The following is a 56397-nucleotide window of genomic DNA, read 5'->3' as shown; positions in this document are numbered from 1 at the left end:
AACTACCTTCATCATTCAACTTGTAGCGGATAGCACCGACTCGATAGAGGTCGTGAACGCCTAGAAGGTAATCCGACTCGTAGAGCTTTGTGCCCTTCGGGACAAGTCCTTCGCGGATGTCCCGTTCCAAGCGGCGTTTCATTAGCAACTGGCCCCAGCGATCCGGGCTTGAGTCGGCAAAAGCGCCGAAGCGAGTCTGGTGCTGGCCAGGGAATTGCCGTCCTTCGAAGAGTCCGATGCGGGGATCCAGCGTCGTGAAGTTCAATTCGGGATCGGCCAAAGCGGTAGGGTCGTATTCAAATTCGAACACGTTGTTGGAGCGAGCTTTTCGGGCATGGAGAAACCCAAGTCGCCTTGGTCCGTTCAGGGTTTCCCAATCGGCATACACCGCGATCAGTGTCATTTTCAATCCGTCCCGGGTTTGGTTTTCTTCGTGGTGAACAACTTGGAAAACGAGTGAGTGTTCAACGGGAAATCAACCTCAATATCCGAATCGGAAATGGGGCTTTCCGATGCTTCCTCCGTCCTGTCTCGAATCGGTGACGACGCCTTCGCGGCGTTCGCTTTGCGTACTCGCTGGCGTTTACTGGCTGCTGCGTTTGCTTGTGGAGTTAAGCGCGCGTCTTGCAGCTGGCGTCCCAACTCATCGGTTGCTGCGAGCTTACTCAAGTCTTTCTCCAAGCCCAGAACCTGCATCACAGACATATAGGCGCCCATCGTCACGCCTGAAGCGCCGGACTCCAGAGAGCGAAGCGTTGTCAGCGACATGCCAGCCCTTTCAGCGACTTGCTTTGCGGTCAGCCTGCGACGCAGTCGAGCGAGTTTCAGGCGTTCACCGAACTCCGCGAGCAGTCTGGATGCGGATGGCATGAGAGGCGCTGTTTTCTTAGCCATATGCCATTATTCCTTCACTATTTGGCTTTAACTGCCAGAATAATAGCACTTATGTAGTGATTTGCAGGGTGTTGCAAGGCACTGTCTTCGGCACCGCTGCAAACGGTCGAGGCCTGAATTAATTTTTATAACTGCCATTATTCCAGCCAGATTTCTATTAAACAGCCAGAATAATGCCATTTATGTATTCCGCTGGAGAGATTCCAGAGCTTGTGTATCCCACTGTTGCACCTTGACTGCTTGGTAAAGCATGCCGATGGTCAGCGGGACTTTGTCACCTCGACCCTTTGCCCTGCGCTTGAGATGCACATCGAACCCTTGCGGTTGGAAATAGCGGTAGGCGTCGTAGTCGATGAAGTCGATCCCAAACTGTTCTTCCAGCGCTTCCATCAAGTGTTGCGCGTCAGCGCCGTCGCAGCCGAGGTCGAAATTGATCGAGGTGGTGAGGCTGATGGTTTTGCGTTCGGGCAGGCCGAGTTCTTCGTGCAGCAACTGCATGAGCAGGTGCATGGCGTGGTCGTCGGGGAAGTTGGGGGCGAGGTTCATGGTGCGTGTTCCGTTAGGGGCATTTCGATGAGACGGATTAGGCCTGATTTTGCGGCGCTTTGGATGTTGATATTCGCGGGAAGGCTGGCGCGCACCGCGCAGGATTTCGTTCATCTGTTGCGCGCTTTCCATTAGCTCATCAAAAAACCGGCTCATGGTTATCCTCAGGTTTTGATCGTTCCTACGCTCCGCGTTGGAATGCAGCCCGGGACGCTCTGCGTCCCAAGAGTCGAACGCGGAGCGTCCGTTGAGGCATTCCCACGCGGAGCGTGGGAACGATCTTCGTTCGGTGTCAGGCGGGTGCTTTCCAGCCCATCATGCGTTGTTGGGCGACTTTCAATAGGTCGCAGCCGTCTTGGTTCAGGAGGTAGAGCGCGTGGGTGATATGGGGGATGTCTTCGACGTCGCCGTTTTTGAAGCAGACGCAGTGCAGGGTTTTGAGGAGGTCGCTGGAGGCTCGGATGCGCTGGAGGGCGGCTTCGAGGATGTCCTGGGGGTTGGCTTCTGTGTCGATGATCAGGGGTGGGGAATCGGTGAGGTTGGTTTGTAGTGGGCGGTAGCGATCGACAAGCGGATTTAGTGTGGTCACTGACGGACACCTCTATCTAAAAGGGAAAATTGCGCCTCTCTCTTTCGAGTGACCAAGCCCGAATCGCTGATTTGGCAGCGACAATCCGACTATAGATTTGAGTCTTGGGCAGCGATAGAAGACAAGGTGTCTTAGGTTGTAGGAACGGGATGAAGCTTCGGCAAGGCATTGCCTACAGCTTTTTCCCCTGTCGCAATTTCTCCCGTTTGATTGCGAATATGCGTCTGGCTTCTTCATCTGGAATGCCAGGTCGCGGGTCGTCGATGCTGGCTTGTACTTGTGCTCTGAACCATGCGTCGTAGGCTTCTTTATCGAGCTATTGTTGAGTTTCGGGCATTTTTGATTTCATCAGGTACACCGGGTTTTCGTTCTTCGCGGGCAAGCCTCGCTCCTACACGGGGCCGGATTCTGTGGTGTTCTTCGGCAAGTGCTTCCGGGCAATTTCCAGGAGTTCGTGGCCGTCCCGGGTGAGCAGGTGCAAGGCGTTGACGATGTTGGGAATGTCGCTCGGGTCGGCCTCTTTGAAACTCTGACAATAAAGCGTTTCAAGCAGATCGCTGGCGGCGCGGATGCGTTGGCGCGCGGCGTCGAGGATTTCGTATGGATCGGCTTCGGTGTCGATGACCAGTACGGGGGTGTCGCTATAACTAGACTTGAGCGGGTGAAAGCGATTTGTCAGCGTGCAAGGTGTGTTCATCGAGGTTTCTCCTGTGTGAGATCACGGCAGGCCGAGACACCGTTTCAGCCGCGCCGCAGACTATAGAAGGGCCTCATGTGGCGCGGCAATATGGCTTCGATGGACAGAGTTCGTAGGGGTTTTACCCGGGTTTTCGGACCTGGCCTACGTGTTTCCCGAGGATTTTTGCGGTGAAACCCTTACCGGTCAAATTTCCTACGGGTTTGTCAGGCATTACGCCGCAAACCTCTGTATGGTGCGCGCCAGAATCTGTAGGGCGTTTCCAAACGTCTGACCAACGCTTAAAGGGAATTAGGTATGCAATGGCTACGTATGGCCTCGATTTTGTTGTTGTGGGCCGGTATTGGTCGTTTGGCGGGCGCCACTGACGCGGCCGGTTCGATGGTTCAGGCCAATATGGACCGCACCGGTTGGCCCGATGCCCTCACCAGTCAAGCTGAAGTCGATACAGCGTCCCGCGCCGAAGTGCTGATGGTCGGCAAGGCGCTGCTGGACAGCGAAGCACTGGACGAACCCGGACTGAAACAACGCCTGGGTGTGCAATCCGTAAAGCTCAAATCTGTGCGGCAGGTGCGTGACGGGTTGTGGGATCGGTTACTGACCACCTACCGCAATGCCAGTCAGAACTGCGATAGCCAACCCTTCTGCCCGCGTGTACGCAGCGTCGCTGATTTGCGTCAGTTGGCAGCAGCGTTCACGGGCGAGATCAGCCCGGCTTATGCCGCGTGGGCCAGCAAGAGCCGGGTGTTTCATGAGCAGGCATTGAATGAGCAACTGCGAGTGGCGGTGCTGGTGCCGTAGTCAGCTGGCGATGTCAGGCTGAGCAGTGGAATGCGCGGCAAGCAGCGGCGGCTCGTCAGGGAATTTGCCGCATCCGCTCAGCAGCAGCGATGCAAGTACTAGGGCGAAAATCGAAGTGTGGGGCATGGTCGTTCCTTCGTGAAAAATCCGCGCCCATCAGGCGTCCTGCCGTGATGTGAAATACGCGAATAGTGGTTTTGAGGAGGTGAACCTTACCTCCTGACCGAGCGGCCCTGTGAGCAAGAAAGTGTTTCGTTTGTTTCATCCTGTGGCAAAGAAGCAGAGCGGCAAGGCTGTATCATCCCGTATCGTTTTGGTCCCGACCTTTTCTCGACTCGCTGCAATCGCCGGCTAGGCTTTTGGCATCGCAGCGGTCAACGGAGTGACAGCTTATGCACAACACCCTGGAACAGGTTTTCGGTTATCCACAGTTTCGGCCCGGCCAGGAAGCGGCGGTCAGCGCGGTGTTGGCCGGGCGCTCGGCGGCGGCGATTTTCCCCACCGGTTCGGGCAAGTCCCTGTGTTATCAATTGCCGGCACTGTTGCTACCGCACCTGACGTTGGTGGTATCGCCGCTGCTGGCGCTGATGCAGGATCAGTTGGCGTTCCTGCAACGCCACGGCATCTCGGCGGGCAGTATCGATTCGGCGCAAAGTCGCGATGACGCGAGTGACGTGATGGCCCGTGCCAAGTCTGGCGAATTGAAGATCTTGATGATTTCCGTGGAGCGCCTGAAGAACGAGCGCTTCCGCAATTTTTTGCAGCAAGTGCCGATCTCGCTGTTGGTGGTGGACGAGGCGCACTGCATCTCGGAGTGGGGCCATAACTTCCGCCCCGATTACCTCAAGCTCCCGGACTACCAGCGTCAGTTCAACATCCCCCAAGCCTTGTTGCTGACCGCCACCGCGACGCCGAAAGTGATCGCGGACATGGAAGCGAAATTCGCCATCGCTCCCGAAGACGTGGTGACCACCGGTTTCTATCGGCCGAACCTCAATCTGCTGGTGGAGCCGGTGCGCGGCCAGGACAAACGCCGACGCCTTGTCGAGTGGATGAGCCAGCGCCCGAACCAGCCGAGCATCGTCTACGTCACTCTGCAGAAAACCGCCGAGCACATTGCCGAACATTTGGGCCGCAACGGTATTCAGGCCGAGGCTTATCACGCCGGTTTGCCTCACGAGCAACGGGAAGCCATTCAGAAGCGCTTCATGGGCGGCCAGTCCAATTGCATCGTCGCGACCATCGCTTTCGGCATGGGCATCGATAAAAGCGACATCCGCAACGTTGTGCATTTCGACCTGCCCAAATCCATCGAAAACTACAGCCAGGAAATCGGCCGCGCCGGGCGTGACGGGCAGCCTTCCGATTGCCTGGTATTGGCCAACCGCGACAGCCTCAACGTGCTGGAGAATTTCGTCTACGGCGACACGCCGGAACTGGACGGTATCCGCTGCGTGCTCGACGAACTGCAAGCCGCCGCACCCGAAGGACAGTGGGAGTTTCTGCTGGGGCCGTTGGCGGACCAGAGCAACATTCGCCAGTTACCGCTCAAGACCTTGCTGGTGCAGTTGGAGCTGCGCGGCATCATCGCGCCGCGTTACGCCTATTACGCGGAATACCGCTTCAAATACTTGCAGGAGCCGGAGGCTTTGCTCGCCCGTTTCGAGGGTGAGCGCAAGGACTTCGTCGCGGCGATCATCCAGACCTCCAGCCGCGCACGCACCTGGGCGACGGTGAATTTCGATGCACTGTACGAGCAGCATTCGGCCGAGCGTAATCGGGTGGTCAAGGCGCTGGATTACTTCCAGGAGAAGGGCTGGGTCGAACTTGAAAGCAAGCAGATGACCGAGGTCTACAGCTTGCTGCAAACCGGGTTTGATGCCCAAACGCTAAGCGAAGAATTGCACGCTTACTTCACTCGCCATGAACAAACCGAGATCGCGCGGATTCACGCCATGCTCGATCTGTTCGCCACTGATCATTGCCTGGGGTATCGCCTGGCCGAGTACTTCGGCGATGAAAACGCGCCCCGGCAGTGCGGGCATTGTTCGGTGTGTCATGGGGATGTTGCGCGACTGCCTGCGCCGCCGGAGTTGCCAGCGCTTGTGGATAAAAACTTCGAAGCGTTGTGCGCTGATTTTATCCACAGGCATGAGCAGCACACCGGGCATTTCCCGTCGGCGGAACGGGTGACACGGTTCCTGTGCGGGATCAGCGTTCCGTTGTTTACCAAGCTCAAGGCGCGGACGATTCCGGGGTCGGGTGCGCTGGAAGATTATCCGTATGCCCAAGTGCGGGAGTGGGCTCAGGCGCATTTGTCCGGTTGAAACACCTACCCCTGTGGGAGCGGGCTTGCTCGCGAAGGCGGCGTGTCAGTCAACGATGATGTCGACTGACACGCCGCCTTCGCGAGCAAGCCTGCTCCCACAAGGGGATTTGCGGTGATCTTGCGGGCTGCATCCATCCCCTGAATGTCCCCCATCACAGGAATAAATTTCAAAAACCTGTGGCGGCTGACTATGGTGAAGGCTGTCTTTGGATCGCCAACAAGAGAACAACAATGAGCCAGACGCCGTTCAATATTCAGCGCGCCGCCGTAATCGGGGCGGGCACCATGGGTCGTGGGATTGTCATGTGCCTGGCCAACGCCGGGGTGCCGGTGCAATGGGTCGATAACAACCCGCAGATGCTTGAACAGGCATTGGCCGCAGTCGCCGAAACTTACGCCCACAACGTGCGCCAGGGCCGGATCAATCAGGCCGAGGCAGACGCTCGCCTGGCGCGAGTGACCAGCGCAGCCGATTACGCGGCGATCCGCGATGTTGATCTGGTGATCGAGGCGGTCTACGAAAACCTCGAACTGAAACAAAAAATCTTCCGCGAGCTCGATGGTCTGCTCAAACCCGAAGCGATTCTGGCCAGTAATACCTCGGCGCTGGATATCGACGCGATTGCCGCCGCCACTCGCCGCCCGCAACAGGTGCTGGGCCTGCATTTCTTCAGCCCTGCACACATCATGAAACTGCTGGAAATCGTTCGCGGTGCGCAAACTGCTCCGGCGGTGCTCGATGCCGCGCTGGATCTGGGCAAACGTATGGGCAAGGTCAGCGTGGTGTCGGGCAACTGCCATGGTTTTATCGGCAATCGCATGCTGCATACCTACGTGCTTGAGGCTCGCAAGATGTTGCTTGAAGGGGCGTTTCCCTATCAGGTGGATGCGGTGCTGCAAGGGTTCGGTTTCGCCATGGGCCCGTTCCGCATGTATGACGTGGTCGGCATTGATCTGGAATGGCGTGCCCGCGAACTGGCTGGCAAAGGTCAGGATGCACCGCAAGTTCAGGTCGACAATCGGCTGTGCGAACTCGGGCGCTTCGGTCAGAAGAGTGGCGACGGGTACTACCACTATGAGCCGGGCAGTCGCCAGGCTGAGCACGATGTGGAGGTCGATGCGCTGGTGCTGGAGGTCAGCGAGGGTTTGGGCTTCCAGCGTCGTGAGATCAGCCCTGAGGAGATTCTGGAGCGCTGCTTGCTGGCACTGGTCAACGAAGGGGCGAAGATCCTTCAGGAAGGCATTGCCAGTTCGGCCCATGACATTGATCTGGTTTACCTCAATGGCTATGGCTTCCCGGCAGACAAGGGCGGGCCGATGGCCTGGGCGGATCAGCAGGGGTTGGCGGATATTCATCAGCGGTTACTGGCGCTGGAGACTCGGCAAGGTGATCAGTGGAAGCCGGCAAGGTTGATCGGGGAGTTGGCGGCGGTAGGGAAGGGGTTTGCTGACAGGTGATGGATTTGGCGTCTGTGAGGGCGCCTTCGCGAGCAGGCTCGCTCCCACAGGAGGAATGCGATTCCCTGTGGGAGCGAGCCTGCTCGCGAAGAACGATAACGCGGTTTTCGCCTTAGACTGGCCACCCAAACCCAGGAACCAACACTAATGTCCAACCCGATGCCCCAACGCACCGACTACCCGCACTTCCAGCCCATCACCACTCGCTGGCACGACAACGACGCCTACGGTCACGTCAATAACGTCACCTACTACAGCTTTTTCGACACGGCGGTGAACACCTACCTGATCGAAGTCGGCGGGCTGGATATCCATGACGGTGAAGTTGTGGGTTTTGTTGTGAGTTCGGCTTGCGATTATTTTGCGTCCATCGCTTTCCCGGATCGTATCGAGATTGGTCTGCGGGTGGGCAAGTTGGGCAACAGTTCGGTGCAATACGAACTGGCGGTGTTCAAGCAAGGCGAAGACGAAGCCTGTGCGGCCGGGCGCTTCGTGCATGTGTTTGTGGATCGGGCGTCGAATCAGCCGGTGGCGATTCCTGCCGGATTACGCGGGGCGCTGGAGCGGTTGGTGGTCTGAAACGAAAAGATCGCAGCCTCCGACAGCGCCTACAGGGATGTGTGTACACCCGTAGGAGCTGCCGAAGGCTGCGATCTTTTGATCTGCCTGCCGAGTAATCAGCAATCAGCGATGACGGTAGTAGTCATGATGCTTGCGATGCCCATAGGCATGGCCGCGATGACGGCGATCATCGCGGTAGTAGCGACGATCATCATGGCCGCCACGATAGGAACGACGATCATCGTCGTTACTCGAGTTGCCCATGTAGTTACCCAATGCGCCACCCGCGCCGCCGCCGGCTGCGGAGCCGATCAGGCTGCCGGTGCTGCCGCCCAGGCTGCGACCGACCACGTTACCGCCTGCCGCGCCCAACGCACCGCCAATGGCCGCTTGGCCACGGCTGTGTTTGTCGGCGCCGACTGCGCTACCACCCGCGCCGCCCAGGGCCGCGCCGATGGTGGAACCTGTATTGCCGCCTAGTGACTGACCGACGACCGAGCCCAAAACCCCGCCCAATGCGCCGCCCACACCTGCTTCGGTGGTGCCTCCGGCAGAAGCGAAACCACTGGCCAGGCTAAGGGACAACAAGAGAATCGAGGAGAACTTCATAGAGGAACCTCAAGGGGATGACGGCGCGATCCTGAGGCTGTGTCCTGATTGTGACAATCGAAATCCGACGAGTAACACGACTTGTACACAATTCTATAAGTTACTGTTTTTTGGGCGGAACTTAAGGGTTTTTCACTGGTCTTTAACTACTTCGGAAAGGCCGTTTCTATACAGAAACGGCCTTTTTTGTGGGCGATTGGAAAGTATTAGCTTCGAGAGATTCATCGCATGATCCACCGCTTTCGCGTGCAAGCCCGCTCCCACAGTGAAATGCAATCCAATTTGGGAGCGGGCGTGCTCGCGAAGAGGCCGGACCTGCTGCCGCCTTAAGCCGACTTGGCCAAAATCAACCCGGTCTCACTGGCCATTTCCAAGCGGATCGCCACAAACTTCGACGTCGGCGTATGGCTGCCATCCCCGGTGCTTTCCAGCGGCACCAATGGATTCACTTCGGGATAGTAAGCAGCAGCCTGCCCCGCAGGAATATCAAACGCCAGCAGCGTAAAGCCCTTCACCCGACGCTCACGGCCATCGTCCCAGATCGAAACGATGTCCGCCTTCTGCCCCGGTTTGAACCCCAGGCGAATGATGTCCGCCTCGTTCACGAACAACACATCCCGTTGACCCTTCACCCCGCGATAACGGTCATCAAGACCATAAATCGTGGTGTTGTACTGATCGTGGGAGCGCAACGATTGCATGATCAGGTCCGGCAGCACACCCGTGGCGCGCGTGCGTTCATGCACCAAGTCTTCGGGCAGCACATTCGGACGGAAATTGGCCCGGCCCGACGGTGTATTCCACTTGCGCGCGCCGGCGCTGTTGCCGAGGTAGAAACCACCCGGATTCTTGACCCGCTCATTGAAATCGCGAAAGCCCGGAATGGTGTCGGCGATCAGGTCGCGGATGCGGTCGTAATCGGCCACCAGCCAGTTCCAGTCCACCGGTTTGCTGCCCAAAGTCGCGGCGGCGATGCCGGCGATGATTGCCGGCTCCGAACGCATCTGGGTCGACAGTGCCTGCAACTGGCCGTTGGAGGCGTGAACCATGCTGAACGAGTCTTCGACCGTCACCGCTTGCGGGCCTTCGGTCTGGATATCGATGTCGGTACGGCCCAGGCACGGCAGGATCAGCGCTTCTTTACCGTGGGCCAGATGGCTACGGTTGAGCTTGGTGCTGATTTGCACGGTCAGGTCGCAATTGCTCAGGGCCTGGAAGGTGCGCGGGCTGTCCGGGGTGGCTTGGGCGAAGTTGCCGCCCAGGCCGATAAAGACTTTGGCGCGACCATCGGCCATGGCGTGAATTGCCTCGACCACGTTATGGCCGTTTTCACGCGGCACCTTGAACTGGAAGCGGCGCTCCAGTGAGTCGAGGAACGCCACCGGCGGACGCTCGTTGATGCCCATCGTGCGGTCGCCCTGCACGTTACTGTGGCCACGCACCGGGCACAGACCGGCGCCCGGCCGGCCAATGTTGCCGCGCAGCAGCATCAGGTTGGCGATTTCCTGGATGGTCGCCACCGAATGGCGATGCTGGGTGATGCCCATCGCCCAGCACATGATCACGTTCTTGCCTTTGACGTACATCCGCGCCGCTCGCTCGATTTCCACCAGCGGCAGGCCGGATTGCTCGACGATCTGCTCCCACGAGGTGTCGTCGACGATGCCGAGGTATTCCAGCACGTTGGCACTGTGTTCATTGAGGAAGTCGTGGTCGAACACCGCAGGCTCACCGGCCTTCTGCGCATCGCGCTCCCATTGCAGCAGGAATTTCGCCATGCCACGCATGATCGCCATGTCGCCGCCCAATGCCGGACGGAAGTACGCGGTGTTGGTCGGCTTGTCGCCGTTGGTGAGCATTTCGATCGGGTGTTGCGGGTGCTGGAAACGCTCCAGGCCGCGCTCTTTCAGCGGGTTGATGCAGACCACTTGCGCACCGCGTTTCACCGCTTCGCGCAGGGGTTCGAGCATCCGCGGGTGATTGGTGCCAGGGTTCTGGCCCCAGACGAAAATAGCATCTGCATGTTCGAAGTCGTCGAAGGTCACGGTGCCTTTGCCGACGCCGACACTTTGCGCCAATGCCACACCGCTGGCCTCGTGGCACATGTTCGAACAGTCGGGGAAGTTGTTGGTGCCAAAGGCGCGCACAAACAATTGATAGAGGTACGCGGCTTCGTTGCTGGCGCGGCCCGAAGTGTAAAACTCGGCTTGATTGGGGCTCGACAGGCCCTGCAAATGTTTGGCGATCAAGGCGAACGCGGCTTCCCAGCTGATTGGCTTGTAGCGATCGGTTTCAGCGTCGTAGCTCAATGGCTCGGTCAAACGGCCCTGGTACTCGAGCCAGTAATCACTTTGCTCCAGCAACGCCGTGACACTGTGCTTGGCAAAGAATGCACCGTCGACACGCCGTTTGGTCGCTTCCCAGTTCACTGCTTTGGCGCCGTTCTCGCAGAACGCCACCATGCCGGCTTCATTGGAATCGCCCCAAGCGCAACCGGGGCAGTCGAACCCGCCGTTCTTGTTGGTCTTGAGCATCATGCGCAGGTTTTTCAGCGCGTTGTCGCTGGTCAACCAGGCCCGGGCGACGCTGGCTAGCGCGCCCCAACCACCGGCCGGACCTTTGTAAGGCTTGTAACGCGGAACGGGTTTCTGGTCGGCTTGATTGTGTTGACTCACGCTTGATTCTCCAACGCAGGGCTGTAGACCCGCGGCGCACTTTTTTGCGGCAGGTGGATGAGGTTGAGGTTGTGACGACGGGCCCATTGCACGGCAAGGCCCGTGGGCGACGACAGGCTGACGAGGGTCTGGATGCCTGCGCGCAAGACTTTCTGGATCAATTCGAGGCTGCAACGGCTGGTGACAATCGCCAGGCCGCCGGTAGTCGGGATGTTCTGGCGGATCAAGCCGCCGATCAGCTTGTCGAGGGCGTTGTGCCGGCCGATGTCTTCGCGGCCCAGCAGCAACTCGCCCTGGCCGTTCATGAACACCGCCGCATGCACCGCGCCGCAATGCTGGCCCAGCGGCTGGAACGCGCCGATGCGCTGGCGCAAACCGTCGAGCCATTCAGCGGGCGGCAGCGGTGCACCGGGCAGCACTTTAAGGTCGGGCAATGCCTGCTCGACTGCTTCCACGCCACAGAGTCCACAACCGCTGGTGCCGGCCAGTTGCCGACGTTGCTGTTTGAGGTTCCAGAAGGCGCGATTGGCGATGGTCACTTGCGCGTATTGCGCCGAACCCTCTCCGGTCAATTGCAGGTCATAGATGTCGGTAGCGTCTTCGATGATGCCGCTGCCGAGGCTGAAACCGACGATGAAGTCTTCAAGATCCGTCGGCGTCACCAACATCACAGCTTGGCTGATGCCGTTGTAGGCGATCGCCAACGCCACTTCCTCGGCGAGCGCGGTGCTGGCCGATTCGGTGTATTGAAGGTCGCTGTAACTGTAGGTCTGGCTGGCGGCGGGCGCGGGCGTTTCGAGTGCGGGCGCCGCGCTGGTAGGGCGCTTGGCGTTCATGACTTCACCGACGGTTTAATCAGCTCTAAGCGTAAGCGCGTCAACTTGTCGCGTCTAATCGCTAATACTGATCTACCGATAGATGCCGTCGATCAAGACTTTGCTTGCGATTGCTGATAGATCGCAAAACAGGCTTCTGCCAACGCAGAGCGCGGAGCGCTGCGACGCATGATCAGCCCAAGCCGGCTGAGGGTTTGTGCGTTTTCGATGGGGTGCAAGCGCAGATGGTCGGTGAGGTTTTCCAGGCCGCCGTCCAACGGCATCACGGCGCAGCAGAATCCGCCGTGCACCGCTTGTAACAATTGGTGCACCGCGTCGGTTTGCAGCAACGGTTGTGGGGTCAGCCCGCGACTGTGGAAATTGTGGTCGATGGACTGACGAAAGTGCATGCCGCTGGTGAGCATGCCCAAGGGCAGTTCGATCAGCGATTCCCAACTCAGCGGCGCCTCGTCGAAGCTGTGAAAACGCTGATCGTAGAGCAGGCCCATGCGGGTTTCACTGAAGGCCAGGGAGTCGAAGCGCTCGCCGTCGAGACGTTCCAGGTAGGAGACGCCGAGGTCCAGGCGATTGTTCGCCAGTTGTTCGAGGATCTGCTCGGAACTCAGGGCCGAGAGTTCGAAGCGCAGGTTCGGGTGTTCGGCGTGCAGGCGTTGCATTAATGGCAGCGGATCGAAGCTCGACAGCGGCACTACGCCCAGGCGCAACGTACCGACCAGATTGCCGCGGCAGGCAGCGGCTTCAGCCTGCAAACCGTCATAAGCCGCCAGCACCGTGCGCGCCCAGGCCAGCACTCGCTCGCCCGGCGCGGTGAAGCCTTCGAAGCGCTGGCCGCGATTGACCAGCGGCAACTCGAGTTCTTCTTCAAGGCTGCGCAGGCGCATGGACAGGGTCGGCTGGGTAATGTGACAGCGCGCGGCGGCTTGGCCGAAGTGTCGGGTTTCGTCGAGAGCGATGAGGAATTTGAGCTGCTTGATGTCCATCTTCGCTCCAGGGCGCGGTGAGGCGGGGATTCTATCGCTTGCGGCGGACCGACGTCATTGGTCGGGTTGGAACCGTGTCTTGCAGCCTTGGTCTAGTCTTTTGCGTCTGGAACCCTAAACCCAAGGAGAGTGCACCATGAGTATTTTTAGCTTTGTGAAAGAAGCAGGCGAAAAACTTATCGATCTACTGACACCGGGCAACGCCAATGCCAGTGAGCAGTTGAAGGAACACATCAGCAAGGTCGGCCTGGGTAACCCGAATGTGCAGGCTACGGTGGACGGCGACAAAGTCACTGTCACCGGTGAAGTCGGCAGTCAGGAAGAGAAGGAAAAGATTCTGCTGGCTGTGGGCAATATCGCCGGTGTTGGCAGCGTGGACGATCAGATTACCGTGACCGGGCCAGTGGTAGTGGCCGCAAAGTTTGTCACCGTCGTGAAGGGCGACACCCTCAGCGCTATTTCCTTGCGCGTGTATGGCGATGCCAACAAGTATCAAAAAATCTTCGAGGCCAACAAGCCGATGCTCAAGGATGTGAACAAGATCTATCCGGGGCAGTCGTTGCGGATTCCCGAATAAGGCTTAAGACGGTGTGATGGCCTTCGCGGGCAAGCCTCGCTCCTACAGGTTTTGTGTCGGTATCGTAATGTGCGTGCGACACAAAACCTGTAGGAGCGAAGCTTGCCCGCGAAGCAGGCGACGCGGTCTAAAGCCCTTCGATCAACTCTCGATAATCCCCCACCGCCGCAAACTCCGCCGTGTCCTTCGGCCCTTTGCGACTGTCCGGCTCGCTCACCGCGAGCAGATGCGCCACGCCAAAATTGCGCGCACTGCGCAGGATCGGCAAGGTGTCATCGATGAACAGGCTGCGCGCCGGATCGAAACCGATATCCGCCTGTAGCGCATCCCAGAACTGCGGATTTTCCTTGGCAAAACCATAATCGTGGGAGCTGATCAACCGCTCGAAATACGGCGCCAGTTCAATCCGTTCCAGCTTCAATGACAGCGAATCACGATGGGCATTGGTGATCATCACCACGCGCTTGCCCGCCTGTTTGATCGCCGCCAGAAACGTATCCGCATCCGGGCGCAGGGCGATCAGGTGCGCGGTTTCCAGTTTCAGTTCGCGCACCGGGATCTTCAGTTCAGCACTCCAGAAGTCCAGGCAGTACCACTGCAACTGGCCGGCGTTACGTTCGAACAGCGGCTGCAATTCCATTTCCGCCATGGCCCGGCTCACCCCGTGCAACTCGGCATAACGCTGGGGCAGGTGCTCCATCCAGAAATGGTTGTCGTAGTGCAGGTCCAGCAGCGTGCCGTCCATGTCCAGCAGAACGGTGTCGATGTCGCGCCAGGGCAGCAGGGACATAAAAAACTTCTCCAGCGGTAAAAAAGATATCCGAGGTAAACAATCAGGATAGGCCGGGGACAGGCTAGTTTGAAAGCGTCGCGAGCGAAGGGAGTGCAAGGAAAAAACAGGCGAGGACGGGGAGTTTACGAGTTGTAAATGACCCGTCCGAGCCTGTTTTTGACGCAGCAATCCCGAGCGCAGCAGCTTTCAAACAGCCTGTATAGTAACCCGCTATCGCCAAGGAGCCTTATATGCGCCAGAAACCCACCGTACTCGCCCGCGAGATCGTCGCCACCAGCCGTTTATTCTGCGTCGAGGAGCTAAAGCTGCGCTTTTCCAATGGAGTGGAGCGCACTTACGAGCGTTTGGTCGGCAAAGGCGCCGGGTATGGCGCGGTGATGATCGTGGCGATGCTCGATGCAGACCACGCGGTACTGGTCGAAGAATATTGCGGCGGCACCGATGCTTATGAGCTGTCCTTGCCCAAAGGTTTGATCGAGCCGGGCGAAGACGTGTTGGCGGCGGCCGAGCGCGAGCTCAAGGAAGAGGCCGGGTATGGCGCGCGGCAGTTGGAGCATCTGACTGAGTTGTCGTTGTCGCCCGGTTATATGAGCCAGAAGATTCAGGTGGTATTGGCCACTGACTTGTACGAAGAAAGCCTTGAGGGTGATGAGCCTGAGCCGATGCGGGTGGACAAGGTCAACCTGCGCGAGCTGTCGGCCCTGGCGCAGAACCCGCAATTCACTGAGGGCCGTGCCTTGGCGGCGTTGTATCTGGCCCGTGACTTGTTGACCCAACGTGGGGTGTTTTTGCCATGAGTTTGAATTTTCCCCATCCGTTGATGGCGCCGGTGGTTGAACTGGCATTGAAGGCGGGCGAAGCAATCCTGCCGTTCTGGCGTGCCGGCGTGGCCGTGACCGCGAAGTCTGATGATTCGCCAGTGACAGCGGCTGATATGGCGGCACACCATGTGATCGTGGACGGGCTGAAGGCGCTTGACCCGAGCATCCCGGTGTTGTCCGAAGAAGATGCCAATATCCCCCAGAGCGTGCGCGCCGGGTGGCAGCGCTGGTGGTTGGTGGACCCGTTGGACGGGACCAAGGAATTCATCTCCGGCAGCGAAGAATTTACCGTCAACATCGCGTTGATCGAGCAGGGCCGTGTGGTGTTTGGCGTGGTGTCGATGCCGACTAATGGCCGCTTCTACGTCGGTGGCGCCGGGTTGGGCGCGTGGCGTGGTGATCAAGGCGCGACGCCGCTGCCGATTCAGGTGCGCGAAGTGCCGGCGGCGGGCGAGGCGTTTACCGTGGTCGCCAGTCGTCGGCATTCCAGCCCTGAGCAGGAGCGTTTGCTGGCCGGGTTGAGTGCCAGTTTGGGTGAGCTGCAATTGGCGAATTTCGGCAGTTCGCTGAAATTTTGTATGTTGGCGGAAGGGGCGGCGGATTGTTATCCGCGCCTGGCGCCGACCTCCCAGTGGGACACGGCGGCAGCGCAAGGTGTGCTGGAAGGCGCGGGCGGTGAGGTGCTGGATTTGAGCGGTGCGCCGTTTTGTTATCCAGCGCGGGAATCGCTGCTGAATGAGTTCTTTTTGGCGTTGCCGGCGAAGGCGGCGTGGCGTGAGAAGTTGTTGGAGCTTGCACGCGGGTAAGACCGTTACGCGAAACCCATGTGGGAGCGGGCTTGCTCGCGAAAGCGGTGTGTCAGTCAACATTGATGTTGAGGCTGACGACCCCTTCGCGAGCAAGCCCGCTCCCACAGGTTTTTGTGGTGTCGCGGTTTATCGGTGCAAAACGTACTGCCCCGTAAACGTCACCGCATCCTCTTCAGTCCCCACATTCACAATCCGCGAATGCAGCGCTAGCCGCGCCCGGCCATAGCGCTTATACATCGCCAGGAATTTCTTCCAGACCACCGCACTCGGTGCCTGGCAAATCGCAATGGCGTCGGTGGTCACCGGCAGTGGATAGCTGATCTGCCCTTCTTGAATCACGATGTGCCCGTCTTCAATTCCCTCTTCACGCAAGCGCAAATGCAGCCAGCCCCAACCCGCCAGCACCGCGCCGCAGTACAGGCTGCCGCCGAACATGGTGCTCTTGTGATTGACGTTGGCATCCAGCGGCAAGTGCAGGCGCAGTTGCTGGTCGTGCCAGTCGAGCACCTTGAGGCCCATGTCCCGGGTGAGGGGAATGTCGTGATGGAGAACTGATTCCAGGTGACGACTGTCGCGGCTCATTCACGGCCTCTTGTTTGAAGATGATGATTTGACGGTAGCTCAATCGAGCTCGTCAGTGTGGCTGTGGGCGCCGCTGTCGGCGAAGTTCAGCCCATGCTTGCGCAGCTTGTCGTGCAAGGTCTTGCGCGGAATGCCCAAGGCCTCGGCGAGGCTGCGCACCGAGCTGTGAGAGCGTGCAAGTTCAGCGGCGATCAAGGTTTTCTCGAAGTTTTCCACCTGCTCGCTCAGGCCACCGCTGACCACTTCCACAGTGGTGCTGACGCCGCCGTCCGGGGCGCTGTTGTCCAGCGCCAGTTCGAGGCCGAGGGCAAAGCGTTCGGCAGCGTTTTGCAGTTCGCGCACGTTGCCCGGCCAGGAGTGACGCAGTAGCACGGCCCGTTGCCCCGGTTGCAGTTCATGAGGCGGCAAACCATGGCGGGTGCTGGCTTCATCGGCGAAATGCTGGAACAGCATCAACGCATCTTCGCCGCGTTCACGCAGCGGTGGAATCCGCAACGGTGCGACGTTCAGCCGGTAATACAAGTCGGCGCGGAAACGGCCCTGATCGGCAGCCTGGCGCAAGTCTTCCTTGGTGGCGGCAATGACGCGGATGTCCAGTGGGATCAGCTGATTACCGCCAAGGCGCTCGACCACACGCTCCTGCAACATGCGCAGCAATTTGACTTGCACATCCAGGCTCATGCTTTCGATTTCATCGAGGAACAGCGTACCGCCGTTGGCGAATTCGAACTTGCCGATGCGGCGCTTTTGCGCGCCGGTAAACGCGCCGGGCTCGTGACCGAACAACTCGCTTTCCACCACCGATTCGGCCAGGGCCCCGGCGTTGATCGCCACGAACGGGCCATTGCGACGGCTCGATAGATCGTGCAGCGCCCGCGCCACCACCTCTTTACCGGCACCGGTTTCGCCGAGGATCAGCACGTCGGCCTTGGTCGCCGCCAATGCACCAATCTGTTCGCGCAAACGCAGCATCGGCGCCGACTGCCCGACCAGTCGGGCGCTCAATTCATTGCGATCGCTCAGCGCCAGACGCAGGCTGCGGTTGTCCAGCACCAGCCGGCGCAAGGCGAGGGCGCGGCGCACGCTGTCGAGCAGGGCATCGCTGGCGAAGGGTTTTTCGAGAAAGTCATAGGCCCCGGCACGCATAGCCTGTACCGCCAGCGGCACATCGCCGTGGCCGGTGATCAGTAGCACCGGCAGTTCCGGGTCCTGGGCGTGGAGCTCGGTCAACAGTTCGAGGCCGTCCATGCCCGGCATACGAATATCGCTGACCACCACGCCCGGCCAGTCGCGTTCCAGTTGCCCGGCCAGGCCCTTGGCTTCGGCCAGCGGCAGGATTTTCAGGCCGGCCAGATCCAGTGTCTGGCTCAGGGCCTGGCGCAAATGGGGATCATCGTCGATCAATACGACCTGGATGCGGTTATCGATGGTCATGCACTTCGGTCCTCGGACGGTTGCAGGCTCACACCCGGTGCGCCAGCGCGCAGCTTCAGGGTAATCAGGGCGCCGCCCTCCTTGTGGTTGGCGAACGACAATTCACCGCCGAAGGCGCGCATCAGTGTTTCGCAAATCGCCAGCCCCAGCCCAAGCCCCTGAGTGCGGGTCTTGGTGGTGTAGAACGGCTCGCTGGCGCGGCCAAGGGCTTCCATGCAAAAGCCTGGGCCGTTGTCGCGAATGTACAGAGTGACGCCGTCTGGGGTGGATTGAGCACTTAGCCAGAGTTTGCGCGGTGGGCCTTTTTCGGTCAGGGCGTCGAGGGCGTTCGCCAACAGGTTACCGAGCACTTGGCGTAGTCGGGTTTCCCCGGCCTCGACCCACAACGTGGCGGCTGGCAGGTCACGGATCAGCTCGACTTCCATGCTCCGCCGACGTTTGGCCAGCAAGGCCAGGGCATCGTCCAGCGCTGGTTGCAGGGCAACGCTTTCCGGGGCGTGGCGATCGCGGCGGGCGAAGGCGCGCAAGTGGGCGATGATCGACGCCATACGGCCGGTCAATTCGCTGATCAGCTTGAGGTTGCCGCGGGCATCGTCGGTGCGCTGATGATCGAGCAGCACTTCGGCGTTTTCCGCGTAGCTGCGGATCGCCGCCAGTGGCTGATTGAGTTCGTGGCTGATGCTTGCCGACATCGTCCCCAGTGCCGACAGTTTGCCGGCCTGCACCAGATCGTCCTGGGCGCGCACCAGTTCTTGCTGGGCGTGTTCGCGTTCCAGCACTTCCTGTTTCAGCCGTCGGTTGAGGCCTTCGAGGTCGCTGGTGCGTTCGGCCACCCGGCCTTCCAGTTCGCGGCGGGCCTTGGCTTCGAAGGCGATCCGCTCCAGATAATGGCGACGACGCTGCATCATCAGACCGAGCAGCAGCATCAACACCAGCAGCGTCGCGCCGCCGATGGCCACGACCGTGCGCACCGGACGGTCAATCAGGGTGCGTGGCGCCAGGATGCTCACGCTCCAACCGGTTTCCGCTATTTGCTGGGTTTGGGTCAGCCAGGCGTTGGCGTTGAGCTTTAACGGCTTGGGATCGCGGGTTGGGTAGGGCTGGATCGCACTGATCGCTTTGTTCTCGTCGTCACTCAAGTTGCGGGTCGAGCGAAAACGCCACTCGGGCCGCGAGGTGAGAATGACCACGCCATTGTGATCGGTCAGCAGCAGTTGTTCCGGGGTTTTGCCCCAGAGGCTTTCGGTGTGGTCGAGATCGACCTTGACCACCAGCACGCCGACGACTTTTTCACCCTCACGCACAGCGGCGGCGAAGAAGTAACCGCGTTTGGCCGACGTGGTGCCTAACCCGAAAAAGCGTCCGAGCCGCCCGGCCATGGCTTCGCTGAAGTACGGCCGGAAGGAAAAATTACGCCCGACGAAACTGTCATGTTTGTCCCAGTTGGACGCCGCCAGGGTCTTGCCGCTGGTGTCCATCAGGTACATGACCTCGGCGCCGGTCTGGGCGCTGATGTTTTTCAGCAAGCGATTGGCGTTGCCCTGGGTGACACCATCGTCGGGCGCACCCAGCACGGCGCGCAGGGCGGGCAGGTCACCGAGGATCTGTGGCAACACTTCATAGCGGTGCAGGGTGCCCAGCAGGTTGGCGACGTAGAGGTCGAGGGTCTGACGATTCTGCCCGGCCAGTTCGCTGCGGTAGTAGCGCTCGGCCAGATGCTGCAACGGCCACAGCAGCGGCGCCAGGCACAGCGCAAGCAGGGCCAGGCTGCGCCAGCGGGGTCTGCGGGGGAGGGTCGGAGTCATGAGCATCGAGCGCCTGGGGGTACAGGCGCATTATGCCTAGGGTTGCGGGCGCAGTCTGCGCACCCGGAGCCGGCGTGCTGTCGAAATGAATATTCAGACAGCGTTTCAGGAAAAGACGTCAGCGTCCTTGAAGAACGCAGCCGCCGCATCCTTGCCCGACAGTTTTGGCGCCTCATCCAGTTGCCAGTCGATACCCAGGTCGGGATCGTCCCAGCGAATGGCGCGCTCGGCCGATGGGGTGTAGTAATCGGTGGTTTTGTAGAGGAATTCGGCGAACTCGCTCAGCACCACGAAGCCGTGGGCGAAACCTTCCGGAACCCACAGTTGACGATGGTTTTCGGCGGACAGGCGTACCGCCACCCATTTGCCAAAGTGCGGCGAGCTGCGGCGAATGTCCACCGCCACGTCGAGCACTTCACCGGCGGTGACGCGAACCAGCTTGCCCTGGGTGTTTTCCAGTTGGTAATGCAGGCCGCGCAGCACGCCTTTTTGCGAGCGAGAATGGTTGTCCTGAACGAACTGCGTGTTCAGGCCAGTCGCTTCTTCGAAAGCCTTGGCGTTGAAGCTTTCATAAAAGAAGCCGCGCTCGTCACCAAATACCTTGGGCTCGATGATCAGAACACCGGGCAGGTCGGTGGTGACTACATTCATGGGGTTTCTCCAGCGATAGGCATTGATGGGTGACATTCTTGCGCAAAGTGTCATCTGGCGCGAGGGCCGCGATTGTCTTTTGATGTTTGCGGTCGCAGGTTGGGGGGTTGCGTATCGCTGCAAGCGGTGGCGATATAAGCGCCTAATAAAATTTCAGGGGTCGTTGTATGCCGCTCGCCACGTTGATTCACCGCGCCAGTTTGCCCAGCCCGCAAGTGTCTGCGGAGCAAGCGTTAGAGCTGTTGCAGGCACATTACGGGTTGAGCGGGACATTGCAGGCCTTGGGTAGCCAGCAGGACCTCAACTTTCGCGTCGACGCTGAGCGCGGCCGTTTCGTGCTGAAAATCTGCCGGGGTGATTACTCTGCGCTGGAGTTGCAGGCCCAGCACGCGGGGCTCAAGCATTTGGCCGATCATTCGGGCGTGCCGGTACCGAAAGTGATTCCTGCGCTTAATGGTGAAGACCTGCTGTCGGTGGAAGTCGGTGGGCAGGCTGTGCATGTACGGCTACTGGATTACATCGACGGTCAGTCGCTGACTCACCTCGATCACTTGCCGGGGGCAGTGGTCGCCGGTTTCGGTCGGCTCTGCGGTGAAATGGATCTGGCCCTGGCCGGTTTCGACCACGCCGGGCTGGAGCGCACGTTGCAATGGGACGCTCGCCACGCCAACGCCTTGATCACCCACCTGCTGCCGATCATCGAGAATGATCAGCAACGCGGGTTGATTGCCGACGCCGCCGCACACGCTGAGCGCCGCTTGCTGCCGTTGGTGGCGAAGCTGCCGGTGCAGGCGATTCACATGGACATCACCGACGACAACGTGGTCTGGCAGCGGGATTCGCAACGCCAGTGGCAGTTGCAGGGTGTGATTGATTTCGGCGACCTGGTCCGCACCTGGCGCATTACCGATCTGTCGGTGACCTGCGCGGCATTGCTGCACCACGCCGATGGCGATCCGTTCTACATATTGCCGGCAATTCGGGCTTACCACGGGATCAACCCGTTGCAGCATGAAGAGCTACAGGCGCTCTGGCCGCTGATTGTGGCCCGTGCGGCGGTGCTGGTGCTCAGTGGCGAGCAGCAGGTCAGCATTGATCCGGGTAATGAATACAGTCGCGACAACCTGACCCACGAGTGGGAAATCTTTCGCGTCGCCACCTCGGTGCCGCTGGAACTGATGGAAGCAGCCATCCTGACCGCCGTCGGTCAGACCCTGCCGAGCATCGGCAGCGGAGGTTTTGCGCCGTTACTGCCGAGCCTGGTAGGCCGTGAATTTGCCTTGATCGACCTGGGTGTTCTCAGCCCGCATTTCGAGGCCGGTAACTGGGAACAAGAAGGCATCGATCAGCGCCTGCTGACGGAAGCCGCTGCGGCCCATGGGTTGGCGGCCAGTCGTTACGGCCAATATCGTTTGTCCCGAACCCGGCCGGACAGCGCCACGGAACCGGACACCTGCCCACTGCATGTCGAGTTGCGAGTGCCCCACGGCACCGCCGTCGAATCGCCGTTTGCCGGTGTTGTTCACCAACCTGCGGCAGGCGTGTTGCAACTGGATGGTCCGCAACTGAGCGTGCGCCTGTGGGGCGTGACCCCGTCGCTGCACACCGGTGCGGCGCTGGTCAAAGGCCAGGTGCTGGGTTCGGTCAACGGGCCACTGATTGTGCAGTTGTGCCGAGGTGCTTCCTTCAGTGCGCCGCTGTTTTGCACGCCGTCGCGAGCACTGGCCTGGCAGGCGTTGTGTCCGTCACCGGCGTCGTTGCTCGGGCTGGCCTGTGATGCTGAAAAAGAACTCGATTCGCAGACCTTGCTCGCGCGTCGCGATGCCAGTTTCGCCCGGACCCAAAAACATTATTACGTCGACCCGCCACGCATTGAGCGCGGTTGGCGCAATCACCTGATCGACATGCAGGGCCGCTCCTACCTCGACATGCTCAACAACGTCGCGGTGCTCGGCCACGGTCACCCGCGCATGGCCGCTGTCGCCAGCCGTCAGTGGTCGCTGCTCAATACCAACTCACGATTCAACTACGCGGCGGTGGCCGAGTTCTCCGAGCGCTTGTTGAAGCTGGCGCCGGATTCCATGGACCGCGTGTTTTTGGTCAACAGCGGCAGCGAGGCCAACGACCTGGCGATTCGCCTGGCGTGGGCCTACAGCGGCGGGCGCGACATGCTCAGCGTACTTGAGGCGTATCACGGCTGGACGGTGGGCGCGGACGCGGTATCGACGTCGATTGCCGACAACCCCAAGGCCTTGAGCAGCCGTCCCGATTGGGTGCACCCGGTGACCGCACCGAACACCTATCGCGGTGAATTTCGTGGCCCGGACAGTGCGCCGGACTACGTGCGCAGCGTCGAGCACAACCTGGCGAAAATCGCCGAACAGAAACGCCAGTTGGCCGGTTTCATCTGTGAACCGGTGTACGGCAACGCGGGCGGAATCTCGTTGCCGCCGGGCTATTTGCAGCAGGTGTATGCACTGGTTCGCGCTCAGGGCGGCGTGTGCATCGCCGATGAAGTGCAGGTTGGTTACGGACGCATGGGCCACTTCTTCTGGGGTTTCGAAGAGCAAGGCGTGGTGCCGGACATCATCACCATGGCCAAGGGCATGGGCAACGGTCAGCCATTGGGCGCGGTGATCACGCGCCGGGAAATCGCCGAAGCGCTGGAGGCCGAGGGTTACTTCTTCTCGTCGGCGGGTGGCAGCCCGGTCAGTTGCCAGGTCGGCATGGCAGTGCTGGATGTGATGGAAGAGGAAAAACTCTGGGAAAACGCGCAGATCGTCGGTGGCTATTTCAAGCAGCGGCTTGAAGCGCTGATCGATATTCACCCGCTGGTGGGCGCAGTGCATGGTTCTGGCTTCTATCTGGGTGTCGAACTGATCCGCAACCGCGAAACTCTGGAGCCGGCCACCGAAGAAACCACGGCGTTGTGTGATCGCCTGCGTGAACTGGGGATTTTCATGCAGCCGACGGGGGATTATCTGAACGTCCTGAAGATCAAGCCTCCGATGGTGACCTCGCGCCAGAGTGTGGATTTCTTTGTCGATATGCTCTCCAAGGTGCTCGCAGAAGAACTGTAAACACCACCACCCCCTGTGGGAGCGGGCTTGCTCGCGAAAGCGTCGGATCAGACGACATCAATGTTGAATGACAGACCGCTTTCGCGAGCAAGCCCGCTCCCACAAGGACTGTGTTTTAAGTTCGATTGTTATCGGCTTTTTCTTGGCAATTTTAGATGAAAGGCATTCTGGTAGCTTTTAAAGCCGATATTTATCGGCTATAAAGTCGCCATTGCCTACCTATAAAAATGACCCAGGAGATGATTCATGAGCCGTATCGTTACCGTCGCCGCCACCCAGATGGCTTGTTCATGGGATCTCGAAGCGAATATCGAGACCGCTGAGAAGCTGGTCCGTGAGGCCGCGGCCAAAGGTGCGCAGATCATCCTGATCCAGGAACTGTTCGAGGCCCCGTACTTCTGCCAGAAGCCGAACCCGGATTACCTGCAACTGGCCACGACTGTTGAAGACAACGTCGCTATCAAGCATTTCCAGAAAGTCGCCAAAGAACTGCAAGTCGTGCTGCCAATCAGCTTTTACGAATTGGCGGGCCGCGCGCGTTTCAACAGCATCGCGATCATCGATGCCGACGGCTCCAACCTCGGGATTTATCGGAAAAGCCACATTCCGGACGGCCCGGGCTACCACGAAAAGTATTACTTCAACCCGGGCGATACCGGCTTCAAAGTCTGGAACACCCGTTACGCGAAAATCGGCGTGGGCATTTGCTGGGATCAGTGGTTCCCGGAATGCGCCCGCAGCATGGCGTTGCTCGGCGCGGAAATCCTGTTCTACCCGACCGCCATCGGCAGCGAGCCGCACGATAAGACGATATCGTCCCGCGACCACTGGCAGCGTGTGCAACAGGGCCATGCCGGCGCCAACCTGATGCCGCTGATCGCCAGCAACCGCATCGGCAATGAAGAGCAGGACGGCTACGACATTACCTTCTACGGCTCGTCGTTTATCGCCAACCAGTTCGGCGAAAAGGTCCAGGAACTCAACCAGACCGAAGAAGGCGTGTTGGTTCAGCAATTCGATCTCGACGAGCTGGAACACATTCGCAGCGCGTGGGGCTCGTTCCGTGATCGCCGCCCGAACCTATACAATGCGCTCAAAACCCTCGACGGTTCCCTGGAGTCCTGACCGCATGACCACTTTAAACAGCACCCCGCGCGCCGACGGCTTCTACATGCCCGCCGAGTGGGCGCCACAAACCCAAACCTGGATGATCTGGCCCGAGCGTCCGGACAACTGGCGCCTGGGCGGCAAACCCGCGCAAGCCGCGCACGTCGCCGTGGCCAAGGCCATCGCCCGTTTTGAACCGGTGACCGTGGCGGTATCCGCCGGTCAATACGAAAACGCCCGCGCCCGTCTCGATGTGCCGAATATTCGCGTGGTCGAGATGTCCAGCGACGACGCCTGGGTTCGCGACACCGGCCCGACCTTCGTGATCAATAACAGCGGTGAAGTCCGCGGTGTGAACTGGGATTTCAACTCGTGGGGTGGTTTTGACGGCGGTCTGTATTCGCCGTGGAACCGCGATTCGCAGGTCGGCGGCAAGATCCTCGAGATCGAACGCAGCCAACACTACCGCACCGAAGGCTTCGTGCTCGAAGGCGGTTCGATTCACGTCGATGGCGAAGGCACACTGATCACCACCGAAGAATGCCTGCTCAACCGCAATCGCAATCCGCACCTGAACCGGGCGGACATCGAAGCGGTGCTCAGCGCCAATCTGGCTGTGGATAAAATCATCTGGCTGCCGGACGGTTTGTTCAACGACGAAACCGACGGGCATGTGGATAACTTCTGCTGCTACGTGCGCCCGGGCGAAGTATTGCTGGCCTGGACCGATGACCCGCAGGACCCGAACTACCCGCGTTGCCAGGCCGCGATGAAAGTGCTGGAAAGCAGCACCGACGCCAAAGGTCGCCCATTCACGGTGCACAAGATGCCGATCCCGGGGCCGCTGTATGCGACCGAAGAAGAGTGCGCCGGTGTCGATCCGGTGGACGGCACCCAGGAACGCAATCCGACCGTTCGTCTGGCCGGTTCCTACGTGAACTTCCTGATCGTCAACGGTGGCATCATCGCGCCGAGCTTCGATGATCCGTTGGACGGCCCGGCCAAGGAGATTCTGCAGAGCCTGTTCCCGCAACATGAAGTGGTTATGGTGCCAGGCCGTGAACTGTTACTGGGCGGCGGTAACATCCACTGCCTTACCCAACAACAGCCTGCGCCGCACAACGAGTGAGTGGGGTTGTAACAGCTTGAGTTGATTGCCTATTCACTCTCGCAAACGTTTCCCCGTTTTGCCTTACAGAAAGCCCGCAGCCCGTCAGGACCGCGGGCTTTTTTGTATCCGCTCATCGACAGGTCGGAAACATTGGCACAGCTCTTGTATCTGTCATGGGGCAAAACAGGGAGGGGAGAACTGCGATGTTCTGTCATAAACCTTGGATAAGTTAGCCGCTCACAAACCGGGAGAGAGCGCCGAAATGAACGCCGAAGTGAACGTAGTGAGCGAGCGGGCATTGCATCCCCTGGCAGTCAATGGCGAATCGCTTCAGATCCTTGCGCACTGGTTGAAATCCAATGGAACGCGTCAGATCAGGGAACCTGATCCGCGCCGGATGATGATCGAGCGCTACCCCGCTGGTTTATTCAGCGAAGCGGAACTGGAAGCGTTGTGGGATGTGATGGAAGGATAAGAAGAACAACAAAGGATTGCTGAAAGCGCTGCCGGGAGGGCGGCGCTTTTTTATGGGCGAAGGTTTTATGAACACCGGAGATCAAATGTGGGAGCGGGCTTGCTCGCGAAGGCGGAGTGTCAGTAAACAATTCTCTGACTGGCACACCGCTTTCGCGAGCAAGCCCGCTCCCACAGGGTATCGATTAGAAGCTGTAAGTCCCGGTCACGACCAGGCTACGCGGTGCCCCTGGCTGAATCTGATACTGGCTGGTGGCCGACGAGTAATAGGTCTTGTCGCTGATGTTGTTCAACGCCGCGCGCAAGTCCCAGTCCTTCTGCCGGAACCCGGCCAGTGCATCCCAACGCCCATAACCTGGCAGGACGGTGGTGTTGAGGTTGTCGGCATAACGCTCGCCGACCAGCGTCAGGCCGGTTTCAGCGTACCAGCCCATTTCCGGTTTCCAGGTCAGGAACAGGCTGCCATTGTGCTTGGCCACGTTGTTGACGCGTTTTCCTTCAAAACCGTTGTTGTCCTTCACCACGGTAGCGTCCTGCACGCCCACACCTGCGCGCACGTACCAGTTGCCGGCGAGTTTGCCGGTACCGGTCAACTCGATACCACGGGAACGTTGCTCGCCGGTGAGCACGGTAATGGTCGGGTTGATCGGGTCACTGGTGCGGCGGTTGTAGAGTTCCAGTTCGTAGATCGCGAGGGTGGTGCTCAGACGATCGTCGAGCCAGTCGCTCTTCACGCCGATTTCCTTTTGCTTGGTCAGCTCCGGGCTCAAGTCGTTGCTGTTGCCGGTCACGCCGGGGGTGATGCCGATCAGGCCGCCGCCCGCAGGGGAGAACGTCTTGGTCCAGGACGCGTAGAAGGAATGATTCTGCAGCGGCGTCCAGACGATTCCTACACGGGGGCTGGTGCTGTGGCTGTCGCGATCTTCGGAAATGTCCCGCAGCTTGTTGGTCGACTCGATGTCGAAGGTGTCGTAACGCAAACCGGCCAGCAGTTGCCATTGATCGTTCAGGCGCAGTTGGTCTTGCACGTACACCGCACGGCTTTCGACTTCGGTGTGGTTGTCGCTGGACACCTGCATGCGTCCGGTATGGCGCAAGTCGCGGTTCGGGTTGTACAGATCCAGCGCGGGCACGGGAGAGCTGCCAGCCCCGGATGTGGCGGCGTTGTACAGCGTCGGATCGCGACGTTGGCTGCCGATCTCGATACCCGTCAGCACGCGATGCTCGAGGCCGAAAGTGTCGAAGCCACCTTCCAACTCGACGTTGTTGAACACGTTGCGCGTGGTCAAGTCCTGCTGCCAATGCTGGCGCGTGACTTTTTTGGTGGCCGGGGTGTAACCCGTCAGGTAAGTGTTATCGAAATCACTGTCGAGCTTGAACACGCCAAGCGTATGACGCAGCTGCCAGTTATCGCTGAGTTCATAGCTGAGTTTCGAGCGTAGGGATTGCGACTTGTCGTCGATGAAATCGTGCTCGCTACCGTAGGTCGTATCCCGTCCTACATCCGCTGGGCGTCCGTTTACTCCGGGGATACCGCGATCCGGCGTACGGTTGTAGCGGCTGTATTCGTACTGCACCAGCCAGTTCAGGTCCGGCGTTAATTGCCAGCTCATGGATGGCGCGAACAGTTGGCGATTGCCGCTGACGCCATCGCGAAAGCTGTTCTCGTCCATGTTGCCCATGTTCAGGCGCAGGCTGATGTTCTCGCTCGGGTCGGTGCTGAGATCGGCATAAAGACTGCGCAAATCTTCACTGCCGCCCTGGGCTTCGATGGTCGAGCGGCGGCCGAACTCCGGCAGCTTGCTCACGCGGTTGACGATCCCGCCCTGGCTGCCACGGCCATACAACACGGCAGCCGGGCCCTTGAGTACTTCAATGCGCTCGATGTTGTGCAAGTCGCGCACGTATTGGCTGTCGTCTCGGATGCCGTCGAGGTAGAAGTCGTTGCTGGCGTCGAAACCGCGGATGCGCAGGCTGTCGAAGCGCGTGTCCGCGCCGCTGCTGACGTTGGGGATGCCACTCAACGCGGTGCCCAGGTCATTGGTGCCGTAATCCACGACGTTGGCGGTTTTTATCGAGTCGATGGCTTGCGGCACGTAGCGCACGGGCGTCGCAGTGCGCGTCGCGGTGCCGGTGTCTTTCACCCGCGGGTCGTCGGCTTCGGATTCGGCGCTGATGGATGTCTCGGGTAAAACGGTGGTCGCGGCACCGGCGAAACCGGCAGACAACAAAGCAGAAAAGCCAAGGGTAATGGGCGTTAAGCGGAACGGGGCAGGCATCTGAAGCGCATCCGAAAGGGTGAAGGAGTTCGAGGGCGCAAATGGTAATGCTTGCTATTTACTTGCGTTAATTATTCCTGATAAGTCCCCTTGAATGATTGTTTCAACTTGTGTCGAGGTTGATGCCGCAACGCTGTGAAGTCATTCGACCGATTCATGAAACAGACTGAAAACTATTCCAGCGTTTTTCCGAAACGGTCTGAGGACTAGTCTGCCGGCATCGATTTTTCCTACCTCTTCGCCGGATTCTTCCCATGACACTTCATTACATTTACGACCCGTTGTGCGGCTGGTGCTACGGTGCCAAACCCCTGGTGCAAGCCGCCCAAGCCGTGCTCCCAGTGATCGCTCATGGCGGCGGCATGATGAGTGGCGCCAATCGCCAGACTGTTTCGCCACAACTGCGCAACTACGTGATGCCCCATGACCGGCGCATCGCCGAATTCACCGGCCAGCCATTCGGTGAGGCGTATTTCGAAGGTTTGTTGCGCGACGAAACCGCTGTCTTCGATTCCACACCGCCGATTGCCGCCGTGTTGGCCGCTGAGCAAATCGCTGGCCGCGGGTTGGAATTGTTGGGGCGTTTGCAGAGCGCTCATTATCTGGAAGGGCGACGCATTGCCGACGAAGCGGTCCTGTTTGAACTCGCCAACGCCATTGGTCTGGACCCCCAGGCTTTCCAGAACGCTTTCAAACACGCCGACACTGAGCGTCATATCAAGGAAAGCCGTGCTTTATTGGCCAACGTTGGCGGCCAAGGCTTCCCGACTTTCGCCCTGGAACAGAATGGCCAATTCACCTTGATCGATATCGGCCAGTGGTTGGGCAAGCCAGACGCCTTCGCTGCCTGGTTGAGTCAATCGTTGCCCGCCCAAGCCTCGGTGACCGAGTTTCAAGCCTGCGACCTCGACGGTTGCATCCACTGAATTCCCAAGAAATCCTGCAACTAACGCTCGCGGACAAGGGATTTCTTAGACGATTTTTGCCTATTCTCAGACGATTCATGAAATTGACACATGCTTGAGGGCGCGGATAGGATTCACGCCAACGCCTGTGGCCAACCGCCACGACTCACAAAACAATAAAAAGGCCCGCCGCGATTTTTCGTGGGCGGACCTTTTTGTTTCGGGGTGAAAAAAGAGCGCGATAGCGCCGTTTCAGCCGTTCGGCACAGTGCGTATCAACCGGTAATAAGGAAAATAAAATGTTGAACAAGCGAATCAGCCTGATCGCTCTGGGGATGTTGAGCGCTACACAAGCCATGGCTAACGACCAGGCCCAATCCAAGGGATTTGTTGAAGACAGCAGCCTCAAAGTGCTGCTGCGCAACGCCTACATCAATCGTGATTACAAAGACGGCAACCCGGATAAATCCGAGTGGGGCCAAGCGGCCATCGGTACGTTCACGTCCGGTTTCACCCAAGGTACTGTCGGTGTGGGTGTGGACGCTTTTGGTCTGTACGCGCTCAATCTTGAGCGCAGTGAAGACCGCAGCGGTGCTCAGGGCATCGACTTCTTCAAGAAGGGTGACAGCGGCAACCCGGCCAACGACCTGTCCAAGGGCGGCGCAGCGGTTAAATTCCGCCTTTCCAGCACCACCTTGACCTACGGCGACCAGATGCCGGCCTTGCCGGTACTGAACTACGACAACTCGCGTCTGCTGCCAGAAAGCTACACCGGCACCTTGATCACCTCCAAGGAGATCAAAGGCCTGGAACTGAACGCCGGTCGCTTCACCGCCGAATCGCGTAAAAGCGCTGAAGGTCGTGACAGTGGTGGCTTGAAGTCGATCAACGTCTTGGGTGGTAGCTACCAGTTCACCGAGCAATTCAAAGCTGCGGTCTACGCGTCCGACGTCGAAGACGTGCTGAAGAAGCAATACGTGAACGCTAACTACGTGTTCCCGATCGACAAGGATCAGTCCCTGACCCTGGACTTCAACGGTTACCGTACCAAACTGGACAATTCCTACGTCCGCGAAAACGGTATTACCGGCGACGACAATAAGATCTGGAGCCTGGCAGCGACCTTCGCCACCGGCCCGCACTCGTTCACCATCGCTCATCAGCGCAGCACCGGCGACAGCAACCTGGGCTACGCCTACGGCGGCTATCAGAAAGATCAGGGTCGTGTCGGCGACGGTGGCAACACCATCTACCTGGCTAACTCCTACTGGTCCGACTTCAACGCCGAAGACGAACGCAGCTGGCAAGTGGGCTACGGTCTGGACTTCAGCGCTTTCGGCGTTCCGGGCCTGAGCTACAACGTGGCCTACGTGCGTGGTGACAACATCACCACTTCCACCAGCGAAGGCGGTACCGAGCGCGAAATCTTCAACCAGTTCAAATACGTCGTGCAAAGTGGCCCGGCCAAAGACCTGAGCGTGAAACTGCGCAGCTCGATCCTGCGTGTTTCGCAGAAATCCAGCGAGTACAACGTCAGCGGTAACGAACTCCGTGTGTTCGTGGATTACCCGATCAACATCTTCTGATGATCGCTTGAGTTGAAAAAACTCACTAAAAAACCCCGACTGGCTCGGGGTTTTTTTTTGCTGCATTTTGGTAAAAACGTTCTAAAAACGCTTTTTTGAGCATAAAAAAGTCGATTCAAGGCATCTTTTTACCGCGCTTCAAGCAGCACTTGATATGCCTGAAATTCTTTCTCATGGACGGAAATCCTGCACCTAATAGATTAGGCCGCTCAATGCAGCGGAGACTAGTAATGATCGTTTTAAACAGAGAAGTTGGCGAATCGCTAAGACGCGACAAATTTGTCAACGTCCAGGGTGGTGACTTCAATCTCTACGGTCATTTTGCTGACTTCGTCCGACTGACCAGAAGTTGGGAAAACATGGAGCCGGACAGCTACTACGGCCAGGCCGAATCCGGCATGCGTTTCCGTCGCTACAGTGACTTCGAATACAACCCGGTGAGCCGCGAGTTGAAGCAGCTGGAACACCGTGCCTACATTCAGTCCAAAGCCAACAACAGCTATGTCGGCGGAATGATTCGCCACTTCCAGGACTTCTCCGATGAAGTGATTAATTCACCGGTGATGCGCAGCCTCATCGACATCGACTTTGAAGTGTACAAAAACGTTCTCCCGCCGGAGTTGCACGACGAAATCTGGCAATGCCAGATCCATCAGATTCGCATCGAGATCAAGCCGGGCAAACAATTGGAGATCACCCCCGAAGGCATTCATTGCGACGGTTATCCGTTCAGCGGCGTGCACTTCTGGGGTCGCAACAATGTGGAAGGCGCCGAAAGCCGCCTCTACAGCGCCCACGAAGAGCAGCTAGCGTCGACGACCTATCAGGAAATTCTCGACACCACGTTCTTCCTTGATCGCGACATGCGTCACTACGTGACCCCGGCGCGCAATGTCCATTCCCATGACATGGCGTACCGGCAAATCCTGGCGATTTCCTTCTCGCGGCCCGGGACCGCTTTCGACATTGTTCGCTGAACAGTTCGACCTCATGGACAGCGCCTCGGCATCGGTGATGCTGTGGCGGGCCAATGCCAAGGATGCGCTGCGCCTGGAGCGCTTTTTTCGGCAGTTCGACGAAGTGTCGTTCTGCGAGTGGCAGGACGCCAAATGCCTGCGCGGCGTGTTGGTGCAGAAGACCACCACCGCGTACCTGGCGCTCGACCTCAGTGGCGAAGTGGTCGGCGCGGTGCTGGGCGGTATGCTCGGCAGTCGTGGCACCATCAACCATTTGGCGGTGAGCCCGCAGTATCGCGCCCAAGGCGTGGGCCAACGTTTGGTGGAAGCGGCGTCGGCGGATATGAAACGCGTGGGTGTACTGCGGATGTTCCTGTTTGTCGACGATGCTAACCTTGCCGGCAAACGTTTTTGGACTGCCCAGGGTTTTTGCGAGCCGCGTGGCGAAACGACCTTTGAGAGGGACCTATGAATGAGACGTCCAGCAGCCAGCCGCTGATGGTCGAGCCGCAGCCTTCGCGCACTTTTGCAGAAGCCAGCCCGGTCGTGGCCGGTTACTTCACGGTGTCGTTTGTGTTTGGTTTGATGGCCGTCAACGCCGGGTTGCCCGTGTGGTTGCCGGTCGCGATGTGCCTGTTCGTGTATGCCGGCGCTTCGCAGTTCGCCGCGTTGGCGCTGATCTCCAGCGGCGCTTCGCTGACCACGATTATCCTCACCACATTCCTGATCAATGCGCGGCACATGCTTATGTCGGTCTACATGGCCAAGGCATTGCGGGCGTTGGGGCTCAGTCGTTTCGAGCGTTGGTGTTATGCCGGCGGCCTGACCGATGAATCGTTCGCCTTCCACAGCGTGAAACTGGGCAGTGGCGCGCCAGTCAATGTGCGTTACCTGATCGGCTTCAACCTGTTCTGCCACACCTCGTGGGTGCTCGGCGGTTTGCTCGGGGCGATCTGTGCGCAGTACGCGTCTCACTTGATCAAGTATCAACTCGACTACGCCCTGACTGCGATGATGCTCTACGTGCTGGTGTCGCTGTGCAACACCCGCAATAAGCTGATCGCCGCCGCGGCTGCGGTCGCCTGCATGGGCGCCTTGAGCCTGGTCGGCAGCTCGCCATTCAACGTGTTTATTGCCACATTCGTGGGTTGCGGGGTGGGTGTATGCCTGACCAAACGTTCCTGATCCTGGTCGTCGTGCTGATGATGGCCGTGACCTTCCTGCCGCGCGCGTTGCCGCTGCAAGTGAACACTGACCATTGGCCGCCCTTCGTAGCCAGGGCGCTGGAATACCTGCCAGTGGCGATCGTCGCTGCGATCAGCCTCACGCCCTTGTTGATCAAGGACCAGCATGTGCAGCTCGATCGCCCGGAATTCTACGCAGCGATTCCGACGTTGCTATGTGCGTATTTCAGCAAAAACCTCTTTCTCAGTGTGGCGGTTGGGACGGCTGCGTACATTGCGCTCGGCTCGTTCATGTAGGCGCAGGTCGACCACATCGCTCAACGCCTGGCCCGACAACTCTGGGTTATTGACCGCCAGCCGCACTTCGAGGAAATCCTCGAAATCCGGAAAAATGGTCAAGCCGTTACGCTGGGCGGCCTCGCGGGACACCATACCGATGCCGTCCATTTGCGGGATCAGCGACAGGGTCAGGGTCTCGCTGCAGGAGTAAATCGTCCGTTGGCCGGTTTCGTAATTACCCAGGCCCGCGTCGAGAAAGCGCAAGAAACTGTGGGAATACGGACAATCGTCCGCCGGACGCACCTGAAGCTTGTCGCCCAGCAACACCAGCGGATCGTTCTCCTGGCCGCAGTGCGCACCGACTACCTGAACGTGCACATCTGGCAGCACAATGCTCGGCAAACCGGGCTTTTGCGGGCCGATCAAAATGGCCAGGTCGAAGTCTTCATTCTTCAGCTTGCTGAGGTTTTCCATCGACTCGGCGTAGGAGAACTCCAGCTGATGATCAGGAAACACTTCAAACAGGCGTCCGATCATTCGCCGATTGAAGTCCTCCGACAGCGTGGTATTCAGCGCCACCTTCAGCGTGCGCTGACCGGGCACCTTCAACGCTGCAACTTTCTCTTCCATCTGCCGCGTGGCAACCAAGACCTTGTCGATATAAGGCGTGAGCTCCGTGCCCTGCGCCGTCAGGGTCAAGCCCTTGTTGGAACGTCGAAACAGGCGAAAACCAAACTGCTCTTCAACCTTGTTCAACTGCGCGGCCAACGCCTGCACCGTCAAACAGGAATGCTCCGCCGCCGCCGACAACGAGCCGGTCTGCACGATGCGCATCAGGTTGCGTAAGGTTCTGCTATCCATGGGGTAATGCCCTCTAAAGTGGGCTGGCAATTGTTGTGTACCTTGCGGCCTATCCGGCGCCTATGCCGGCTATATTCCTGCACCTGAGCATAGTTGTCGCGAGTTTAGTAGCGAATTGATTCCGCAGCCGATGGCTGGAGGCTTACACAGGATCGGGGTTTTTGGCGGGGTGGGGGTGATTGGGGTCAAAAAAGATGTCTGGATCGGGGAGGTTTGGGCATTTTTTGGAGGGTGGGGATTACGGCTGTAGTGGATTCTTCCTGCAATGGTCTCGGACGCGTCTCAGGGCAGGTTGCGATCGGGCTGATGGTTGGAGCTAGCCAGAGCGGTTGTAATAGGTCGACAAACTTCCAGCCAATAGCCAAGACGTTGTCCGTTGAGCTGGTGTTAGGCCGTTTATCAACTTGGCATTGACCGAAAATGAGACCCCCGATCACAATGCAGAGGTAGCGCCAATGTAGCTACAGACTAACAGTGAGGTTATTGCCATGGGTGCATTACTGAAAACCACTGACGTGCGTTGCCGCATTGATGAGGATCTGAAAATGCGTGCTACAGAAGTATTGAGCGCTTGCGGGCTGAGCATCAGTGACGCCATGCGTCTTTTTCTCCGTCAGGTCGTAGCGACTCAAGGGCTCCCGTTTGAGGTTCGCGTCCCTTCTGAGAAGACTGCACGCGCCATGCTGGAAGCACGAGATATTCGCCAGCGGTTCGGCTCGATAGACGACATGCTGAGGGACGCTGATGGCGAAACCGGAAAAAAAGCATAAACGCGCTGAGTTGCCTAAACAGTGTGCACAAACTTCAGAATTCAAGAAGTCTTGGGAACGATACAGGCGGGCTGGGCGTCGTGACATGAATGAAGTCCGCCAATTGATGGTCATGCTGTTTCTTGGTGAGCAACTGCCGGCTGAGTATCTGGATCACGCTTTGACCGGCGATTGGGCTGGATTTCGGGAGTGTCATATTGGTGGCGACTTTTTGCTGGTCTATGAGCACACACGGCCCGATTTGATTACGTTTGTTGATCTTGGAAGTCACTCCGAGCTATTCAAATAGATCCCGTGTAGTAGTACTTACGCGGTTCTTACTCTAAAAAAGCAGCCAATAAGGCTGCTTCTTCATTCGAAAATTCCCACGAACGCTGTTGTTCAACTCATCATCAGGGCTCATAACGCCGATTTTCGCTACCTGAAGGCAAGCGTATTCGTACTCTTGGTCGATTCTCTGTAACGAATGGTACTTGTGCCAGTTTGCCTGCATCAGGTAAGTCCGTTTGCGGAATAAATTCACATATCTGTCCGTATCTGTACTAGTCTGAACCCAAGACATTACAGCGGAGGCGACCCCATGCCTACCTCATCACCAGCCTTAAGCCCACAGCAACAACTCGACTCGCCCGAAGCCGGCCGGGTCGCGCTGAAGTTCTTCTTCAACCTCATGGAACGCTGGGGCTGCAGCGCCGAGCAACAGCGTACGCTGCTAGGCAAAGTCGGCAACACCACGTTCTACAAGTACAAACACCTACCGCCCAATGTGCGTTTGCCCCACGACACCCTGGAACGCATTTCCTACCTGATGGGCATCCACAAGGCGCTGAGCATCATCTTCAGCAACAGCCGCGAGCGCGCCTACAAATGGGTCAGCAGCCCAAACACCGCTGCGCCGTTCAATGGCCAGACTGCTTTGGATTACATGCTGGTCGGGCGCGTGGTGGACATCGCTGACGTGCGCCGCTACCTCGACGGAGTGCGCGGTTGATGACTCCGGAACTGGTCGATCCGCAATGGCCGCGGGCCTATCGGATCGTTAACAGCTGCTTTCCGCCGATTTCGTTGTTTGAAGATGTGCTCGATCCGGAAGACTTGCCCACCGCCTATGCGCTGGAAGCATTGACCAACGATCGGTTGATGGAAGAGGCGGGTGTACTCTGCCGAGTCCGTCCTGAAGATCGAATTTCAGGCCCCGGCTCTACACCCGTGATGGCTGCGTTTACGCACATCGGCAAAACCAGTCGCTTCACTGATGGCACGTTTGGCGTCTATTACGCGGCGAGCAGCCAGGCTGCTGCCATTGCAGAGACGAGTTATCACCAGGAACGATTTCTCGCTGCGACCAATGAGCCAGATCTTGAGCTGACCATGCGGACTTACGTCAACAAGGTCGTCAAACCGCTGCATGACATTCGCCATAACTATCCGCACCTGCATGATCCAGACCCGACTGCGTACGGTCCGTCCCAAGCGTTCGCGAAGCAACTACGCGAAACACTGTCGTGGGGATTGCTCTACAACAGCGTTCGTTTGCTTGGGCATGAATGTGTTGCCGCGTTTCGACCGCCGGCGGTGTCGATTCCGAAGCAGGGGAAGCACATTCGGTATGTTTGGAGTGCGAGTAGCCGGAGGATTTCGTTTGTGTTTGAGGTGAGTGAGGTTTGAGCGGGGGGTAAAAAACGGTTAGAACTTGAGAGTGATTTGGTCGGTCTCTAATCGTTTTTATGCAAAATGTCGGTTTTTTAATCGTTTTTGAGCATCTGAAATCGTTTTTATGTGGTCGACTGAGCTTTTTGAACTCAAAAAACCGTTAGCAAATTCAATACAAGCTGCCCTAGATAATCGTTTTTATGCACTTGTGCCGAAAAATAATCGTTTTTATGCAGAGAAAATTGATTTTGAGCGCTACTCTCCATTTGTAAGGCTTTTTAATTTGGCCGAGCTTTTCAAAGGAGTGTGACCGTGAGCGAGTTTCCCGCAGACCCTATCGGTGCTGCCTGGCTAGCGACGACATTCGCAGTCTTGCCGATGGCGAGGCTGCCAGTGTTAAGTCAGATCGGTAGTCGACGGTTCACTCAGGTCGAGGATGGGTTTCGTCTTGAGACCTACCCGGAAAATATGCGCCCCGATCCGGACCTAGACTCCCATCTGCAATTTCACCTGCGGCATGAAGTCCTAAACCTTGAGTTTCTGACCCGACTGTTTACGAAGCTCGGTCCTTCATCGGTGCAGGGTTGGTTGGATGCCGAGCCTACGGGTCAATACGCGCGCAGGGCAGCTTTCTTGTTCGAGTGGCTCACTGGTCAGCAGTTGAAAGTGCCAGATCGAATAGGCGGTAACTACGTAGATGTTATCAACGCCGATTTGATGGTGGCCGCTTCACCTGAAGAAGCGGTGAAGGCCCCGCGTTGGCGAGTGAATGACAACCTTCCCGGCACGAACTACTTCTGCCCAACCATCGTCAAGACAGAGGCCGTGAAATCGGCCGCCAACCTCGATGTTCCTCAGCTCTTTGGTCAACTGACCGCTGAGTTTGGCGAAGCGCTGCTGCTCCGTGCGGCGGCGTGGATGACACTCAGGGAAAGCAAAGCCAGCTTCGCCATTGAAGGGGAGGCGAATCGTTCGACTCGTATCCAGCGTTTCGCCGATGTCATGGCAAGACGCACCGGTCAGGGCGAACTGCCACTCACCGACGCAACACTGGCGGAGATGCAAAAAGAAATCCTGGGAGACGTCACAACACTGACACGCCTGGGAATTCGCCAGTCCCCCGTGTTTGTCGGCGAGACAGTGCGCTATCAGGAAATCGTCCATTACGTCGCGCCTCCAGAGGAAGACTTGGAGCGAATGCTGGAAGGCATTCGCGTCTTTCTGAATCGCACCAAGGGCCAGTCCACGGTCATGCGCAGCGCTGTCACCGCGTTCGCTTTCGTCTATATCCATCCACTGGCCGACGGTAACGGCCGGGTACATCGTTTCCTGATCAACGATATTTTGCGTCGTGACGGTGCGATTCCAGACACGGTGATTCTTCCGATCTCAGCCGTTATCACTGACGACTCTGCGGAGAGGCGCCTGTACGACAGCGTCTTGGATCAGGTTTCAAAACCGCTCATGCAGGGCATCCGTGACCAGGTAACGTTCGCCAGCACGCGTACGCAATACCCTGACGGCGTGGTCTCAAATATTGAATTCACCGGCCAGGATCAGGCCCGTCCGGTGTGGCGTTACCCGAACCTGGGGCCACACGTCGTTTTCATGTCCAACGTCATTCGTCGCACCATCACGGAACAAATGCGCGAAGAGTCGCGGTATTTGCGCAGTCACATACGGGCTCGGCAGGCGATCATGGAGGTCGTTGAAATGCCGGATCATCAGGCTGATCGGTTGTTGCGATCCATGGAGCAGAACGAAGGCAAGTTGAGCAATGTATTGGCAAAGGAAATGCCGGTGCTGACGAGGCCAGAAATTTGGTCCGCCATTACTGAAGCTGTGGCCCAGTCCGTGCGGGAGGAAGAGCCGATAGATAGCAGCGTGGTTGATCGCTATCATCCCACTCAGCCAGTGGGTAGATAATGGACTTCGCAAAACGCCCCGATTGATTCGGGGTTTTTTTATGCGTGACTAAAAGGACACAGTCCTACTGTCCAAACAGTCCACGATGACTACTAAATAGCACCCTGCTAATCGACTACTGAGGGTATTCGGGAGGCGTGCACCACTTTCCACGCGCAGTCGGCACTTATTACGCCACGTAACTAATGATGTTCCCGCCCCCACCTTTATCCCCCTGACCCAACCCCCTACATTTATCTCCAACGCCTCCCCATCATCCCGACGGGGCAGGTCACTGGAGATTTTCCTCATGCCTTTCGTAAGCGTTCGCATCACCCGCGACGGTGTTACCTCGGAGCAGAAAGCTCAGGTGATCGCCGAAATCACTGAAACCCTGGAACGCGTCCTCAAGAAGGATCCGCACCTGACCCACATCGTGATCGAAGAAGTCGACACCGATAACTGGGGTTACGCCGGGATGACCACGACCAAGTACCGCAAGCAACTGGCTGACGCGGAGGGCAAATCGTGACCGCGTCCGTCTCTATCGATTTCATCTCCGACGTGGTGTGCCCGTGGTGCGCATTGGGTGCGACGGCGCTGGAGCAGGCGATCGAGAACGTGGCCGGTGAAATCTCGGTCGAGCTGACCTACAAGCCCTTCGAGTTGAACCCGGACATGCCGGCAGTCGGCGAGAAAGCCGTCGAGCACTTGATGCGCAAATATGGACGCACCGCCGAAGACGTTGCCGCCGGCAAAGCGATGCAGATTGCTCGCGGTGAGGCCATCGGTTTCAAGTTCGACCTGGAGAAACGCAGCCACTTCTACAACACCTTCGACGCGCACCGGTTGCTGTTGTGGGCGTTGCAGGAAGGGCGGCAGGTCGCACTGAAGAAAGCCTTGCTGCGCGCTTACTTCACCGACGGTCAGAACCTGAGTGACCGCGAAACATTGGTTCGACTGGCGGCGGAAGTGGGGTTGGATGCGGCAGCTGCCCGCGATGTGTTGGCGTCCGGAGCGTTCGGCACAGAAGTGCGTGACCTTGAAGAGTTTTACCGCAAACGCGGCATCAACTCGGTCCCGGCCATGGTGCTGAACGGTCGGCACCTTGTGTCCGGTTCGCAGTCGGTCGAGTACTGCGAACAGATGTTGAGACAAATGGCGCAGGCGCCTGTTGAAGCCTGATTAATCACTTTTTCAGATCATCATTTATTAGTTGAGGTTCATCATGAGCAATTCGAAAAAAGTCATCGTTATCACTGGCGCCTCCCAAGGTCTCGGCGCAGGTATGGTTAAAACGTTCCGTGATCTGGATTACAAAGTGGTCGCGACTTCGCGTTCGATCAAGCCGTCCACCGACCCGGACATTCACACCTTGGCCGGCGACATCGGTGAACCGGGTGTCGCCCAGCAAGTCATCCGTGAAGCCATCGAACGCTTCGGCCGCATCGACACTCTGGTCAACAACGCCGGGATCTTTGTCGCCAAGCCGTTCACTGCGTACACCCAGGAAGACTACGCCGCCGTATTGTCGGTAAACCTGAATGGCTTCTTCTACATCACCCAACTTGCGATTACCGAGATGGAAAAGCAGGGCAGCGGTCACGTCGTCAACATCACCACCAGTTTGGTGGACCATGCGATTGATGGCGTGCCGTCGGTACTGGCTTCGTTGACCAAAGGTGGATTGAATGCGGCGACCAAGTCGTTGGCCATTGAGTACGCCAAGCGCGGGATTCGGGTGAATGCGGTTTCGCCGGGCATCATCAAGACGCCGATGCATGGTGAGGAGACGCATGAAGCGCTGGGGAGTTTGCATCCGGTAGGTCGGATGGGGGAGATCAGCGATATTGCTCAGGCGGTTGTTTATCTGGATAACGCCAACTTCGTCACGGGTGAAATCTTGCATGTCGATGGTGGCCAGAGTGCGGGTCACTAAAACCTGGCTTTCCTGACTCCAGAAACAACAAAGCCCTCGTATTTCTACGAGGGCTTTGTTTGTCGGGTGCAGCAGCAGGTGTCGCATCATGACGATGCGGCATTCGGGATCAGATAGTTGCTTTGAAAACAGTTAGAGTTATCTAAAAGCTAGACACCACTGTATACAGGGGTATTGCCAATGTAATGTCCGTGATTAGTATCACTCGGCGATCATTTCAAGTTCGTTATGAGCTTTTGATAGGGTTTTATTCGGTTGATAGTGAATGCCGCATGTGTATTCAATAAATGAATGCTCTGCATTTTCTCGTTGAGCGATATTATATTTTTCAAAAGGGGACATGGCCCTGCGAACAGGTGATTGATTCAATATGTTTTTAAAAGTAACCCCTGAATCATCGGCAATCCAAAGCCGTCTTACCTTTCTTTTCTTGTTGCCATCGAAAAATTTATGGCGTGCGTGTAGAACTCTAAGGTTGTCCATCACCAGGATCTCCCCCGGTTCAAGGCTTATGTTGGTAATGTAGTGTTCATTGGTTGAATAATTATTTTGGATATAATTGAACGCCGCACTGGCCCATTCGGGAATAAACGCAGTGCTGTCATATCGATAGCGAATTCTTAATGTATCATCATTGATTTTTTCGAACACAGAGCAGTCCATAGACAACAGATCATCTCGGCAATAAGTAACGCTGCCGCTGGTCATCAATGTCTTTAAAACATGTGCTTGATTGGCGCGTAAGTCATTGTAGATTTTCTGTCCATCAACCAAGAAGTTGTCGCCGCCAATCTCCGGCTTGGATATGCACTGGAGAATGACAAATTTGGGCGGCGTGATTTTTTTTGCCACACCATCTACGTAGGCCATCCCATTCAAAAAAGACCCATCAGTGTGTGGGAAAAAATCACTTGATAGTTCGCCATGATAATCGTCTTTGAAAACTTGCCAGTCTTTGTTTATAGGCTCTCCACCGCCGACGACGCCACTTTTATCAGATTTTGTATGGAATTGAATTAACCCAAACTTCCCCGCGATATCTCTAAATGCCTCCACGGAGTCGTCTTGAGGCTTGATGACACAATAACCATGCTCATTAAGAAAAACCGAAATTCCTTTAGCATCGACACAATCGAACTTCTTGCTTTTCGTCATTTCACACTCCTTGTTGTGGTTATATAACGTTCAAACGCTCTGAATAAAATGATCCAGGATCATTTTTAAACCGAAAAAAGTGACGCCGGCTTTCAAAAGCATGGCGCCTACAGGCTGCGAGATTCGATCTCTAAGAAACCCACCAAAGTACGAGCCGACAGTGGAGGCGATGATCATGATTATGATCAGGCCTGCGTAGTCCATGAACGCAAAGCCAGCAATTACAAACGCGGCGACTTTCAATCCGTGCAGCACGCTCATTTGCATTGCATGGGTGACAATCACTTCATCTTTTTTAATATTCATCTTCATCAAGATGGGTTGTGATATCAAACCCGTGACTGCCACAAAGAGCGAAAGGAATGTTTGAACAAACCCAACAATCGCAAAATTTTTAAATATAAAGCCCAAGTGTGAAACGATCTTGGTCCATGTGATGGCCAGAATGAAAAAGCCCAAGACGAGTGATAAATATTTCTCAGGGAATTTACCTATAAAGAAATATCCAATGAATGCGCCCACCAGGCAGCCGATGATGTATTTAGGGAGAATATCTACTTTTGCACTCTTGTAATCAAAAGCAAATCGACTGGCATTGCTGACCATTTGAATCAAACCGTGAACCGGGACAACTGCTGATATAGGTAAGAATTGGGGCATCACTGCAAGCAGTCCAATCCCGCCACCCACTCCAATGGCCGCAGTCATAAATGACGTTATAAAGCTGACGCCCACCAAGACATATAAGCCGGATAAGTTTTCAAACATTTTTAATTCCTGTTAATTTCTCTTGGGGGGTACAACGTGCATCTCAAAATTGTGACTGCTCGTGTTGCTGTTTTTCACTATATAATGAGAGGGCTTAAATAATGATGAGTTGCCTGCGAAACTCCGACGTTATTAATTTCAAAGGCAATAAAGCCATCAAGCACGCACAGGCCATACACTTCACTGTCTGAACGGTATCTTTTTCAAAGACGATAAGGTTTCCGGCCCTGCTCAAGGGGTCTTAAATAGCGATGAGTGATGTTGGGTTAGTATGTAAGTACGAGATTCAGTGTGAGAAATAACCGCCCGATCACTTTTCAATAGTGAGAGTTTTAGTGTTGTTGATTGAACTAACGGTGTGCTGCGTTCAAGCGCTAACTCACCTTGCGGGTAATGACTGAGTGTCAGCTCGGTGTTGTGCTTTTTTATAGTTAAGTGCTGATGTGTGACATTGCGCTATGTATGAGGTTATGCCTTCCAAACGCCGTGAGGCATTGTTGGGCTCTCCGACAACACTGTAGTTTTTATAGAGGGAGACAACATTATTAGAATGTCCATATATGTTGCCTCCTGTCCGACAGTGTTGCGGAGAGCCTTATCAGGCCGAACGCTATTTACTTCTCGGGCAAGGCCCAGGCAATGATGCTGTCACCCAACTTGGTTGGAATTCGGTCATGACCGCCAACCACGGCCACGACGTACTGTCGGCCTTGGCTCATGTAGGTCAGGGGTGAAGCCTGATTGCCTGCGGGCAGGCGTTCTTCCCACAGCAGTTCGCCACTTTCACTGTCGTAAGCCCGCATGAAACGATCGATGGCTGCACCGATAAACGTCACGCCTCCAGCGGTTGTCACGCCCGTTGCATCACTTGGCGTACCAATCTCGAAGCGCGTACGAGAGGCAATTCCCCAAGGCCCGCTGTCGTACCCCGTACCGAACGGGCGACTCCAGACGACATCCCGTGTGCGCAGGTCTATGCCGCTAATGAAGCCCCACGGTGGCGCAATGCACGGTTGATCAAGGGATGACATCCAAGGATCTTTGATGGCGCCGTAAGGCAGTCCGGCCTGCACGCGGTAGCCTTGGTTGTTGCCCGGCGCTTCCTGGAATGACTTGGCATTGATGGCATCGAGTTGTTCGCGAGGCACTAGTCCCTGCATGTACGGGAGCCGCTGGTTATTGATGATCAGCAGGCCACGCTTGAGGTCGACCATTACGCCTCCCCAGTTCAAGCCGCCATGGTGGCCGGGGAAAATCAGGCTTTGTTGGCCAACGACTGGCGGTGTGAAGATCCCTTCGTAACGTGCCTGGCGAAACTCGATGCGGCATTGCAACTGATCAAATGGCGTCAAGCCCCAGGCATTTGCCTCGGTGAGTACTTCCGGTGTTTTCGATGGGCGCCCCATGGTGCTCGGCATATTCGGCGAAATCGGTTGGGCGGCCGAGGTGTAGTCGCCGGGAGCCGTTCCCTGTGGGACGGGGGATTGCACGATATCCACCAACGGCTCGCCGGTAGCCCGATCAAGCACGAACAACTGGCCGGATTTGGTGGCTTGAATGACGGCGGCGCGGGTGCCCGATGGTGTGGGGAAGTCAATCAGATTGGGTTGTGGGCTCAGGTCGTAGTCCCACAGATCGTGGTGGACCGTCTGGAAATGCCATTTGACCTTCCCTGTAGCGGCATCCAGTGCCACCAGGGAGGAACTGAACTTGTCTTCTTGTTCGGTGCGAGTACCGCCATAGAAGTCGCCGGCAGCGTTGCCGGTGGTGACATACACCAATCCCAGTTCATCGTCGGCCGAAAGCGGTGCCCATGAGTTGGGTGTGCTGAGCGTGTAGGTCTCGTCGTTGCCCGCAGGGGCGTTGGTGTCTGGGCGGCCCAAGTCCCAAGCCCATTTTTGTTGGCCGGTCACCGCGTCGTAGGCACGTACCACTCCCGAAGGCGCAGGGCGCACATCTGAATCAAGGACTCGGCCGCCGGTGATCACTACCCCGCGGATTACGATGGGGGCGGAAGTAATACCGGTCGAGCCTTTTCTGAAGGTGCCTAACCCGTCCTTCAAATCCGCAAAACCTGCGTTACCGAAGCCGGGGCACGCTTTGCCCGTCAAGGCGTCTACCGCTCCCAAGCGAATGTCGTTGGTACCCCAGATGATGCGCGAGGCGCACAGGCCACTGGCATTGGGCACTTCGAAATAGGAGACACCACGACAGTAGGCGCCGCCATTGGCGAAGTAGTCGGGGTCGACTTTGGAGTCAAACCGCCAGTTCTCCTTCCCGGTGGTGGCATCTATAGAAATGATGATTTGCTTTGGTGTGCAGGTGTAAAGCGAGTTGCCCACCTTGATCGGCGTGGCCTCGTTCATGTATTTGGATTTTTCACCGGGTTGCTTCACGTCGCCGTGGTGGTATTCCCAGGCTTTCACCAGGCCCGACACATTCGAAGGGGTAATTTGCGATGCGGCGGAATAGTGATTGCCCAAGTTGGAGCCTGCATAGGCGGTCCAATTGGTTTCGTCGTGTGAGGCGGCAATATTACCGTCCGGTGAAGTCACCGTATTACGACTGAAGGGTTGCTCAGGACGCGTCGTCACGAGCGTCGAATCGGCAAGGTGAACGGTGTTCGGGAAGAACAGAGGCACCAGGATAGTGACCGCCATGAGTATCGGCAGTAGACCCATAATGGTGAAGTAATGACTTCTTTTGGCGTTGGCAAAGTCACGACGCACCAAGGGCCAGAAAGCCAGAAACGGAATGCTGAGAACAGCCAGCCAGGCCAGGCGTGGAATGAAAGCCCAGCCATCGTACCCGGACTCCCAGATCGCCCAGGCGTGGGTGGCCAGGGAGGCCGCGCCAAAGAGGTAGATGCCGAGCGACTTTTTCAGGCCGATGAGGATGGCCGATAGCAACAGGACGGTGCCCATCATGGCGTAATAGGGCGATCCTCCAGCAGCCACAAGCTCTCCACCTCTATAGGCGAGTATCGCTCCAAGCACGGCAACACAGATGGTGTAGACCCCGAACAGAAAGTTCGAGATCCCCGGCCCGCTATCCAACGTCCTTTGTTTCACTGCGATCTTCCCTGTGTCATTCGATATGGCTCCGCGTCCAGCGGCGCGCATAATTGCTTATTGTTCTAATGAAATACAATATCTGGCGAAAAAAATTAACTGTCTAGTACGAACGTGCCATGTTTTTGTATCTTGTTTTGATTAGAAACAATCATGCTAAGCTGATCGGCGAATTTTTGGGGGGGCTCTGACGAGGCTTCAATCCGGAATGGGGTGTTCGTGGTGTGCTTCTGGCATGACGTCCTGTTGCGTCTTGAGACGGCCCACTTCGTCCAGGTGCCTCCAGAGAAATTGAGCGGCTTCTTCACGCCGATCAGACTCGATGAGGTCGAGCAAATGGATGTGTTCCCGGCATTGCGCCATAAGACGAGTGCGATCGACGTTAGCTTTGTAGCCAATGAAACGCCGGAGTTGGTTTTGCTGGCGTATGGCTTCGATGAAAAAGATATTTCCGGAACATTGCACGATCAGTTCGTGAAACTGGGCGCCGACTTGGAACAGTTGGGCGCGAGACAGCGTGTGGATGTCCCCATCGAGCATGGCCTGCTGTTGTTGCCTGGCCCGGGCAAACGCCGCGTGATTGATCTGATAACCGGGCTCAAGCAGGGCGGCCGGCTCGATCGCCATGCGGAAGCGGTAGCTTTGGATGTGTGTCTGGGCATTGTGCACAAAGTCTTTGAGCACCCATCCTTGACCGGGTTTGCGCTCCACCATGGCTTCACTGGCCAGTCTGTTCAACACCTTGAGCAATTGCCCGCGGGGCACTTCGTAACGGCGCAACAGCTGCGCTTCGAAAAAGTGGGCAGGTATTTCGCCACCCAAGATGTCGTCGACCACGCGAAGGTAAAAGTCTTCGAAAGGATCACTGACGAGAGGGAATGTTGTTTCCTGAATCTGCCCTGCGCCTTGCTTCAGAAAGTAGCCACGATTGGGTTCCTGAATGGCGAGATCCCACTCGGCGAGCAACGCAAAAACCCGCCGGATAGGCGAACGCGAAACACCCAGCGCTTGCGCAAACGTCTGCTCGCGCAACGGCTCCCCGGCTTTCATCGACCGGGCGCGAACCAGGTCGATGACGCGTGGGGCCAACTGCAAGGCGAGGTCTTTCTTGATCACAGGTTCTCTCTCAAATGGTTAGCTTCAGTCCGTTCCCGTTGGGGCAACTACCCCCATCGGACTGGCGTTGGAAAATACCATACGAAGGGTAGGCGGGTATCTGCACAAAGAGCGCTGGTGAACTTGTTGAACAAACCTTGTCGAGGCACATCAGCATGAAGGCACCACGCATTTTTCTGATCCACGCAACAGCATTGGCGATTGATCCCGTTACCGCAGCTTTTGCCCGGCAGTGGCCGCAAGCACAGATCATCAATCTGCTCGAAGACTCGCTGTCCCGAGACCGAGTGGCGGAGGGTGAATTAACCGCGAGTATGAAGGCGCGCTTTCTGACGCTTTCGCGCTACGCCGTCCAAAGCGCAGCGGACGCCATTCTTTTTACGTGTTCGGCTTTTGGCGATGCCATCAACCTATGCAAGGCTGACATTGCCATTCCAGTGCTCAAGCCGAACGAAGCCATGATTAACCTGGCACTGACACAAGCATCGCGCGTTGCCGTGCTGGCGACATTTGAGCCGACTCTCACCTCGATAATGGCCGAGTTCACGCAAGCGGCTGAGCGCAGTGGTCGGGCGCTGGAGGTAGTGCCCTATTTTGTCCCGGGTGCAATGCAGGCACTGAGTGAAGGGAACAAAGAACGTCATGATGCCGCCATCGCGCAAATGGCCGGTCAGGTCAGAGACTGCGATCTGATCTGTTTTGCCCAGTTTTCGATGACGAGCGCCGCAGGGCAAGCGCAGGCCCGCTGTGGTCTGCCCGTATTGACCACACCCGATAGTGCAGTGCTGGAGGTGCGAAGAATGCTCCAGGCTGATGATTCGTTTCTTCCCAGGATGGAGGTTTAGCCAATGCTCAAGTTCAATGCTCATCTGGGTTTCCAATTCAATGAGCTGCCTTTTCTGCAACGCATCGAAGCCGCCGCCGCTGCCGGTTTCCGGGCGGTGGAGTTCCCGTCGCCCTATGAGTTCGACGCGAGCCTGCTAGCCGACCACCTGGCGCAATACAGTCTGCCGTTGATTCAGTTCGCCGCACCGGCTGGCGTTACCAAAGGCATCGCGGCCTTGCAGGGCAAGGAAGAAGAGTTTCGCAACGGGCTGCTCCAGGCTGCCCGCTATGCAAAGGCGCTGGCGTGTTCGGATGTCCACATCATGTCGGGAGTGACCACGCAGGATGAGGCAGCACTTATTTTCGGGGGCAACTTGGAGTATGCAGTCAAGTACTTCGAAGATCAGGGGTTGCGGCCACTGATTGAAGTGATCAGTTCGCAAGAAATGCCGGGCTATTACATGTCTGACTTCAGCAAGGCGCAACAGGTGCTGGAGACCTTCCCGAGCGTCGGGCTGATTCTCGATCTTTACCATGCCCAACTTCTGACCGCAGACGCCGCAGATGTTCTGGCTCGCTTCTACGACAGAACCGTTCATGTGCAGATTGCCGACTGCCCGGGTCGTCACGAACCGGGAACGGGCGCTATCGACTTTGCACTCTTGTTCGCGGCGCTGGAGCAGCGCGGCTACACAGGATGGATCGGGTGTGAATACCGTCCTTCCAGTACGACCGTTGCGAGCCTTGACTGGATTAAGCCGCTAAGGGCTTAGCTCTGGCAGATAGCCAAAACGAAAAAACCCGCCAGAAGGCGGGTTTTTTGTGGGCTCCGGAGAATTTGAAAGCCTTCTCTGGAACCTTGTATGGTTCGGTACCAGACGAACGTTATGTTTCGGGGAGGCCAGGTTTTTCGGGCGTCTGGAGTTCGCTGGAAAGTTCGGCGTACCCCAACTAGTAACTATAAATAAATCAGCTAGTTATGGCGTTCGGTGGAATCGAACTCGGGATTTTTTAGATGTCAGCACGTTGTCGGTCTGCAAGTAATTCAGAGCCGCATACGGAATGGTAATCCTCCTGAATTCGAACGTTGTCGATCATCCCCTCCGTAGAGAATAGGCAGAAATCCGCCAAAAGCTGCCGTGGCGACAGGCAGCAGACGGTCAGAAGTGGACACCTGGATGCCCCCGACCTTTGCATCGCCTTGGAAGAGATCACATTGGCCAACGCAAAACGCACCTTGAGCAAACGCGGCTAGGCGCGTTCACGCCGTTATAGTCGACTCTATTGCCGATCGTACTTCCCGGAGCCTTTTCCCAGTGTCTGACATGCCGACCAACTTCGCTTACACAAAACGCTTCAACGCCGTACTCGCCTACATTGATGCCAATCTCGAAGGTGACCTGTCGGTGAAGACGTTGAGCCATGTGGCGAACTTTTCGGCGTTTCACTTCCATCGGCAATTCACCGCGTTCGTAGGAGTGCCTGTCTCGCGTTATGTGCAACTGATGCGGCTACGACGCGCGGCACATCGCCTGGCCTCCCTCGCTGATCACTCGGTACTGGACGCCGCACTCGGTGCCGGCTTTGAAAGTCCAGAGGCATTTTGCAGGGCGTTCAGGCGGGCGTTCGGTATGACGCCGAGTGCGTTCGGGAAGGAACCGAACTGGCAGGTCTGGAGTACGGTATTCGCAATCCCTCACTTTTCCAGGACTATCATCATGCAAGTACGAATCGTGAAATTCCCTGAAGTCAGGGTAGCAACGCTTGAGCACTGCGGACCCGCCGGGCTCGTCAATGAGAGCGTATGCAAGTTCATCGAGTGGCGTATGCAGAGCGGACAGTCGCCGGTGGCATCGAGTCGCACCTTTGGCATTCCCTATGGCAACCCCGATACGACACCTCCACAAGAATTCCGCTTCGCAATCTGCGGCGAGATTCACGAGGCCGTGGCGTCGAATGAGTTCGGTGTGCACGAGATCGTCATTCCTGGCGGTCGCTGCGTCGTGGTGCGACACGCGGGGTCACCGGATCACATCGGCGAAACGATCTATCCGATTTACCGCGATTGGCTTCCGGCCAGTGGAGAGGAACTTCGTGACCAGCCGTTGTTCTTTCATTACCTGAGCGCCTATCCCGAGACACCGCAGGATCAATGGCAAACTGATGTGTATGTTCCGCTGCAATAGCAGAGCAAGCAGCTTTCGACCCTGACGGACGTTGACGAGTGTCCGCGCAGCAATGTGGCAGGTTCTAGGGGGAGTTTCCAAACCCTAGAAGCAACAAAGCCCTCGTATTTCTACGAGGGCTTTGTTTTGTATGGTGCGGCACCAGACGAACGGTAGCATTCGGTGCGGCTAGGTTTTTTGTGGGTCTGGAAGTCGGTGGAAAATTTGGCGTACCCCAACTGGTAACTATAAATAAATCAGCTAGTTATGGCGTTTGATGGACTCGAATCGGACTTCTGAAGCAGTTGACTACATTGCCCCACGTCGGCCGAACTCTTCGTATCACCCATAGGTGGGGATGATCGATGACTTGCGAACTCTATAGGTTTACCACCTAGCGATGCATCGTCGGATGTGGACGATCGAGTGGCATTTTGCTACCTTCCAAGGGCAACAAATGAAAAACCTTATAACGCCATTTTAATGGAATATAAAAGTGGGAATGGATGAATATTAATTTTGATATTTCAGATCGGTTCAATAATTGGCTTCTATCGAAAGCTTAAGTTATTTCCCCTTAAAGACGTTCTGATTAGCGTGGAGGGTTAATGGCGGTTGTTGAATTATTAGATCGACTAAGATATTCTTCTACGATAAAGAAACATGGAAGTAAGATATGATGACTTGGCCTGCACATTATCCTAATCAGTGTCCTCCCTCTTCTGCCAGTTCTACTGCTGGGGTCGTATATCGATTTATCAACGGTCGCAACCCAGCTGCTAAAGATTTTTTAAGCTATTATCATCTAAAGCCAGAGCATGATTGGGGAACTCAGGAATGTAATGCGCGTGGGCTTTCTGTTTATGCAGATCTTTCCGCTTGTTACGAGTTGGCGGAGGCTGTGCCGGCCATGAAAAAGAAGAAAATCGCGGTGGCGAAGTTTAGTGCCCCGTTAGGAGTATGGGCCAGTACGCCTTCGTCTAATTGCCAGGGGCATAAAACTTGGTGGCTTCCGGAAAATATCCAAAATATTGTTGATGTATTTACAGTAATTGCTAGGGAGTCAAGCAATGCTTAGTCTTCCAGTATCTACGCAGCTCGGAGAGTTGACGTTCTTTGAGGTTTTTGAGTTCTTTGATTTTCCACGTCTTTTTACATGTAGAAATCGGTCAGGTTCTTTTTTTCTAGTGGTCTCAACTTATGATGATGGTGAGCGCTTTGAATGGCTTTATCTGCCTATTTCTATAGATCGAATTAATACATTAATCGATCGGAGAATGAATTTAAATCAAGCTTTTTTGTTACCAGAGGACGGATATCTAGCAAAGGTTGAAACGAATTTCTATGGGGTGGGGTTAGTAGAATTCATTTTTCCAGAACAGGTTCCCCTAGAGGATCTTCCGACAGAAAATGCATTTCTTAAGTCTACAACTAGAAAGAAGTACGGATTAGGCGCTATTGATGCAGAGGAAGCAGCATTATCATCAAATAGGGAGACTTATAATATACACTTATATCCTGTTGACACCAATTTACCCGAGATCGGAATTAGATCATTGGGTAATATGTTAATCACCTCTCAGGAGTTGGTTGACGCTCTTGGTCAAACAGTTGAGGGGAACGTCACAGTCAAAGGTCCAATTCCTGCGGCGGTTTTAGATAAAACCAGATTGAATGCTTGTCAAATATTCGAAGGTTCTTTTGGTATTCAATTTAAATCAAATTTAAATGTCGAACTTTTTTCTAATTCGTTATTGGCTGAGTCATTGCAGTTAATGATGGTGTTGATGTTGGCTGGTGATGATGAAGATCAGCTGAGCAATCAGCTTCACTTGTTACGTGCGCGTGTAACCTCTAAATATAGGGCTTTCTTGAAAGAGGTAAAAATGCTTGGGTCCCCGATTAAAATAGAATGGGGATCACCAAATAAAGAGCTGAGTAAGTCAGTGACCTTGTCAAGGGAGCAAGTTGACAAAGCATATGAAATTGTATCGCAGATCGAAGTTGATATGTCTACTGAGCACGTAGTGATTGCAGAGTTGCTTGGATTGGATACCCGAACTAATCGCTATAGATTGCGTACTAATGATAATGTTGAGTATAGTGGTAAGGTTTTGGATGAAGCTGTAACAAGTGTAAGGCATTCGAAAATAAATGATATGTATAAAGCTGTTTTGAAGAAGGCGGTCCAAGTCAGTTCGATGTCTGGACATGAAACGGTACGGTGGTTGCTTGTTTCGCTTTCTAAGATAGAGTGATTTTGTTTGAGTATTCGGGAAGTATACTCCAGAAAATAACCAATGATTTAATTGTGCGCTACGGGTATGCGAGTTTCTGTAGAGTATTTATAGTTTTTTCTCTCGGAAAAAATTAGGTATGTTTTCTAGTTTAAGCTTGAATCGTCTATTGGAGATGGTTTGCTAGACGGAAAATAAATCTGTGCCCATGTTCTATACCTGCTGAAGGAATGTTTTAGGTTGGGATTACCCCCCCCCTCGCGGTGGAGGAAAAATAAATCTGCGGCCGTTTTCGTTTTGATCTTGACCATATTGTTTAGGTTTTTCTGGAGTACTATAAATGCGTAGCGATGAGATGTCGTCATTGGTTCCAATATCTCCTGAGTCTTATATTGCTGATAGGGTGGCTCAATATAAAGGCTGGTATGATAAGAAAGCTGTAAGAATGAAAAGTCGGTATTTGTATATGCGTGCCTTCTCTGTAGTTGGAGGAAGTGTTGTACCTGTTTTAGCGAATGTGTCATTTTCGTATAGTGTTTTAGGTGTTTCGGTAATACAGCTTCTCCTTACTGTTATTAGTTTGTTGGTTGTTATTGCGGTGTCGTTAGAGAGCGTTTACCACTATAGGGAACAGTGGAAAAATTATCGATCTACCGAACAGTTATTAGGTCATGAAGAGTTTTTGTATCGGTCTAGGGTGGGTCGATATTTCGGAATGAATGATCAAGAGGCGTTTCGGCTATTTGTAGAAAGAGTGGAGGAGGCTATAGCGATAGAAAATTCCGCGACGCTAAATGTGATGACTATGGCAAGTGAAACGGTTGAAGCGACAAAGCATGCCCAGCCAAGAGTTTCGCCTCAGGAGTGAGTGCATAAGTAGAAGTCAGGGGGGCAAGCCACCTTATCTGAGTCGAAACATGGCGTCTGTTAATGTACTTGGGCGCCTAAGAATCAAGAAGAACTTTAGTATATGCTTCATTCTAGGAGATCCCGTCCGAAGTCGAACCGTTAAACGAAAGAACTTTCCAGGTGGCAGGTTTTCGGGGGGCGGGGACAGACCACGATTAATTTAGCGTCTGTATATTCATTTAAGCCAGGAATTGTGGTCTGTCCCCGAATTATCCAGTACGAGGGTGGCTTTGTGCCGATCGAGCTACTCTATAAGAGTTGAAGTTGTGGCTAGTTCCTTGTAGCTGAAACTATCAGTGTTTTTTTGAATTCGTTTCGCTCAACTATAGTTCGCTGCGCTGACACCAAGTTCAATATTATAGTATTTAGAAAAATTTTAGAAAGATGGCTCGACTCCCACTCGTCTCAGTAGCTCACATTGAATTTCTACTGCGGACAATCGTCGCTTTCCTGCGTCAGTTTTAACGTAAACTTCTTGACTTCCCGTTGCGAATAGCAAGGTGCGGCGAACTGCTGGGATTCTCACCTCGACGAGATATAGACTGTCAATAATTTTCATACCGTCACTTACGGGATGCAATTCTATTTGATAAGCAGTCGGTGCTATCGCTGGCGCAATTTTATGGAGCTTCTCTGTGACAACTCGCCGAAGCTCATCACATTCTCGCTCTGATAAAGACACACCAATAATAGATAAGTCTTCGTCGCGAACACCCCAATATATTGAGCCATTTTGCGAAACTCCAGCGTTCATGAACGCTACCGCATATTGATCGACGAGTGATTTTATTGACCCTATTGGATTATTTCCTTTTATCTCCTTCAGTTCGCAAACGCGGTTCTCTTGGTTCGGGAATTTAGCCCCTTTTATCCACGCTGGAATTTGCCTCCGTCTGCGCCCAGTGCTTTGTGGTGCGAAGAGACGGTTGTTGTAACCCGCCAGCGCATCTGACCTCCTCTCAGGTTGAAAAATTTCGATGGTTGTGCCATTCACGAAAAAGTCCTCCCGGTTTGTGAAAACGACTACTTGGGAAAGTTTTGCTATTTCGTTTAGAACCTCAACTGCAAAGACCCGAGTTGCTTGATCCCAATGCATCCCGAGGCCATCTATCAAAAGCGGCAGGTTTGATTTTGTTTTTTTACGTATAGCTAACTCTCGCACAACGAGAGCTAAGTCGTTCTCACCTCGTGATCCGATATATTGATTGGATGACCAGTTGTTACGCATCTGTAACCATCGCTCGTGATACTTAACACTTTCCGGTAACTCGCTCTCGATTACTTTCAGATCGTCATTTATCAGGTCATGCGATTCGCCTCCTTCCGCTAGAACCAGGCGCGCCCCGTAAGGGTCACTCATTGTAGCTAAGATTTGAATCGCCAATGGACATGGCTCCTGTGAAACGGAGACCCTCCCAGGCGAGTTCTCTGTGACATAAAGCGTCGTCATCTCAGTTAAAAAACCTTCAATCAGTGTGACTGATACCTCTGACGGTCCAGTGGCACCTTCGCGAGTCTGGATAGCAGGCCGTCCCACGATCGCAGCAATTATGGCACCACAAAGCTGAGTCTTCCCGGTTGCGTTGGCCCCCACCACGATGTTGATGGCAGCCCCCGAAAACTCGAAATCTGCCTTGATAAATGGACCAAAATTTATAAGCGAGACGTGTTTTACATACATATCTGATCCTCTAAGCTCGTAGTCCGGCTTGCAGACGTCAATTAGCCAAATTATAGAGATGTCTATGATATTCGAATGACTGCTCTTAGCGGACTTCTGTACGTGGTCGCTGGCAGCTTTGAGTCGATATCTGTCTTTCGCGAAGGACAGTGTCGACCCATTGTTGTCATTCATAACACTCAGGTTATAAGGACGCAGCACTCGTTTTTAGCAAGGAAAAGACTTCAACGCAGTGCATGCGTTCTCACACAGCCTGGACCTAAAGCTGCCGTTCAGATGGATCTCCCTTCGGAGAGAAGTCTTCAGTGCTGCGTCAACAAGGCTGGCAGTCCAAACTATCTACTCCTCTAAAAAAAAGATATTGATATAATGTGGTTCTACTCCATTTTCTGCACACCATAAGTCAAACCGCTCAAGCTCTGATGCAACGAACCCTGTTTCATCCTCGTTTGTAATTAGGTATGTTTGCATATGTATTGGCCTTATGTACTCTCCATCTCTCATGAATTCGCGAGTTAATATGAGCTGTTCTGCGACCTCCTGTGTAGTCGTACCGTGCTCGCTCAATAAATATTTGTTCATGTCTTCATCAGTCGGTAGGTACCCACCACGCATCGCCATAATATCTATTGCGGAGACTGCTGCCTTACTTAGTTTCGAAGGCTCCCAACAGTTGTTATCGTCGCGTTTAAGATGCTTTTCTTTTAGTTCTCGCGTATTGTACATCCAGCCGGCACTGACATCTGATTCTACTGCCGTAGCAATCAAGAGAGGTTCGATGCTATCCATATGAAGTCCATCGCCCCACGGCATCTTTACATCAAAGTAAATTGCGATTTTTGACCAGATAAGCTCTAGTATTAACTTTGCTGAGTTATGGCAAGTCGAAAATACGGATACCCACTCGTTTTTGTCTGTTAGAACCAAAAATGGCACTCCATTTCCTTTTACAAGGCAATACCTATTAGAGGTTACCAGTGTGGGAATGCTTGGGATCCCTAAACCTTCGCCGCCTTGCTTCCATTTCTCCTCAATAATGTCTAAAAAAGCGGATCTTAGACCTTGTTCTGTTTTGTATCCTTCGTATCCATGGATAATAGTCATCGGGGCCAATGACTCTTGGATAAGGGTATAAAAAAGTATTCCTTCACTCTTTGGGAGAGAGTGCATGTCCAGATAATTTTCTGGGGCGATTTTTCCTGTTATTTGCGAGAACCATCTTCGGGCAGGGGCAATATTGGGTTTGTAATTTTCGTTTATTAATTTTTTTTCGAAATTTTCTGCAAATTTTTTCCTGATAGTAGCAAGGTGATCAATAGCGTCAACGTAGTCGCTCTTTCGAAGTGTTTTTTTAACTTCGAAGATGCATAGAACACTCTCTATGTCGTAATCGAATTGTTGCGTCCGTCCAAACTGCTTGCCTTCACCATGTACCAGCATGCAGTCGATTTGTTGAGGCAGCATTCGGCCCTCAATAGATATAAAACCAGATACCACTCTTAGATCTAGGTGTTTGGGGATCGCAAAGTCTTGATATATGCCTTGCTTTGTAATTTCCTCATATGCACTTCCTAGCGTCGGCATGTGAGGCATGTCAAAGCCGTCTAGCTTTTGCGTCTCAGCTTCTATGAAACGCTCAAGTAGTTCGGATGCCTTGCGAATCATTTGTTAGTCCCCATTATTTGCTAGGTTCATTGTTCTGAGTAGATCAGGTTACCAACTTGGTTACAGGTTAACAGGCGCCCGCGCTATGGTTGAATCAGGCCTCGCCTGAGGCCAATACGAACCATAATCGGATGTCCGCTATTGACCCTAGTGTGCTGTTCTCAAATTAACATTTCTCCGATATTGGCTACACTTCCGGTGTCATCCAACGTTCGGAGAAGCGCAGGTGAACGCACTCAACATTGTCCTCAGTCCAGAAGAGCATGCCG

55 protein-coding genes and 1 pseudogene (1 of these 56 only partly in view) are annotated in these 56397 nt (G+C 55.8%); 32 read left to right on the top strand and 24 right to left on the bottom strand.

Features of this window, described 5'->3' with window-relative positions; genetic code table 11:
* From ACWIKB_RS26765 to ACWIKB_RS26740, 6 genes and pseudogenes are all read right to left on the bottom strand, one after another.
* On the bottom strand, positions 1-403 hold the 5' end (the start) of the coding sequence (locus ACWIKB_RS26765) for a type II toxin-antitoxin system HipA family toxin (protein WP_475270496.1). It extends 869 nt beyond the left edge of the window; 403 of the gene's 1272 nt are visible here — the first part of the coding sequence; it begins with the start codon at positions 401-403; the stop codon falls past the left edge of the window.
* A 2-nt stretch (positions 404-405) separates the two neighbouring features.
* Positions 406-894, bottom strand: coding sequence for a helix-turn-helix domain-containing protein (locus ACWIKB_RS26760; RefSeq protein ID WP_475270495.1), 489 nt, complete (start codon positions 892-894; stop codon positions 406-408).
* A gap of 180 nt (positions 895-1074) precedes the next feature.
* Positions 1075-1440 carry a DUF1493 family protein gene (locus tag ACWIKB_RS26755; protein ID WP_475270564.1) on the bottom strand — a complete coding sequence of 122 codons (366 nt, stop codon included), beginning with the start codon at positions 1438-1440 and terminating at the stop codon, positions 1075-1077.
* Positions 1441-1732: 292 nt separating this feature from the next.
* On the bottom strand, positions 1733-2029 hold the full coding sequence (locus tag ACWIKB_RS26750) for a hypothetical protein (RefSeq protein ID WP_475270494.1): 297 nt from the start codon (positions 2027-2029) through the stop codon (positions 1733-1735).
* Between the two features lie 172 nt (positions 2030-2201).
* Positions 2202-2324 (bottom strand): annotated as a pseudogene (locus ACWIKB_RS26745) (antitoxin PaaA2 family protein); the annotation flags it as partial.
* 96 nt (positions 2325-2420) lie between these two features.
* Entirely contained in the window at positions 2421-2726 is a 306-nt protein-coding gene (locus ACWIKB_RS26740; RefSeq protein ID WP_475270493.1) for a hypothetical protein, read from the bottom strand.
* A gap of 297 nt (positions 2727-3023) precedes the next feature.
* On the opposite strand from ACWIKB_RS26740, the gene ACWIKB_RS26735 reads away from it, so the two are divergent.
* A complete protein-coding gene (locus ACWIKB_RS26735) occupies positions 3024-3527 on the top strand; it encodes a polysaccharide deacetylase (protein ID WP_475270492.1) in 504 nt (167 codons plus the stop codon).
* Here ACWIKB_RS26735 and ACWIKB_RS26730 read toward each other — a convergent pair whose 3' ends face one another.
* Positions 3528-3653 (bottom strand): hypothetical protein, encoded by a 126-nt coding sequence (locus tag ACWIKB_RS26730; RefSeq protein WP_256207504.1) that lies wholly within the window; start codon positions 3651-3653, stop codon positions 3528-3530.
* A gap of 266 nt (positions 3654-3919) precedes the next feature.
* On the opposite strand from ACWIKB_RS26730, the gene ACWIKB_RS26725 reads away from it, so the two are divergent.
* The 3 genes from ACWIKB_RS26725 to ACWIKB_RS26715 all read left to right on the top strand — a co-directional run bounded on the left by ACWIKB_RS26725 (position 3920) and on the right by ACWIKB_RS26715 (position 7893).
* On the top strand, positions 3920-5854 hold the full coding sequence (locus ACWIKB_RS26725) for a RecQ family ATP-dependent DNA helicase (protein WP_475270491.1): 1935 nt from the start codon (positions 3920-3922) through the stop codon (positions 5852-5854).
* 233 nt (positions 5855-6087) lie between these two features.
* Positions 6088-7314, top strand: coding sequence for a 3-hydroxyacyl-CoA dehydrogenase (locus ACWIKB_RS26720; protein WP_475270489.1), 1227 nt, complete (start codon positions 6088-6090; stop codon positions 7312-7314).
* 147 nt (positions 7315-7461) lie between these two features.
* Positions 7462-7893, top strand: coding sequence for an acyl-CoA thioesterase (locus tag ACWIKB_RS26715; RefSeq protein ID WP_475270488.1), 432 nt, complete (start codon positions 7462-7464; stop codon positions 7891-7893).
* A 105-nt stretch (positions 7894-7998) separates the two neighbouring features.
* Here ACWIKB_RS26715 and ACWIKB_RS26710 read toward each other — a convergent pair whose 3' ends face one another.
* The 4 genes from ACWIKB_RS26710 to ACWIKB_RS26695 form a co-directional block, all read right to left on the bottom strand.
* Positions 7999-8484: a glycine zipper domain-containing protein gene (locus tag ACWIKB_RS26710; protein WP_475270487.1), complete on the bottom strand. Its 486-nt coding sequence runs from the start codon at positions 8482-8484 to the stop codon at positions 7999-8001.
* A gap of 326 nt (positions 8485-8810) precedes the next feature.
* Positions 8811-11159, bottom strand: coding sequence for an FdhF/YdeP family oxidoreductase (locus tag ACWIKB_RS26705; RefSeq protein ID WP_475270485.1), 2349 nt, complete (start codon positions 11157-11159; stop codon positions 8811-8813).
* Positions 11156-11995, bottom strand: a complete 840-nt coding sequence (fdhD, locus tag ACWIKB_RS26700; RefSeq protein WP_475270483.1) for a formate dehydrogenase accessory sulfurtransferase FdhD — start codon at positions 11993-11995, stop codon at positions 11156-11158. The genes ACWIKB_RS26705 and fdhD overlap by 4 nt, the downstream gene beginning before the upstream one ends.
* 92 nt (positions 11996-12087) lie before the next feature.
* Positions 12088-12975, bottom strand: a complete 888-nt coding sequence (locus ACWIKB_RS26695; RefSeq protein WP_475270481.1) for a LysR family transcriptional regulator — start codon at positions 12973-12975, stop codon at positions 12088-12090.
* Positions 12976-13111: 136 nt separating this feature from the next.
* On the opposite strand from ACWIKB_RS26695, the gene lysM reads away from it, so the two are divergent.
* Positions 13112-13552, top strand: a complete 441-nt coding sequence (lysM, locus tag ACWIKB_RS26690; RefSeq protein ID WP_090176912.1) for a peptidoglycan-binding protein LysM — start codon at positions 13112-13114, stop codon at positions 13550-13552.
* A 127-nt stretch (positions 13553-13679) separates the two neighbouring features.
* On the opposite strand, the gene yrfG is transcribed toward lysM, so the two are convergent.
* On the bottom strand, positions 13680-14342 hold the full coding sequence (gene yrfG, locus ACWIKB_RS26685; RefSeq protein WP_163907746.1) for a GMP/IMP nucleotidase: 663 nt from the start codon (positions 14340-14342) through the stop codon (positions 13680-13682).
* A gap of 233 nt (positions 14343-14575) precedes the next feature.
* Here yrfG and nudE point away from each other — a divergent pair, with 233 nt between their 5' ends.
* The gene (nudE, locus tag ACWIKB_RS26680) at positions 14576-15142 is read left to right on the top strand and encodes an ADP compounds hydrolase NudE (RefSeq protein ID WP_475270480.1); all 567 of its coding nucleotides are present in this window, start codon (positions 14576-14578) and stop codon (positions 15140-15142) included.
* On the top strand, positions 15139-15972 hold the full coding sequence (cysQ, locus tag ACWIKB_RS26675) for a 3'(2'),5'-bisphosphate nucleotidase CysQ (protein ID WP_475270479.1): 834 nt from the start codon (positions 15139-15141) through the stop codon (positions 15970-15972). The genes nudE and cysQ overlap by 4 nt, the downstream gene beginning before the upstream one ends.
* A gap of 129 nt (positions 15973-16101) precedes the next feature.
* Here cysQ and ACWIKB_RS26670 read toward each other — a convergent pair whose 3' ends face one another.
* From ACWIKB_RS26670 to rfbC, 4 genes are all read right to left on the bottom strand, one after another.
* A complete protein-coding gene (locus tag ACWIKB_RS26670) occupies positions 16102-16557 on the bottom strand; it encodes a YiiD C-terminal domain-containing protein (protein ID WP_475270478.1) in 456 nt (151 codons plus the stop codon).
* A 39-nt stretch (positions 16558-16596) separates the two neighbouring features.
* Complete coding sequence (locus ACWIKB_RS26665; protein WP_475270476.1) at positions 16597-17991, bottom strand: sigma-54-dependent transcriptional regulator; 1395 nt, start codon at positions 17989-17991, stop codon at positions 16597-16599.
* Positions 17988-19796: a sensor histidine kinase gene (locus tag ACWIKB_RS26660; protein WP_475270475.1), complete on the bottom strand. Its 1809-nt coding sequence runs from the start codon at positions 19794-19796 to the stop codon at positions 17988-17990. Before ACWIKB_RS26660 ends, ACWIKB_RS26665 begins: the two co-directional genes overlap by 4 nt.
* Before the next feature lie 105 nt (positions 19797-19901).
* Positions 19902-20447: a dTDP-4-dehydrorhamnose 3,5-epimerase gene (rfbC, locus tag ACWIKB_RS26655; protein WP_475270474.1), complete on the bottom strand. Its 546-nt coding sequence runs from the start codon at positions 20445-20447 to the stop codon at positions 19902-19904.
* 167 nt (positions 20448-20614) lie between these two features.
* Here rfbC and ACWIKB_RS26650 point away from each other — a divergent pair, with 167 nt between their 5' ends.
* The 4 genes from ACWIKB_RS26650 to ACWIKB_RS26635 all read left to right on the top strand — a co-directional run bounded on the left by ACWIKB_RS26650 (position 20615) and on the right by ACWIKB_RS26635 (position 26220).
* Positions 20615-23527 carry an aminotransferase gene (locus tag ACWIKB_RS26650; protein WP_475270473.1) on the top strand — a complete coding sequence of 971 codons (2913 nt, stop codon included), beginning with the start codon at positions 20615-20617 and terminating at the stop codon, positions 23525-23527.
* Between the two features lie 246 nt (positions 23528-23773).
* Positions 23774-24652, top strand: a complete 879-nt coding sequence (aguB, locus tag ACWIKB_RS26645) for an N-carbamoylputrescine amidase (RefSeq protein ID WP_475270472.1) — start codon at positions 23774-23776, stop codon at positions 24650-24652.
* A 4-nt stretch (positions 24653-24656) separates the two neighbouring features.
* Entirely contained in the window at positions 24657-25763 is a 1107-nt protein-coding gene (aguA, locus tag ACWIKB_RS26640; RefSeq protein ID WP_475270470.1) for an agmatine deiminase, read from the top strand.
* 244 nt (positions 25764-26007) lie between these two features.
* Positions 26008-26220, top strand: coding sequence for a hypothetical protein (locus ACWIKB_RS26635; RefSeq protein WP_054047717.1), 213 nt, complete (start codon positions 26008-26010; stop codon positions 26218-26220).
* A 184-nt stretch (positions 26221-26404) separates the two neighbouring features.
* Here ACWIKB_RS26635 and ACWIKB_RS26630 read toward each other — a convergent pair whose 3' ends face one another.
* Entirely contained in the window at positions 26405-28498 is a 2094-nt protein-coding gene (locus ACWIKB_RS26630; protein WP_475270469.1) for a TonB-dependent receptor, read from the bottom strand.
* A 254-nt stretch (positions 28499-28752) separates the two neighbouring features.
* Here ACWIKB_RS26630 and ACWIKB_RS26625 point away from each other — a divergent pair, with 254 nt between their 5' ends.
* The 6 genes from ACWIKB_RS26625 (at position 28753) to ACWIKB_RS26600 (ending at position 33426) form a co-directional block, all read left to right on the top strand.
* On the top strand, positions 28753-29424 hold the full coding sequence (locus ACWIKB_RS26625) for a DsbA family protein (RefSeq protein WP_475270468.1): 672 nt from the start codon (positions 28753-28755) through the stop codon (positions 29422-29424).
* 278 nt (positions 29425-29702) lie between these two features.
* Complete coding sequence (locus ACWIKB_RS26620) at positions 29703-30989, top strand: OprD family porin (RefSeq protein ID WP_475270467.1); 1287 nt, start codon at positions 29703-29705, stop codon at positions 30987-30989.
* A 230-nt stretch (positions 30990-31219) separates the two neighbouring features.
* Positions 31220-31966 (top strand): 2OG-Fe dioxygenase family protein, encoded by a 747-nt coding sequence (locus ACWIKB_RS26615; RefSeq protein ID WP_475270466.1) that lies wholly within the window; start codon positions 31220-31222, stop codon positions 31964-31966.
* Between the two features lie 13 nt (positions 31967-31979).
* Positions 31980-32417, top strand: a complete 438-nt coding sequence (locus ACWIKB_RS26610) for a GNAT family N-acetyltransferase (RefSeq protein ID WP_213941981.1) — start codon at positions 31980-31982, stop codon at positions 32415-32417.
* Positions 32414-33130 carry an AzlC family ABC transporter permease gene (locus tag ACWIKB_RS26605; protein WP_054054335.1) on the top strand — a complete coding sequence of 239 codons (717 nt, stop codon included), beginning with the start codon at positions 32414-32416 and terminating at the stop codon, positions 33128-33130. Before ACWIKB_RS26610 ends, ACWIKB_RS26605 begins: the two co-directional genes overlap by 4 nt.
* A complete protein-coding gene (locus tag ACWIKB_RS26600; RefSeq protein WP_010464672.1) occupies positions 33109-33426 on the top strand; it encodes an AzlD domain-containing protein in 318 nt (105 codons plus the stop codon). The genes ACWIKB_RS26605 and ACWIKB_RS26600 overlap by 22 nt, the downstream gene beginning before the upstream one ends.
* On the opposite strand, the gene ACWIKB_RS26595 is transcribed toward ACWIKB_RS26600, so the two are convergent.
* Entirely contained in the window at positions 33343-34269 is a 927-nt protein-coding gene (locus tag ACWIKB_RS26595; protein WP_475270465.1) for a LysR family transcriptional regulator, read from the bottom strand. The genes ACWIKB_RS26600 and ACWIKB_RS26595 overlap by 84 nt on opposite strands.
* Before the next feature lie 488 nt (positions 34270-34757).
* On the opposite strand from ACWIKB_RS26595, the gene ACWIKB_RS26590 reads away from it, so the two are divergent.
* From ACWIKB_RS26590 to ACWIKB_RS26550, 9 genes are all read left to right on the top strand, one after another.
* On the top strand, positions 34758-35039 hold the full coding sequence (locus ACWIKB_RS26590) for a type II toxin-antitoxin system RelB/DinJ family antitoxin (RefSeq protein ID WP_475270463.1): 282 nt from the start codon (positions 34758-34760) through the stop codon (positions 35037-35039).
* The gene (locus ACWIKB_RS26585; protein WP_475270462.1) at positions 35014-35328 is read left to right on the top strand and encodes a type II toxin-antitoxin system YafQ family toxin; all 315 of its coding nucleotides are present in this window, start codon (positions 35014-35016) and stop codon (positions 35326-35328) included. Before ACWIKB_RS26590 ends, ACWIKB_RS26585 begins: the two co-directional genes overlap by 26 nt.
* A 291-nt stretch (positions 35329-35619) precedes the next feature.
* Positions 35620-36030 (top strand): MbcA/ParS/Xre antitoxin family protein, encoded by a 411-nt coding sequence (locus ACWIKB_RS26580; protein ID WP_149659072.1) that lies wholly within the window; start codon positions 35620-35622, stop codon positions 36028-36030.
* Positions 36030-36707 carry an RES family NAD+ phosphorylase gene (locus ACWIKB_RS26575; protein WP_475270460.1) on the top strand — a complete coding sequence of 226 codons (678 nt, stop codon included), beginning with the start codon at positions 36030-36032 and terminating at the stop codon, positions 36705-36707. The genes ACWIKB_RS26580 and ACWIKB_RS26575 overlap by 1 nt, the downstream gene beginning before the upstream one ends.
* Before the next feature lie 109 nt (positions 36708-36816).
* Positions 36817-37002 (top strand): hypothetical protein, encoded by a 186-nt coding sequence (locus tag ACWIKB_RS26570; protein WP_475270458.1) that lies wholly within the window; start codon positions 36817-36819, stop codon positions 37000-37002.
* Positions 37003-37004: 2 nt separating this feature from the next.
* Entirely contained in the window at positions 37005-38618 is a 1614-nt protein-coding gene (locus ACWIKB_RS26565) for a Fic family protein (RefSeq protein ID WP_475270457.1), read from the top strand.
* 289 nt (positions 38619-38907) lie between these two features.
* A complete protein-coding gene (locus ACWIKB_RS26560) occupies positions 38908-39129 on the top strand; it encodes a tautomerase family protein (protein WP_054616509.1) in 222 nt (73 codons plus the stop codon).
* Positions 39126-39782, top strand: coding sequence for a DsbA family oxidoreductase (locus ACWIKB_RS26555; RefSeq protein WP_475270456.1), 657 nt, complete (start codon positions 39126-39128; stop codon positions 39780-39782). Before ACWIKB_RS26560 ends, ACWIKB_RS26555 begins: the two co-directional genes overlap by 4 nt.
* 43 nt (positions 39783-39825) lie before the next feature.
* Positions 39826-40536, top strand: a complete 711-nt coding sequence (locus ACWIKB_RS26550; protein ID WP_475270455.1) for an SDR family NAD(P)-dependent oxidoreductase — start codon at positions 39826-39828, stop codon at positions 40534-40536.
* Positions 40537-40737: 201 nt separating this feature from the next.
* On the opposite strand, the gene ACWIKB_RS26545 is transcribed toward ACWIKB_RS26550, so the two are convergent.
* The 4 genes from ACWIKB_RS26545 to ACWIKB_RS26530 form a co-directional block, all read right to left on the bottom strand.
* On the bottom strand, positions 40738-41691 hold the full coding sequence (locus ACWIKB_RS26545; RefSeq protein WP_475270454.1) for a TauD/TfdA family dioxygenase: 954 nt from the start codon (positions 41689-41691) through the stop codon (positions 40738-40740).
* A 30-nt stretch (positions 41692-41721) separates the two neighbouring features.
* Positions 41722-42459, bottom strand: coding sequence for a TSUP family transporter (locus ACWIKB_RS26540; protein ID WP_475270453.1), 738 nt, complete (start codon positions 42457-42459; stop codon positions 41722-41724).
* A gap of 614 nt (positions 42460-43073) precedes the next feature.
* On the bottom strand, positions 43074-45530 hold the full coding sequence (locus tag ACWIKB_RS26535) for a membrane-bound PQQ-dependent dehydrogenase, glucose/quinate/shikimate family (RefSeq protein WP_475270452.1): 2457 nt from the start codon (positions 45528-45530) through the stop codon (positions 43074-43076).
* A gap of 198 nt (positions 45531-45728) precedes the next feature.
* Entirely contained in the window at positions 45729-46646 is a 918-nt protein-coding gene (locus ACWIKB_RS26530; protein ID WP_475270450.1) for a GntR family transcriptional regulator, read from the bottom strand.
* Positions 46647-46801: 155 nt separating this feature from the next.
* Here ACWIKB_RS26530 and ACWIKB_RS26525 point away from each other — a divergent pair, with 155 nt between their 5' ends.
* The 6 genes from ACWIKB_RS26525 to ACWIKB_RS26500 all read left to right on the top strand — a co-directional run bounded on the left by ACWIKB_RS26525 (position 46802) and on the right by ACWIKB_RS26500 (position 52741).
* The gene (locus tag ACWIKB_RS26525) at positions 46802-47491 is read left to right on the top strand and encodes an aspartate/glutamate racemase family protein (RefSeq protein WP_475270449.1); all 690 of its coding nucleotides are present in this window, start codon (positions 46802-46804) and stop codon (positions 47489-47491) included.
* Between the two features lie 3 nt (positions 47492-47494).
* Complete coding sequence (locus ACWIKB_RS26520; protein WP_475270448.1) at positions 47495-48244, top strand: hydroxypyruvate isomerase family protein; 750 nt, start codon at positions 47495-47497, stop codon at positions 48242-48244.
* Positions 48245-48787: 543 nt separating this feature from the next.
* A complete protein-coding gene (locus ACWIKB_RS26515) occupies positions 48788-49657 on the top strand; it encodes an AraC family transcriptional regulator (protein ID WP_475270447.1) in 870 nt (289 codons plus the stop codon).
* Between the two features lie 655 nt (positions 49658-50312).
* Positions 50313-50714 carry a hypothetical protein gene (locus ACWIKB_RS26510; protein WP_405121633.1) on the top strand — a complete coding sequence of 134 codons (402 nt, stop codon included), beginning with the start codon at positions 50313-50315 and terminating at the stop codon, positions 50712-50714.
* Positions 50707-51894, top strand: coding sequence for a DUF6575 domain-containing protein (locus ACWIKB_RS26505; RefSeq protein WP_475270445.1), 1188 nt, complete (start codon positions 50707-50709; stop codon positions 51892-51894). Before ACWIKB_RS26510 ends, ACWIKB_RS26505 begins: the two co-directional genes overlap by 8 nt.
* 319 nt (positions 51895-52213) lie before the next feature.
* Entirely contained in the window at positions 52214-52741 is a 528-nt protein-coding gene (locus ACWIKB_RS26500; protein WP_475270444.1) for a DUF4231 domain-containing protein, read from the top strand.
* A 417-nt stretch (positions 52742-53158) separates the two neighbouring features.
* Here ACWIKB_RS26500 and ACWIKB_RS26495 read toward each other — a convergent pair whose 3' ends face one another.
* Together ACWIKB_RS26495 and ACWIKB_RS26490 are read right to left on the bottom strand one after the other, a co-directional pair.
* Entirely contained in the window at positions 53159-54463 is a 1305-nt protein-coding gene (locus ACWIKB_RS26495; protein ID WP_475270443.1) for an ATP-binding protein, read from the bottom strand.
* A 339-nt stretch (positions 54464-54802) separates the two neighbouring features.
* The gene (locus ACWIKB_RS26490; RefSeq protein ID WP_475270442.1) at positions 54803-56128 is read right to left on the bottom strand and encodes a DUF6602 domain-containing protein; all 1326 of its coding nucleotides are present in this window, start codon (positions 56126-56128) and stop codon (positions 54803-54805) included.
* Positions 56129-56397 lie beyond the last annotated feature (269 nt).

Source organism: Pseudomonas sp. 5Vm1k, from assembly GCF_056161485.1.
This window is presented reverse-complemented; position numbering and strand designations above follow the sequence as displayed.

What these genes read in the sequence shown, in the direction of transcription:
- ACWIKB_RS26735 (WP_475270492.1), top strand. Translation starts at nt 3,024, where the DNA reads ATGCAATGGCTACGTATGGCCTCGATTTTGTTGTTGTGGGCCGGTATT.
- ACWIKB_RS26510 (WP_405121633.1), top strand. Translation starts at nt 50,313, where the DNA reads ATGATGACTTGGCCTGCACATTATCCTAATCAGTGTCCTCCCTCTTCT.
- ACWIKB_RS26525 (WP_475270449.1), top strand. Translation starts at nt 46,802, where the DNA reads ATGAAGGCACCACGCATTTTTCTGATCCACGCAACAGCATTGGCGATT.
- ACWIKB_RS26495 (WP_475270443.1), bottom strand. Translation starts at nt 54,463, where the DNA reads ATGTATGTAAAACACGTCTCGCTTATAAATTTTGGTCCATTTATCAAG.
- ACWIKB_RS26570 (WP_475270458.1), top strand. Translation starts at nt 36,817, where the DNA reads ATGTGGTCGACTGAGCTTTTTGAACTCAAAAAACCGTTAGCAAATTCA.
- ACWIKB_RS26755 (WP_475270564.1), bottom strand. Translation starts at nt 1,440, where the DNA reads ATGAACCTCGCCCCCAACTTCCCCGACGACCACGCCATGCACCTGCTC.
- ACWIKB_RS26695 (WP_475270481.1), bottom strand. Translation starts at nt 12,975, where the DNA reads ATGGACATCAAGCAGCTCAAATTCCTCATCGCTCTCGACGAAACCCGA.
- ACWIKB_RS26590 (WP_475270463.1), top strand. Translation starts at nt 34,758, where the DNA reads ATGGGTGCATTACTGAAAACCACTGACGTGCGTTGCCGCATTGATGAG.
- ACWIKB_RS26650 (WP_475270473.1), top strand. Translation starts at nt 20,615, where the DNA reads ATGCCGCTCGCCACGTTGATTCACCGCGCCAGTTTGCCCAGCCCGCAA.
- ACWIKB_RS26490 (WP_475270442.1), bottom strand. Translation starts at nt 56,128, where the DNA reads ATGATTCGCAAGGCATCCGAACTACTTGAGCGTTTCATAGAAGCTGAG.
- ACWIKB_RS26625 (WP_475270468.1), top strand. Translation starts at nt 28,753, where the DNA reads ATGACACTTCATTACATTTACGACCCGTTGTGCGGCTGGTGCTACGGT.
- ACWIKB_RS26605 (WP_054054335.1), top strand. Translation starts at nt 32,414, where the DNA reads ATGAATGAGACGTCCAGCAGCCAGCCGCTGATGGTCGAGCCGCAGCCT.
- rfbC (WP_475270474.1), bottom strand. Translation starts at nt 20,447, where the DNA reads ATGAATGTAGTCACCACCGACCTGCCCGGTGTTCTGATCATCGAGCCC.
- ACWIKB_RS26620 (WP_475270467.1), top strand. Translation starts at nt 29,703, where the DNA reads ATGTTGAACAAGCGAATCAGCCTGATCGCTCTGGGGATGTTGAGCGCT.
- ACWIKB_RS26730 (WP_256207504.1), bottom strand. Translation starts at nt 3,653, where the DNA reads ATGCCCCACACTTCGATTTTCGCCCTAGTACTTGCATCGCTGCTGCTG.
- nudE (WP_475270480.1), top strand. Translation starts at nt 14,576, where the DNA reads ATGCGCCAGAAACCCACCGTACTCGCCCGCGAGATCGTCGCCACCAGC.
- lysM (WP_090176912.1), top strand. Translation starts at nt 13,112, where the DNA reads ATGAGTATTTTTAGCTTTGTGAAAGAAGCAGGCGAAAAACTTATCGAT.
- ACWIKB_RS26710 (WP_475270487.1), bottom strand. Translation starts at nt 8,484, where the DNA reads ATGAAGTTCTCCTCGATTCTCTTGTTGTCCCTTAGCCTGGCCAGTGGT.
- ACWIKB_RS26720 (WP_475270489.1), top strand. Translation starts at nt 6,088, where the DNA reads ATGAGCCAGACGCCGTTCAATATTCAGCGCGCCGCCGTAATCGGGGCG.
- ACWIKB_RS26630 (WP_475270469.1), bottom strand. Translation starts at nt 28,498, where the DNA reads ATGCCTGCCCCGTTCCGCTTAACGCCCATTACCCTTGGCTTTTCTGCT.
- yrfG (WP_163907746.1), bottom strand. Translation starts at nt 14,342, where the DNA reads ATGTCCCTGCTGCCCTGGCGCGACATCGACACCGTTCTGCTGGACATG.
- aguA (WP_475270470.1), top strand. Translation starts at nt 24,657, where the DNA reads ATGACCACTTTAAACAGCACCCCGCGCGCCGACGGCTTCTACATGCCC.
- ACWIKB_RS26760 (WP_475270495.1), bottom strand. Translation starts at nt 894, where the DNA reads ATGGCTAAGAAAACAGCGCCTCTCATGCCATCCGCATCCAGACTGCTC.
- ACWIKB_RS26610 (WP_213941981.1), top strand. Translation starts at nt 31,980, where the DNA reads ATGGACAGCGCCTCGGCATCGGTGATGCTGTGGCGGGCCAATGCCAAG.
- ACWIKB_RS26595 (WP_475270465.1), bottom strand. Translation starts at nt 34,269, where the DNA reads ATGGATAGCAGAACCTTACGCAACCTGATGCGCATCGTGCAGACCGGC.
- ACWIKB_RS26505 (WP_475270445.1), top strand. Translation starts at nt 50,707, where the DNA reads ATGCTTAGTCTTCCAGTATCTACGCAGCTCGGAGAGTTGACGTTCTTT.
- ACWIKB_RS26550 (WP_475270455.1), top strand. Translation starts at nt 39,826, where the DNA reads ATGAGCAATTCGAAAAAAGTCATCGTTATCACTGGCGCCTCCCAAGGT.
- ACWIKB_RS26540 (WP_475270453.1), bottom strand. Translation starts at nt 42,459, where the DNA reads ATGTTTGAAAACTTATCCGGCTTATATGTCTTGGTGGGCGTCAGCTTT.
- aguB (WP_475270472.1), top strand. Translation starts at nt 23,774, where the DNA reads ATGAGCCGTATCGTTACCGTCGCCGCCACCCAGATGGCTTGTTCATGG.
- ACWIKB_RS26670 (WP_475270478.1), bottom strand. Translation starts at nt 16,557, where the DNA reads ATGAGCCGCGACAGTCGTCACCTGGAATCAGTTCTCCATCACGACATT.
- ACWIKB_RS26520 (WP_475270448.1), top strand. Translation starts at nt 47,495, where the DNA reads ATGCTCAAGTTCAATGCTCATCTGGGTTTCCAATTCAATGAGCTGCCT.
- ACWIKB_RS26660 (WP_475270475.1), bottom strand. Translation starts at nt 19,796, where the DNA reads ATGACTCCGACCCTCCCCCGCAGACCCCGCTGGCGCAGCCTGGCCCTG.
- ACWIKB_RS26615 (WP_475270466.1), top strand. Translation starts at nt 31,220, where the DNA reads ATGATCGTTTTAAACAGAGAAGTTGGCGAATCGCTAAGACGCGACAAA.
- ACWIKB_RS26545 (WP_475270454.1), bottom strand. Translation starts at nt 41,691, where the DNA reads ATGACGAAAAGCAAGAAGTTCGATTGTGTCGATGCTAAAGGAATTTCG.
- ACWIKB_RS26560 (WP_054616509.1), top strand. Translation starts at nt 38,908, where the DNA reads ATGCCTTTCGTAAGCGTTCGCATCACCCGCGACGGTGTTACCTCGGAG.
- ACWIKB_RS26580 (WP_149659072.1), top strand. Translation starts at nt 35,620, where the DNA reads ATGCCTACCTCATCACCAGCCTTAAGCCCACAGCAACAACTCGACTCG.
- ACWIKB_RS26585 (WP_475270462.1), top strand. Translation starts at nt 35,014, where the DNA reads ATGGCGAAACCGGAAAAAAAGCATAAACGCGCTGAGTTGCCTAAACAG.
- ACWIKB_RS26715 (WP_475270488.1), top strand. Translation starts at nt 7,462, where the DNA reads ATGTCCAACCCGATGCCCCAACGCACCGACTACCCGCACTTCCAGCCC.
- ACWIKB_RS26635 (WP_054047717.1), top strand. Translation starts at nt 26,008, where the DNA reads ATGAACGCCGAAGTGAACGTAGTGAGCGAGCGGGCATTGCATCCCCTG.
- ACWIKB_RS26665 (WP_475270476.1), bottom strand. Translation starts at nt 17,991, where the DNA reads ATGACCATCGATAACCGCATCCAGGTCGTATTGATCGACGATGATCCC.
- ACWIKB_RS26600 (WP_010464672.1), top strand. Translation starts at nt 33,109, where the DNA reads ATGCCTGACCAAACGTTCCTGATCCTGGTCGTCGTGCTGATGATGGCC.
- ACWIKB_RS26575 (WP_475270460.1), top strand. Translation starts at nt 36,030, where the DNA reads ATGACTCCGGAACTGGTCGATCCGCAATGGCCGCGGGCCTATCGGATC.
- ACWIKB_RS26500 (WP_475270444.1), top strand. Translation starts at nt 52,214, where the DNA reads ATGCGTAGCGATGAGATGTCGTCATTGGTTCCAATATCTCCTGAGTCT.
- fdhD (WP_475270483.1), bottom strand. Translation starts at nt 11,995, where the DNA reads ATGAACGCCAAGCGCCCTACCAGCGCGGCGCCCGCACTCGAAACGCCC.
- cysQ (WP_475270479.1), top strand. Translation starts at nt 15,139, where the DNA reads ATGAGTTTGAATTTTCCCCATCCGTTGATGGCGCCGGTGGTTGAACTG.
- ACWIKB_RS26725 (WP_475270491.1), top strand. Translation starts at nt 3,920, where the DNA reads ATGCACAACACCCTGGAACAGGTTTTCGGTTATCCACAGTTTCGGCCC.
- ACWIKB_RS26740 (WP_475270493.1), bottom strand. Translation starts at nt 2,726, where the DNA reads ATGAACACACCTTGCACGCTGACAAATCGCTTTCACCCGCTCAAGTCT.